49 protein-coding genes and 1 pseudogene (2 of these 50 cut by a window edge) are annotated in these 57,671 nt (G+C 62.5%); 26 read left to right on the forward strand and 24 right to left on the reverse strand.

Translation table 11 applies throughout. From position 1 onward, the window contains the following. From ggt to oiaX, 5 genes are all read right to left on the reverse strand, one after another. On the reverse strand, nucleotides 1-915 hold the 5' portion of the coding sequence (gene ggt / locus BSG19_RS06875) for a gamma-glutamyltransferase (protein ID WP_244529177.1). 786 nt of this gene lie to the left of the window's left edge; only the first 915 of its 1,701 coding nucleotides appear in the window; its start codon is at nucleotides 913-915; its stop codon lies beyond the left edge, outside the window. Nucleotides 916-1,040: 125 nt separating this feature from the next. Continuing rightward, on the reverse strand, nucleotides 1,041-2,987 hold the full coding sequence (locus BSG19_RS06880) for a D-apionate lactonase (RefSeq protein ID WP_092986216.1): 1,947 nt from the start codon (nucleotides 2,985-2,987) through the stop codon (nucleotides 1,041-1,043). After that, nucleotides 2,984-4,018: a Gfo/Idh/MocA family protein gene (locus tag BSG19_RS06885; protein ID WP_092986218.1), complete on the reverse strand. Its 1,035-nt coding sequence runs from the start codon at nucleotides 4,016-4,018 to the stop codon at nucleotides 2,984-2,986. The genes BSG19_RS06880 and BSG19_RS06885 overlap by 4 nt, the downstream gene beginning before the upstream one ends. 83 nt (nucleotides 4,019-4,101) lie before the next feature. Continuing rightward, complete coding sequence (locus BSG19_RS06890; protein ID WP_092986220.1) at nucleotides 4,102-5,454, reverse strand: four-carbon acid sugar kinase family protein; 1,353 nt, start codon at nucleotides 5,452-5,454, stop codon at nucleotides 4,102-4,104. Beyond that, a complete protein-coding gene (gene oiaX, locus BSG19_RS06895) occupies nucleotides 5,447-6,700 on the reverse strand; it encodes a 3-oxo-isoapionate-4-phosphate decarboxylase OiaX (RefSeq protein ID WP_092986222.1) in 1,254 nt (417 codons plus the stop codon). Before oiaX ends, BSG19_RS06890 begins: the two co-directional genes overlap by 8 nt. 216 nt (nucleotides 6,701-6,916) lie before the next feature. Between oiaX and BSG19_RS06900 the strand changes: the two genes are divergently transcribed. The 3 genes from BSG19_RS06900 (at nucleotide 6,917) to BSG19_RS06910 (ending at nucleotide 10,214) form a co-directional block, all read left to right on the forward strand. Beyond that, the gene (locus tag BSG19_RS06900; RefSeq protein ID WP_092987254.1) at nucleotides 6,917-7,630 is read left to right on the forward strand and encodes a transcriptional regulator NanR; all 714 of its coding nucleotides are present in this window, start codon (nucleotides 6,917-6,919) and stop codon (nucleotides 7,628-7,630) included. Nucleotides 7,631-7,802: 172 nt separating this feature from the next. Further along, complete coding sequence (locus BSG19_RS06905) at nucleotides 7,803-9,023, forward strand: adenylate/guanylate cyclase domain-containing protein (protein ID WP_092986224.1); 1,221 nt, start codon at nucleotides 7,803-7,805, stop codon at nucleotides 9,021-9,023. A 129-nt stretch (nucleotides 9,024-9,152) separates the two neighbouring features. Next, a complete protein-coding gene (locus BSG19_RS06910) occupies nucleotides 9,153-10,214 on the forward strand; it encodes a polysaccharide pyruvyl transferase family protein (RefSeq protein ID WP_244529123.1) in 1,062 nt (353 codons plus the stop codon). Nucleotides 10,215-10,249: 35 nt separating this feature from the next. On the opposite strand, the gene BSG19_RS06915 is transcribed toward BSG19_RS06910, so the two are convergent. The 5 genes from BSG19_RS06915 to BSG19_RS06935 all read right to left on the reverse strand — a co-directional run bounded on the left by BSG19_RS06915 (nucleotide 10,250) and on the right by BSG19_RS06935 (nucleotide 15,642). Then, nucleotides 10,250-10,924 (reverse strand): hypothetical protein, encoded by a 675-nt coding sequence (locus tag BSG19_RS06915; protein ID WP_092986226.1) that lies wholly within the window; start codon nucleotides 10,922-10,924, stop codon nucleotides 10,250-10,252. Between the two features lie 31 nt (nucleotides 10,925-10,955). Continuing rightward, nucleotides 10,956-12,275: a glycosyltransferase family 4 protein gene (locus BSG19_RS06920; RefSeq protein WP_244529124.1), complete on the reverse strand. Its 1,320-nt coding sequence runs from the start codon at nucleotides 12,273-12,275 to the stop codon at nucleotides 10,956-10,958. Between the two features lie 120 nt (nucleotides 12,276-12,395). Then, the gene (locus tag BSG19_RS06925; protein ID WP_244529125.1) at nucleotides 12,396-13,664 is read right to left on the reverse strand and encodes a capsular polysaccharide export protein, LipB/KpsS family; all 1,269 of its coding nucleotides are present in this window, start codon (nucleotides 13,662-13,664) and stop codon (nucleotides 12,396-12,398) included. A 74-nt stretch (nucleotides 13,665-13,738) separates the two neighbouring features. Continuing rightward, a complete protein-coding gene (locus BSG19_RS06930) occupies nucleotides 13,739-14,464 on the reverse strand; it encodes a P-loop NTPase family protein (RefSeq protein WP_092986230.1) in 726 nt (241 codons plus the stop codon). Next, nucleotides 14,461-15,642 carry a glycosyltransferase family 4 protein gene (locus BSG19_RS06935; protein WP_092986232.1) on the reverse strand — a complete coding sequence of 394 codons (1,182 nt, stop codon included), beginning with the start codon at nucleotides 15,640-15,642 and terminating at the stop codon, nucleotides 14,461-14,463. Before BSG19_RS06935 ends, BSG19_RS06930 begins: the two co-directional genes overlap by 4 nt. A gap of 254 nt (nucleotides 15,643-15,896) precedes the next feature. On the opposite strand from BSG19_RS06935, the gene BSG19_RS06940 reads away from it, so the two are divergent. The 6 genes from BSG19_RS06940 to BSG19_RS06965 all read left to right on the forward strand — a co-directional run bounded on the left by BSG19_RS06940 (nucleotide 15,897) and on the right by BSG19_RS06965 (nucleotide 22,925). After that, nucleotides 15,897-16,934 (forward strand): polysaccharide pyruvyl transferase family protein, encoded by a 1,038-nt coding sequence (locus tag BSG19_RS06940; protein WP_244529126.1) that lies wholly within the window; start codon nucleotides 15,897-15,899, stop codon nucleotides 16,932-16,934. 76 nt (nucleotides 16,935-17,010) lie between these two features. Continuing rightward, complete coding sequence (locus BSG19_RS06945; RefSeq protein ID WP_092987257.1) at nucleotides 17,011-17,991, forward strand: polysaccharide pyruvyl transferase family protein; 981 nt, start codon at nucleotides 17,011-17,013, stop codon at nucleotides 17,989-17,991. A gap of 159 nt (nucleotides 17,992-18,150) precedes the next feature. Next, nucleotides 18,151-19,308 carry a polysaccharide biosynthesis/export family protein gene (locus tag BSG19_RS06950; RefSeq protein WP_092986234.1) on the forward strand — a complete coding sequence of 386 codons (1,158 nt, stop codon included), beginning with the start codon at nucleotides 18,151-18,153 and terminating at the stop codon, nucleotides 19,306-19,308. 162 nt (nucleotides 19,309-19,470) lie between these two features. Continuing rightward, nucleotides 19,471-20,775, forward strand: coding sequence for a KpsE/RkpR family capsule polysaccharide export protein (locus BSG19_RS06955; RefSeq protein ID WP_092986236.1), 1,305 nt, complete (start codon nucleotides 19,471-19,473; stop codon nucleotides 20,773-20,775). Between the two features lie 24 nt (nucleotides 20,776-20,799). Continuing rightward, complete coding sequence (locus BSG19_RS06960; protein ID WP_244529127.1) at nucleotides 20,800-21,594, forward strand: ABC transporter permease; 795 nt, start codon at nucleotides 20,800-20,802, stop codon at nucleotides 21,592-21,594. Between the two features lie 77 nt (nucleotides 21,595-21,671). Next, a complete protein-coding gene (locus BSG19_RS06965; RefSeq protein ID WP_092987263.1) occupies nucleotides 21,672-22,925 on the forward strand; it encodes an aminopeptidase in 1,254 nt (417 codons plus the stop codon). Nucleotides 22,926-22,974: 49 nt separating this feature from the next. On the opposite strand, the gene hemW is transcribed toward BSG19_RS06965, so the two are convergent. The 4 genes from hemW to rph all read right to left on the reverse strand — a co-directional run bounded on the left by hemW (nucleotide 22,975) and on the right by rph (nucleotide 26,082). Beyond that, complete coding sequence (gene hemW, locus BSG19_RS06970) at nucleotides 22,975-24,150, reverse strand: radical SAM family heme chaperone HemW (RefSeq protein ID WP_092986238.1); 1,176 nt, start codon at nucleotides 24,148-24,150, stop codon at nucleotides 22,975-22,977. Between the two features lie 5 nt (nucleotides 24,151-24,155). Further along, nucleotides 24,156-24,803, reverse strand: coding sequence for an RdgB/HAM1 family non-canonical purine NTP pyrophosphatase (gene rdgB / locus BSG19_RS06975; RefSeq protein ID WP_092986240.1), 648 nt, complete (start codon nucleotides 24,801-24,803; stop codon nucleotides 24,156-24,158). A 120-nt stretch (nucleotides 24,804-24,923) separates the two neighbouring features. Beyond that, the gene (locus tag BSG19_RS06980; RefSeq protein WP_092986242.1) at nucleotides 24,924-25,349 is read right to left on the reverse strand and encodes a VOC family protein; all 426 of its coding nucleotides are present in this window, start codon (nucleotides 25,347-25,349) and stop codon (nucleotides 24,924-24,926) included. A 16-nt stretch (nucleotides 25,350-25,365) separates the two neighbouring features. Beyond that, nucleotides 25,366-26,082 carry a ribonuclease PH gene (gene rph / locus BSG19_RS06985; protein WP_092986244.1) on the reverse strand — a complete coding sequence of 239 codons (717 nt, stop codon included), beginning with the start codon at nucleotides 26,080-26,082 and terminating at the stop codon, nucleotides 25,366-25,368. Between the two features lie 204 nt (nucleotides 26,083-26,286). Here rph and hrcA point away from each other — a divergent pair, with 204 nt between their 5' ends. Further along, complete coding sequence (gene hrcA, locus BSG19_RS06990) at nucleotides 26,287-27,348, forward strand: heat-inducible transcriptional repressor HrcA (protein ID WP_092987268.1); 1,062 nt, start codon at nucleotides 26,287-26,289, stop codon at nucleotides 27,346-27,348. Between the two features lie 116 nt (nucleotides 27,349-27,464). Next, a complete protein-coding gene (gene grpE / locus BSG19_RS06995) occupies nucleotides 27,465-28,100 on the forward strand; it encodes a nucleotide exchange factor GrpE (protein WP_092986246.1) in 636 nt (211 codons plus the stop codon). A gap of 75 nt (nucleotides 28,101-28,175) precedes the next feature. On the opposite strand, the gene BSG19_RS07000 is transcribed toward grpE, so the two are convergent. From BSG19_RS07000 to lptC, 8 genes are all read right to left on the reverse strand, one after another. Continuing rightward, nucleotides 28,176-29,414, reverse strand: coding sequence for a D-arabinono-1,4-lactone oxidase (locus BSG19_RS07000; RefSeq protein WP_210185385.1), 1,239 nt, complete (start codon nucleotides 29,412-29,414; stop codon nucleotides 28,176-28,178). 23 nt (nucleotides 29,415-29,437) lie between these two features. Next, nucleotides 29,438-30,217, reverse strand: a complete 780-nt coding sequence (locus BSG19_RS07005; RefSeq protein ID WP_092986250.1) for an SDR family NAD(P)-dependent oxidoreductase — start codon at nucleotides 30,215-30,217, stop codon at nucleotides 29,438-29,440. A 109-nt stretch (nucleotides 30,218-30,326) separates the two neighbouring features. Further along, nucleotides 30,327-30,791 carry a PTS IIA-like nitrogen regulatory protein PtsN gene (ptsN, locus tag BSG19_RS07010; RefSeq protein WP_092931760.1) on the reverse strand — a complete coding sequence of 155 codons (465 nt, stop codon included), beginning with the start codon at nucleotides 30,789-30,791 and terminating at the stop codon, nucleotides 30,327-30,329. 259 nt (nucleotides 30,792-31,050) lie between these two features. Beyond that, nucleotides 31,051-31,623, reverse strand: coding sequence for a ribosome hibernation-promoting factor, HPF/YfiA family (raiA, locus tag BSG19_RS07015; RefSeq protein ID WP_092986252.1), 573 nt, complete (start codon nucleotides 31,621-31,623; stop codon nucleotides 31,051-31,053). 241 nt (nucleotides 31,624-31,864) lie between these two features. Beyond that, nucleotides 31,865-33,406, reverse strand: coding sequence for an RNA polymerase factor sigma-54 (rpoN, locus tag BSG19_RS07020; protein WP_092986254.1), 1,542 nt, complete (start codon nucleotides 33,404-33,406; stop codon nucleotides 31,865-31,867). Nucleotides 33,407-33,937: 531 nt separating this feature from the next. Next, on the reverse strand, nucleotides 33,938-34,729 hold the full coding sequence (gene lptB, locus BSG19_RS07025; RefSeq protein WP_092987269.1) for an LPS export ABC transporter ATP-binding protein: 792 nt from the start codon (nucleotides 34,727-34,729) through the stop codon (nucleotides 33,938-33,940). A 59-nt stretch (nucleotides 34,730-34,788) separates the two neighbouring features. Beyond that, nucleotides 34,789-35,358: an LptA/OstA family protein gene (locus BSG19_RS07030; RefSeq protein ID WP_092986256.1), complete on the reverse strand. Its 570-nt coding sequence runs from the start codon at nucleotides 35,356-35,358 to the stop codon at nucleotides 34,789-34,791. A 15-nt stretch (nucleotides 35,359-35,373) separates the two neighbouring features. Continuing rightward, nucleotides 35,374-36,042, reverse strand: a complete 669-nt coding sequence (gene lptC / locus BSG19_RS07035; RefSeq protein ID WP_092987271.1) for an LPS export ABC transporter periplasmic protein LptC — start codon at nucleotides 36,040-36,042, stop codon at nucleotides 35,374-35,376. Nucleotides 36,043-36,343: 301 nt separating this feature from the next. Between lptC and sppA the strand changes: the two genes are divergently transcribed. From sppA to BSG19_RS07050, 3 genes are all read left to right on the forward strand, one after another. Next, nucleotides 36,344-37,294 (forward strand): signal peptide peptidase SppA, encoded by a 951-nt coding sequence (gene sppA / locus BSG19_RS07040; RefSeq protein WP_092986258.1) that lies wholly within the window; start codon nucleotides 36,344-36,346, stop codon nucleotides 37,292-37,294. Nucleotides 37,295-37,413: 119 nt separating this feature from the next. Next, the gene (locus BSG19_RS07045) at nucleotides 37,414-37,728 is read left to right on the forward strand and encodes an integration host factor subunit beta (protein ID WP_092931772.1); all 315 of its coding nucleotides are present in this window, start codon (nucleotides 37,414-37,416) and stop codon (nucleotides 37,726-37,728) included. A gap of 101 nt (nucleotides 37,729-37,829) precedes the next feature. Then, nucleotides 37,830-38,225 (forward strand): DUF1049 domain-containing protein, encoded by a 396-nt coding sequence (locus BSG19_RS07050; protein WP_244529129.1) that lies wholly within the window; start codon nucleotides 37,830-37,832, stop codon nucleotides 38,223-38,225. 3 nt (nucleotides 38,226-38,228) lie between these two features. On the opposite strand, the gene BSG19_RS07055 is transcribed toward BSG19_RS07050, so the two are convergent. After that, the gene (locus tag BSG19_RS07055; protein WP_092986260.1) at nucleotides 38,229-38,684 is read right to left on the reverse strand and encodes an SRPBCC family protein; all 456 of its coding nucleotides are present in this window, start codon (nucleotides 38,682-38,684) and stop codon (nucleotides 38,229-38,231) included. Nucleotides 38,685-39,022: 338 nt separating this feature from the next. Between BSG19_RS07055 and BSG19_RS07060 the strand changes: the two genes are divergently transcribed. From BSG19_RS07060 to BSG19_RS07080, 5 genes are all read left to right on the forward strand, one after another. Beyond that, complete coding sequence (locus BSG19_RS07060; RefSeq protein WP_092987273.1) at nucleotides 39,023-40,015, forward strand: class I SAM-dependent methyltransferase; 993 nt, start codon at nucleotides 39,023-39,025, stop codon at nucleotides 40,013-40,015. Then, a complete protein-coding gene (locus tag BSG19_RS07065; RefSeq protein ID WP_092986262.1) occupies nucleotides 40,012-40,899 on the forward strand; it encodes a TrmH family RNA methyltransferase in 888 nt (295 codons plus the stop codon). The genes BSG19_RS07060 and BSG19_RS07065 overlap by 4 nt, the downstream gene beginning before the upstream one ends. Next, nucleotides 40,896-41,423, forward strand: a complete 528-nt coding sequence (gene lspA, locus BSG19_RS07070) for a signal peptidase II (protein ID WP_092986264.1) — start codon at nucleotides 40,896-40,898, stop codon at nucleotides 41,421-41,423. The genes BSG19_RS07065 and lspA overlap by 4 nt, the downstream gene beginning before the upstream one ends. 54 nt (nucleotides 41,424-41,477) lie before the next feature. Then, entirely contained in the window at nucleotides 41,478-43,811 is a 2,334-nt protein-coding gene (locus tag BSG19_RS07075) for a hybrid sensor histidine kinase/response regulator (RefSeq protein ID WP_092986266.1), read from the forward strand. Nucleotides 43,812-43,991: 180 nt separating this feature from the next. Further along, nucleotides 43,992-44,900 (forward strand): l-ornithine N(alpha)-acyltransferase, encoded by a 909-nt coding sequence (locus BSG19_RS07080; protein WP_092986268.1) that lies wholly within the window; start codon nucleotides 43,992-43,994, stop codon nucleotides 44,898-44,900. A gap of 117 nt (nucleotides 44,901-45,017) precedes the next feature. Here BSG19_RS07080 and BSG19_RS07085 read toward each other — a convergent pair whose 3' ends face one another. Beyond that, nucleotides 45,018-47,300, reverse strand: coding sequence for an NADP-dependent malic enzyme (locus tag BSG19_RS07085; RefSeq protein WP_092986270.1), 2,283 nt, complete (start codon nucleotides 47,298-47,300; stop codon nucleotides 45,018-45,020). A gap of 219 nt (nucleotides 47,301-47,519) precedes the next feature. Here BSG19_RS07085 and mutS point away from each other — a divergent pair. The 7 genes and pseudogenes from mutS to BSG19_RS07120 form a co-directional block, all read left to right on the forward strand. Beyond that, a pseudogene (gene mutS, locus BSG19_RS07090) lies at nucleotides 47,520-50,186 on the forward strand (DNA mismatch repair protein MutS); the annotation flags it as partial. Between the two features lie 264 nt (nucleotides 50,187-50,450). Beyond that, nucleotides 50,451-53,441 carry a [protein-PII] uridylyltransferase gene (locus tag BSG19_RS07095; RefSeq protein WP_092986272.1) on the forward strand — a complete coding sequence of 997 codons (2,991 nt, stop codon included), beginning with the start codon at nucleotides 50,451-50,453 and terminating at the stop codon, nucleotides 53,439-53,441. Then, a complete protein-coding gene (murJ, locus tag BSG19_RS07100; RefSeq protein WP_092986274.1) occupies nucleotides 53,438-55,057 on the forward strand; it encodes a murein biosynthesis integral membrane protein MurJ in 1,620 nt (539 codons plus the stop codon). The genes BSG19_RS07095 and murJ overlap by 4 nt, the downstream gene beginning before the upstream one ends. 21 nt (nucleotides 55,058-55,078) lie before the next feature. Next, nucleotides 55,079-55,471 carry a VOC family protein gene (locus BSG19_RS07105; RefSeq protein WP_092986276.1) on the forward strand — a complete coding sequence of 131 codons (393 nt, stop codon included), beginning with the start codon at nucleotides 55,079-55,081 and terminating at the stop codon, nucleotides 55,469-55,471. 118 nt (nucleotides 55,472-55,589) lie between these two features. Next, complete coding sequence (gene trpS, locus BSG19_RS07110) at nucleotides 55,590-56,654, forward strand: tryptophan--tRNA ligase (RefSeq protein WP_092986278.1); 1,065 nt, start codon at nucleotides 55,590-55,592, stop codon at nucleotides 56,652-56,654. A gap of 75 nt (nucleotides 56,655-56,729) precedes the next feature. Beyond that, on the forward strand, nucleotides 56,730-57,221 hold the full coding sequence (locus BSG19_RS07115; protein ID WP_092986280.1) for a universal stress protein: 492 nt from the start codon (nucleotides 56,730-56,732) through the stop codon (nucleotides 57,219-57,221). A gap of 177 nt (nucleotides 57,222-57,398) precedes the next feature. Next, a protein-coding gene (locus BSG19_RS07120) for a NifU family protein (RefSeq protein ID WP_092986282.1) crosses the window boundary here: on the forward strand, nucleotides 57,399-57,671 show its 5' portion. It continues 294 nt past the right edge of the window; 273 of the gene's 567 nt are visible here — the first part of the coding sequence; the start codon lies at nucleotides 57,399-57,401; its stop codon lies off the right edge, out of view.

The following is a 57,671-nucleotide window of genomic DNA, read 5'->3' on the forward strand; positions in this document are numbered from 1 at the left end:
ATAGCGCATGGCCTCGATCATCACATGCGCCGTTGCCGCCGAGCCGGAGCCGAGATCGCCGAGCGGGTAGCCCTCGAGAATGTTCAGGATCTCGCAGAGGATGACGCCGCCGGAGCTTGGCGGGGGCGAGGAGATGATTTCGTAGCCCCGATAGGTGCAGGTGACCGGCTTCAGTTCGCGCACTGCATAGCGCTCGAAATCCGCCTTCGTCAGAATGCCGCCTTTCCCGGTGCTGGCCTTGACGATGTCGTCTGCTATCGTGCCTTTGTAGAACGCGTCCGGCCCTGTCTTCGAGATCGCAGCAAGGCTGCGCGCAAGGTCCGGCTGTACCAATGTCTCGCCGAGCTTCGGGGCCTGCCCGCCGGCGGTCAGGAAGATCGCGGCGGCGGCAGGGTCGCGGCCGAGTTTCTTCGCGCTGTTGCCGAGCGTGGCGACATCGCCTCCATCGAGGGTAAAGCCCTGCTCTGCCAGTTTGACCGCAGGCGCCAGAAGCGCCTCGCGTGACATGGTGCCGAAGCGGGTGCGCGCCGTCTCGAATCCGGCCACCGATCCAGGCACGCCGACCGCCAGATAGCCATCGGTGCTGCGCCCCTTGGCGATGTCGCCCTTGTCGTCGAGATACATGGTCTTGGTCGCGGCAAGCGGCGCCCGCTCGCGGAAATCGAGGAAGCTGGTGCGGCCGTCTGCAAGGCGCAGCGTCATGAAGCCGCCGCCACCGATATTGCCAGCCGTTGGATAGACCACCGCCAGCGCATATCCGACCGCAACCGCTGCATCCACCGCATTGCCACCCTGCTTCAGGATATTGACCCCGACATCCGAGGCCAGATGCTGGGCCGTGACGACCATGCCGTTCTCGCCCGCAACCGGCTGCGGCGATGCCGCTCGCGCAGGGGATACGGCAAGACCGATCATGATGGTCAGGTGCACGAAAGGGGTGCGGATGAGGGTCATAAGCGGGCTCCTCCGGGTCGGCGACCACAGTCGCAAGCCCGCAGGATAGCCCAAACGGCAAGCTGCCGCTTCGGAAAAATGCGTGCTCAGCCGTCGATCCGCAACACGCCGTAGGGGCCGAGCCGAACGTCGCCGCCGCCAAGCGGTTCGGATCTCAGTGTGCCGACCGCAGCATCGATCATCGTGTCCGCATCGAGCCGATATGCGGAGGCATCCGGCATGATGCCAAGCGCGGAGAGATCGAGCGTCTGCGATAGGGGTGTCAGATTGACCGCCAGGATCGTCCGGCCGGTATGCCTCTCGGCGCACATCGCAAGAACCTGATCAGGCCTCTCTGAGGCAATGACTGTCGCTTGTGCACCGGCAAGATCCGCGAGCATGGCGACGGCATGGAAGAGCGGTCGTCGGCCACCTTCGGGAACGGGTTCGTCAGCACCGGCGATCAGTCCGAACGGGCCTGTCAGTGCCGAGAGGGTCAACTGGTCGAGCCTGGCCGGAGCGACCGAGATCGCATAGCCGATGGCATAGGCAGCGGCGAAAAGACCGTTCTGGCGCGGGTCGCGGTTTGCCATCGGAATCCGGCTTCCGTCCACATTGTCCATGGTCCGGCTGCCATAGGGATTCTGGCGCATGGGGATGGTGGAGGGGCCGACACGATAGCGCCGGTCTTCATAGATCGCCCGCACCGAGCGGGCGATGAAGGGCAGAGCCTCCAGCGTCTGCATGACGCTGCGATCGTCTGCGGCATGAACGATCGGGTTGGTACAATGGCTGATGAAATCGAGAGACGACGCGGGCACGCGCTTGCGGTTCAACTCGGTGAAGTAGCTGAGCATGCCGCCGCCGAGCATCTGCGACGGGAACGCTGCACGCGCTGCTGCATAGATGTCCTCGAGCGGAGGGCAGTCGGGCCAGGCGCTGCCGGGCGGTGTCGATTGCCGATCGACCGCAGGGGACACCATGACGGCATCCGGCGCGAAACCTGCTTTGTCCATCGCGGCGGCTATCGCCCGGAGTTCATCGCCAAAGGGTTTCCGGCAGGGCAGCGCGATCTCCAGCGTGGTCGAACCCTCGTGTCTTGCTGCAAGAGCCGCGAAGGCAGCGAACGCGGACTCATCATGGCCTGCGAGCGGATCGAAGTGGAAAAGCAGCGCCTGCGCCTGTGGACCGAGACCGGCAGCGAGCATCGCTTGCGTCGCTTCCGCTTCCTCAGGCGTGACGATGACGCCGATGGGCGGCAGCGGCTGTGCGGGAGCCCCCTGAAGCGTCAGTTTTACAGAGGTGTTTGAGTGTGCCTGACGCGAGCCATCGCGGCGAGAGGGTCGCCCATCGACGATCTGCAACGTGACCTGTTGTGAAACATCGACGCCTGCCTCGATCCGGTAAGGCCAGGGCAAAGCGAGCGGGCGGACATAGGTCTTGTAGGAGGCATCCGACCAGTTGCGTTGGTCCTCCATCTCGAACGTGTCGCCCTCCATCCGGCATTCGACGCTCACGCCCGGCAGAGCCTGATGCGTGATGGCACGCATGTCCTTGAAGGGTTGCCAGGGTTCGATGATGTCCGGCAGGACAGTCGCTTCCACAGTCCCATCGACATGCTCGACGCGGACCGGCGTCCCCGCCACGCCGACGATCGGGTGGAGGACGCAGAAGCCGCAGCGATTGGTCTCGAACCCCGTCCCGGATGACGCCGTGCCGGAAAAGCGCAGTCGACCCTGATCGTCACTTTCGATACGCGCCTGGATGTCGAGCCGCGTCTCATCCGGGCCGTGGCATGTCGCGCGGTAGGTGACCGTAAAACCGTCCGAGCGCTGATCCACCACGAGATCCTCGATGTCGGGATCATAGGTGCCCCAGTCACGGTCGCGCACGAGGAAAGACACGGCGCGGAGCACCTCCACGCCGTCATATCGGATGTTGCGCAGCGCGCCGCCGGAGAGCTCGGCCGAGAGACCGCCGGCCGCAAGGACCAGGCTATCCGGCTCACAGCGAACGGTGCCGGTCAGGCGGAAGGCGAGCGCGTCATCCGTCATGCGATCAGCGGTCCGATAGCGACCGGCTTTAGCGTTGCGGCACTTTCATACGCCGCCTCCACCAGTGCAAACGTCTTCAGATTGTCGGCACCGGAGGTGGATGTTTCCGCGCCGCTCGCCAGTGTCTCCGTCCAGTGCTGCTGGATGGCAAGGACGCTCTCCTGAATATTGTGCCACGGGCGGGATGCCCAGGGGAGGAGGGCCGGTGATACGTCTTGGATTTTCGTGCCGGACGCATTGGTGATCTCCAGCCGGTATCCCTGCATCAGCCGGAGTGATCCTTCGGTTCCGTCCAGCTCGATCAGCGTCTCGGGGAAAGGTTCCACGGACGCCTTGGTGGCATAGCTGACATCCACGACCGAGGTCGCGCCGTTCTCGTGATCGAGAAGGATCGTCGCGACGTCCTCCCCCTTTATCGCAGGATTGACGCGCGTTGTGCGGGCGGTGAGTGTCGTGACATCGCCAAGGATGTAGCGGGCGATGTCGAGCGTGTGGATACCCAGATCCTCGATGATGAAGCGCGCACCTTCTGCCAGATAGGGCTGGCCCGAGAACACGTCATAGCCGGAGCGGAAGGAGAAGCGCCCCCAGAACGGCGTACCGATCCCAGTGGCATCGAGCGCCTTTCGTACCGCCTGGATCGGCGTCTGCCAGCGAAAATTCTCGTGGATCATCAGGGGCACGCCCGCGGCATTGCAGGCGGCGACCATGGCTTTGGCGTCGCCGAGCGTCGGTGCGAAGGGCTTCTGGCAGATGACGGGAAGACGGTGGGAGGCCGCCATCTCCACCAGCGCACGGTGGCTGTTGACGGTGGTGGCGATGTCGACGAAGTCGAAACCACCATCCCTCATCATCTCCGCGGCATCGCTGTAGCGGCGCTCGATCCCGAACTGGTCGCCGACGACCCGCAGGCGATCCGGATCGCGGTCGCAGATGGCGGCGATCTCGGCGCCCTCCACATCCTGCCAGGCATGCATCTGGTTGACAGCGAAGAAGCCGCAACCGATCAGCGCTCCTCGAAAGCTTGGCATGGTCAATGTCCTTGAGAAAGTGGCATTCAGGATCCGACCGGGACGATCAGGTCACGTTATGTAAGGCCGACTGGTATAATGAGTCAACCAGTTGATGTCTGGCGCCCGTCGCGTATCTGGGCAAAATATCCATCGCGTCCCACCTGTCCCCCTTTCAGAGCGATCTGTAGTCCGTTGGTCGGCGCATGCAGCCCGTGAGCTGTGCAGAGCGGCGATCCCGGTGTCTCCGGCAAAGGCAGCAGCGTTGTCAGCGCATCGACCTTCAAAGCCCCAAGAGCGTGGCTCGACGTGTCGCCGCCCGCGATCACCGCACGGCCGAGACCTTGCTTTTCGATAAGGCTCAGGAGAATCCGGCCAAGCATCTGGCCCAGCCGATGCCGGCTGCCCGTCACACGGTCGATTTCGCCGCCACGATCGGCCTGCGGGCCGAGGGCCGTGTGCAGGATGACGCTGCGGCCGGCAGCAAGGCTCGCCTGTCCATCCTGAATGGCCCGGCCGATAACGCTCTCGCCGTCTTCTCCCAGAAGAGCCAGAGGATCGAGCGGCACGCCGTCGAACCCGTCGGCGGACGTCGCCTGCCGGATCTGCCGCTCGGTGGTCGGGGAAACGCTGCCGGAGACCACAGCGATCCGATCGGCCTTGCCGGGAGAAGGGAAGGCACGCACGCCCGCGGCATCGCCTTTTTCGCACCACGCCTGAAGGAGTGCATATTCGATGCCGGAGGAGCCCGCCATGAACCGCGAACCGGCCCCGGCAAGCCGCAGAAGCTGTGCGCCTGCCGCCTTTTGCGTTTCCGCTCCATCGACGTCCAGCATCAGAATGCCCTTGCTGGCAAGGGTCGCGGCGCGTGCATCGACCTGCGCATCCGTCAGCATGGTGAGATCGGCAAGCGCAACGGGCAGCCTGGTCTGCAGCCCGAGATGCCGCGTAAGATCCGCCTCCGTCATCGGTGTCACCGGATGCCGGCTCATGACCGGGTGCCGATCGATGCGAAAGATGTCGCCTTGATAGCCGGCGAACAAATTGCCGAAGGCGGTGTAGCGCTTCAGCTGCGGCGCGCCGACGACGAGGGGGGCGATACGCTGCTCGAAGACCTGAAGCCCGATTTCGATTGCCCGGCCGATATTGCCGACAGCAGGCGCGGAATCGAAGGTGGAGCAGACCTTGTAGTGGCAGACGGCTGCCTCGCGCGCTCTTAGCCATGCAAAGATCGGCGCCAGTTCCTGGTTCATCCAGTCCGGGGTTTCGCTGCGGCTGGTGCCTGCGATGCCGATGGCGCGGCAATGGGCAAAGCGCTGCAGCAGTGCATCGTCGGGAATGCGCAGAAAGAGCACGGTCTCCACGCCATGGGAGGTCAGCGCCTCCATGACATCGGTCGAGCCGGTGAAATCGTCGCCGTAATAGCTCAGGAGCAGGGGCGCAGCCATGTCAGGCATCCTTTCCGCCGAAGGTTTTCAAGGATGCGGCAAGCTCGGGGTGGTCGAGCGCGTAGGTCTCGAGCGGGATGTCGGCGACCGCTGCCTCCCACGCCTGCTGCACGGCATGCACGCCGGCCGCCGGGCCGCCGGGGTGGCTGACGATGCCGCCGCCGCAGAGGTAGAGCAGATCGGTCGTGCGCCCCGTTCGGCGATAGGTTTCGGGGGCCTGCCCACCCCATTGCCCGGAGCCGGCGACCGGAAGCGGGCAATCTGCTGGGGAGAACAGCGGCGTGGAAACGGCCTTGAAGGATTCCACGAAGCTCTCGTCCGGCTCCCAGTATTTCACGCCGATGCCGTTGATCTGGAACTGATCGACGCCGAGCAGCCGCCAGAACTGCTGCCAGACCTTGAAGTCGAAGCCGATGCCGGGGTGCCGGGTGAGGACGTCCCAGCCGTTGCGATGCGCATGCAGCACAAGACCGGAGCGCTTGCGCAGGAAGGCCATGCCGCCCATGCCGATCGAGTTGATGTTGACGACGGCACAATTGCCGCCGGCCGCCAGCACCATGTCGTGGTTGCGCATCATCTCGTCGGGGTCCGTGTGCGAAATACCAAAGGCATACATGACCTTCTTGCCGGTCTTCTGCTCGTGATCGAGGATCAGCGGCATGATGGCCGCGACGCGCTCCTTGAGCGGAGAATAGGCCGGGCTCATCAGCTTCTCGTCATCCTTGATGAAATCGACGCCGGAGCCGATCAGTTCGCCGACCAGTTCTGCCGTTTCCATCGGTCGAAGCCCGAGCGCGGGCTTGACGATGGTGCCGATGATCGGCCGACCCTCGACACCCGTCAGCCGCCGGCTGCCCGGCATGCCGAACTGGGGGCCGGGATAGGCCGCGCCATATTCCGGCGGTAGCTTGAGATCCACGACGCGAAGCCCCGTCATCCCCTTGATGGAGAAGATGCCGCCGATGGCGATCGTCATCAGCGCGGAGAGGTCTGTGCCCACGGCATCGAGCGGAAAGGCGATCTCCACATCGGCCCGGTGGATGGTTCCGTGATCCACGGGCGCCTCCGGCCAACTCGGTGTTTTCGCGGGTTCGAGCGGTCGGATCGCACCGACCCGCGCGGCAACCCTGGCCTTCAACGCTTCCGTCTCGCCGGGAACCGGGACGAATGTCCCCGTCGACTGGTCACTGGCGATTTTCGCAGCCATGGCCTCGACGCTGCCTGTCGTCTCGATGCGATAGGTCACGGTGATCATCGGCTCGTCCTCCCGTCTCGAACGATCTGCTCCGTTAGATCGCCATTGATGAACTGGTATAATGAGTATAACAATGAAGCAAGCCTCGGTCCGCTGAAAATGCGCGGGCCCGGAGACCGTTGCGACGGCGCCGAAAGCGATGCATATGAGCGTTTCCCTTTTCCAAGCGCGTTGCGGCATGCGAAGATGCAGGATCGAACAACCGTCCGGAATCTCATGAACCAGCCGACCGAACCCATCACGCGCCGAAAACTGTCCGACGAGGTCTTTTCCCGCCTGCAGGCGATGATCACGTCCGGCGAGTTGAACCCCGGCGACGAGATGCCCTCCGAGCGGGAGCTGATGGAGCGTTTCGGCGTCGGCCGGCCCGCGATCCGGGAGGCGATGCAGGCGCTGGCCAATATGGGCCTCGTCGTCATCTCGCATGGCGAGCGTGCCCGTGTGCTGGAACTTACCGCCCGGTCGATCCTGCGTCAGGTGGATACGACGGCGCAGATGATGCTCGCGAAATCCGCCGACACGCTGGAGCATCTGAAGAGCGCCCGCATCTTCTTCGAGCGAGGCATGGCACGGGAAGCGGCAGTCAAGGCAACGGAAGGCGATATCGCGGACCTCAGGGCGATCCTCGTCCGCCAGCAGGCAGCGCTGGATAATGCGGCGGCCTTTATCGCCGCCGACATGGAGTTTCACAGCCGCATCGCCCGTATCTCCGGCAATCCGATCTATATTGCCGTCAGCGAGGCCATGCTGGCCTGGTTGCGCGGTTACCACACGCATATGCTGATCTGGACCGGCAAGGAAACCGTGACGCTCTCCGAGCACCGGTCCATCATCGACTGCATCGTCGCCCACGACGCCGATGCCACGGAACAGGCCATGCTGCGCCACCTCGAACGCTCCCGCGCGCTCTACACGTCGAAGGACATGTAACCGCCCTCGTTCCATGTTCGTCAGGTCTTGCCGAATTCGGGCTAAAAACGATTCCGGTTTGCAGGAATATGCAGTAGAACCCGCGCTCGCGAAGAATCTCCTGCCCTTCCGTTTCGAAGCCCAGGGTCCGGGAACCGCAGCATCAAGACGACGGGTACAGGGAGTGGCGGACATGGACGCAAGCGAAATCGCACGCATCTCCGCATGGCTGACGACACAGGGCCTCAAGGGCTCCGACGAGATGGAGATCATGCGCGGCTTCTGCGAGCATCTGCGCGATGCCGGGCTGCCGCTCGACAGGGGGCTTGCACTCATCGACACCCTCCATCCGGTCTATGAAGGGCGCGCTTTCCAGTGGGACAGCCGCGAGCCGGGCAAGGGCATGTTCGAATACGGTCCGACGAACGAGGGCGTTTCGGAGGAGAACTGGAAGCGATCGCCGTTCTATCACCTGCGTGAAACCAACGGCAACGAACTGCGCCGCCGGATCGGCTTTGGAGATCCCACCGATTTCTATGCGCTGGACACCTTGCTGGCGGCGGGTCATCGCGACTACATCGCCATGATCCACCGGTTCTCGCCGGACACGCATATCGGCGACATGGACTGCTTCTATTCGCACTGGACGACCGCGGACGAGGGCGGCTTCTCGGATCAGGGTGTCGATGCGCTGCGCTCACTGGTTCCCGTCCTCGCGCTTGCCATCAAGGCAGGATCGCTCAATCGCGTGACGCGCACGATTGCAGAAGTCTATCTCGGCGAAGATGCTGCAAGCCATGTGCTGGAAGGCCGTATCACCCGGGGGAAGGCCGAGCGCATATCCGCCGTGCTCTGGTTTTCCGATTTGCAGAACTACACCCGTATCACCGAGAGTCTCGCGCCGGACGAGATCATTCCGTTTCTCAACGACTATGCCGATGCCGTCATCACCTCGATCCACGAGGCCGGCGGAAACGTGCTGAAGCTGATCGGCGACGGCACGCTCGCGATCTTCAAGGCGGAAGAGCGAGAGGATGCCTGTCGCCGTGCACTGGATGCCGAGCGACGTCTGCGGGGCAAGCTCGCCGACCTCAACGCACGTCGCGCCATGGAAGGCCGTCCGACCACGGAAGTCTATCTCGGACTGCACATCGGGGATGTTTTCTATGGCAATATCGGCAGCGCCGATCGCCTCGATTTCACGGTCATCGGGCCCGCTGTCAACGAGGTCAGCCGCATTGCGTCCCTCTGCCGCTTCGTCGATCGCACGGTCGTCATGTCTTCCCCCTTCGTGGCCGCCGCACCGCCGCCCGGCGACAGGGAGGTGGTGTCCATCGGCCGCTACGCGCTGCGGGGCGTGAAGCTCGCGCAGGAGCTTTTCACGCTCATGCCGGTGCCGGAAGCGGACGCCTGAACGACACGAGGGGGCGACAACCGAAGGTTCCGGCATCCGGAACCTCCGCAGGAAGCCTTCCGATTTCCACCCTATTCGTTACATAGAATCCGCCGAACCATCGAGGTTCGGAACAGGAAAGGTCGATAGATGAAGATGAACAGGCTTGCCGAGCAGGTCCGCCAGACAGGCTCCGTGCCGCTCTCCTGGGCGGGTTCGACGATGGCGATGGATTACCTCAACATCGGCGATGCTCTGAGCCCCGTCATGGTGGCGCTCCTGAGCGGCCGGCCGGTCCATCGGGTCCCCTCCCGCTCGAAGACCATGCGCATGGCCTGCGTCGGCACGATCGCGCATGGTTTCGCCGATGGCGAAGCCTGGTTCTGGGGCACGGGATCCTCGCGCTGGACCAATCCGTCTGCGGCGAAGGACGAGCTGATCCCGTTCCGGCCCTCGGCCGAATCGACGTTCCATGTCACGGCGACGCGCGGTCCCCTGTCGGAAGCCCTGATCACCGGCGTGGCCGAGGGGTCGGTCGGGGTTTATGGCGATCCCGTCTGGCTGCTGCCGCGGTTCTATGCGCCGCCCGCCGAGAAGACGTGGAAACTCGGTGTCATCGTCCACTTGTCGGAACTGTCCGATCGCGATCCCGAAGCACATCTCAAGGAAACTCTGCTGCGTTATAGAATACCGGAAGCGTTCGCGCCGCATATCCGCCTGATCAACACGGTCACATCGATCGAGATGAATGCGATGAAGGCGCGGATCGATGATATCCTTGCCTGCGAACGCATCGTCTCCACCAGCCTGCACGGCATGGTGTTTGCCGAAAGCTACAACATTCCCTGCCTGCACTTCGCGACCCATGGCCCGGTGAAGGGGCTGCACACGCGAACGCTGGATGGCACCTGCGATCTCGACGCCCGCGTTGTCGACCTGTATCGTGGCCTCGGCCTCACCGAACTGCCGGTCTATGCCTGGCCGCATGCGGAGCCGACCGACTGGGACGATCTCATCTCGGCCATCGACCGCGCCTGGACGCCGAAGGCATTCGACGCAGAGGCCCTGATCGCGGCCTTCCCGCTCGATGTGGAGCCTCTGGAAGCCCGCCCGGGCGAAACCATCTGGGATCACCCGGTGCTTCAGGGACTGGTGCTGCAGCACGACGTGAAGGAACTCAACCTGGCGGACAGGCTGCGCAACAAGGCGTGAACGCCGGAGAGCATCCAGCAAGGTGACGTCTGGCGTCAGCGCCCCTTGCTGGTCTCGATCAGCGTGAGAACGAGAGCAGACAGCAGCGCCAGAGGTGGGGTCGGCGCCGTCTGTGGTTTCGAGCTCTGCGCCGGCGAAAGCCCGACCTTGCCCACCGGCTGATCGCTGGCATTGATGCCGCTATTGCCGAGCGTCCACCAGCCGTCGCGCAGGATACGCTCCAGAATGAATGTGATGACGTCGAGCGACCGGGACGGAGATCCTGGCGGCAGGATATCGGCGGCTGTCGGATTGCGCTCGTTCATGACGGAATAATAGATCCGCTTCAGGTCGTCATCGATATCGTCGGAGCCTTCGGTGGCCGTATTGACCTTCTGGCGCAACCGCCGCAGGTCGGCAACCGTTACAGGTTCACCGCCCGCCACCTTCAGCACTTCATTTGCGAAGGCTTCGGGATCGGCGTTGGCCGAGGAGAGAAGGTCGCCGAGGGGTGAGCCGGGGGTTGCCTGGCGATTGCGGATGACCTTGGCTGCTCCGCGTATGCCTTCGCGGAAAGCCTCGCGACGAACGCTCTCTTCGCCACCGCGCACTGCATCGAGAGCCGCTGCCATATCGAGGAGAACGGCCGAGATCTCCGGGCTGGCGCCGGAAATTGCCGTCTCGCGCGCACGTGCCACGAGACCGTCCAGCCGAGCCTTTTCGTCACTCATCGCTGTTCTTTCGTATCCACTGCATCAAGGGTTACTTCAATCTGGTGTAGAGCGAATCGAGCCGCTCTGCATAGCGCTCCGGCGAAAACAATTTCGCTCTTTCAAGGCCTTCCGCCTCGTAATATCGCATCAGGGCATCGTCATGGGCGACATCGCGAATGGCCTGTGCGATCGCATTGACGTCATAAGGATCGACCACGATGGCGCTGTCGCCGGCAATCTCCGGATTGGCGCCCTCGCTGCCGGTGATGACAGCCGTTCCCAGCTGCATGGCTTCGAGGATCGGCAGGCCGAATCCTTCGTACAGCGAAGGAAAGACGACAGAACGCGCACAACGGATCAACGACGTCAGCAGGCTCAGCGGCAGATATTCGAGACGCATGATCGAGGAGGAGCGCGTTATGTGACCCACCGTCGGGTCGTACACGTCCGTCTTCTTGCCGCCGCCGGGAACGCCCAGCAGCCTGAGGTCATTGGCGTTCTTCCAGACCAGTTGTCCGACGATGACGAGGGGATAGCTGACCTGGCTTGCCAGATAGGCCTCGATGATCCGCCCGATATTCTTCTTGGGCTCGATGGCGCCGAAAAACAGGAAGAATTTCTTGTGCTCCAGCCCGAAGATCGAAGCAACCTCGTTGCGCACCTCGTCCTCGTCGCGGTTGAGGATATGGCTCGGCAGGTTGACGGCCTGATAGGTGTTGGTCACGCGGCGTTCATCGACGCCAAGCAGTTCGATGATATCGCGCTTGGAGACTTCCGAGACCGTAACGATGTGATCGGCCTTGTCGGCGATGGTGCGGACGGTCTTCAGGAACTCGCGTTTGTTGTCGAGGGTCGCATAGGGCAGGCGCAGCGGCACGAGATCGTGGATCGTGTAGATGTTCGCCGCGTCTTTCAGCTTGATCGGCAGGGGATACGTCCAGTGGGCGATGTCTGCCGCCTGATCGTAGCTCGTCTGCATGAACCGGCCGTAGGTGCGGAAGTGCCAGCGCGAAATCGTATAGAGGTTGCGGAAGTTGAAGATGCGCTCATGCTTCGGCAGTCCGCCCGGCACATGCCGCGCAATGACCTTGCCCGTAATCGGGACCTGACGCGCCGTGGTCCCGAGCGGCGATGTCGCCAGCCGCTTGATGACCTCCGTCGGCTTCAGCGCACGCGTCGACGGATCGAAGAAACCGACTTCCGAAAGAAGAGGGTTTTTCCCGACCGACGCGCGAACGCCGTAGAGAAGGTCGATGGGATAGCCGAGTTCGGATAGGTGCCCGCTGAGATTGCGGGCATAGGTGGCGATGCCCGTCCCCTTTTCCAGGGCAAGATTGTAACCGTCGATCATCACGCGGGGCTTGGTCATCGAATGCTTATCGTCCTGTCTTCGTCCCCTCTTAAGTGATGCGGCAATAAGCCTGTCTCTTTGAGGGGAGATGTGTCTTTAAGGATGGGAAGACCGCGTCCTGAAGCGAAACTGCGTTGGCTATCTAGGCGATTGACCTTCCGGAAGCAACCGGAAGGGTGCATCGCTCTGTTGGCCCGGCCTTTCATCGAAAGGATAAAGGAGACGTCCAATGGTGCGGAAGGCGCGTTCGGGCCGCTCGCGGAAGAAGTCGATCGGGTAATGCCGGTAGTAATCTGCGTCTTCGGACGTCGCTATCCGCCGGACGGCAGCGGCGACGATCGGAGTCAGCGCGTGGCGCCAACCCAGAACTCCGTAGGGACCGGAGGCCTGCCACGAAAGTGGTTTCCGATAGGAGAAGGCCGGCGCGGCAGGGCGACGGAGATCGCCGATGACCGCCTCGAACGTCGTCGTCTCGCCCGTCCGCGGTTCGAAATACCGGGGATATAACAGATAGGTCGCGGCGAAAACCTGCTCGACGGTCAGGCGGCGCTGCCTGCGCGCCGTCGTCTGCCGATCGTCCGTCAGTCCCCATCCGGCATAGAAGGGTAGCCCCAGGACGGTCACCGGCAGCCGCCGCAGCAGCGCTTCGAACCCGGCAAGGGAGGTCATGGTGTACACATGGTCGATCGTTTCGAAAGCGCGCGCCATGGGAATGCGGTCCGTCAGAACGGTGCATATGCGCGCAAGTTCGGACAGGTCCGCCGAAGAGCTTCGAACGCCGCTCAGCACGTCCGGGTGAGGCTTGTAGATGACTTCGGCATCCGGGTTTTCGGCAACCGCCTGCCGCACCATGTCCTCGTTGGTCACGGGCCGCGGGCAGCCGAAGCGGATCGAGGCATCGCCATCAACCTGGCCCAGCGCGAGCACGCGCCGCTTGCGCTTTGGCCCGTATGGCAAGGCGACCTCACGCGCGGGTGCATTGTACTTGCTGATCCCCGTCGAAAGAAGCAGCGCCATCCCCTGATGCGCCCGCTCCATCAGGGCAGGGTCACCGTCGAAGTCGTAACGGAGCAGCAGGTCTTCGAGATCGGAGGCGGTCCGGCTGTCGAAATAGGCGGTCTGCCTGTCCACGATCAGCGACAGCGGTGGCGTGCGACCGGCATGCGGTACGGCCGAGCGGATGAAGCCATCCTCCACGACATGGACGGGGATCGCGTTGCGACGTGCGAATGCCTGAACCGTCTCCGGCAGGTTCAGGCTCCAGACGAAAATCTCGGGCGAAGTTGAGAGATCGATCCGGTCCAGCCAATCCGCCCGAAGCTGCGTCTCGTTCAGGAAGAAGGGAACGAAGACAAAGGTGCGCTCTGGAAAATAACGGCGCAGCACCTCCCGCTTCCAGGCCTGCATGTGAAATGCATAGGTGAGAACCGGCTGTCTGATGGTGCCGGTTTTACCCGTCCTCCGTGGGTCTGCGGCCGGTCTCATCCGGGGTTGATCACGGACGTATCGTCGCTGCTCTCGTCGATGCCTTCGATATCGCCGGCGCCGAACTTCAGGCGATCCTCGCCGATGGCGGCAATGGCATCGTCGGTGCTGTCCATTGGCGTAATTTTCATGCGGTCAATGGTGAAGAATTCATTGCAATAGCGGCGCAGCAGGACCGGTGACGACGTGAAGATCAGGAAACCCGATGTCTGCATCCTCTCCTCGACCAGCTCTACACACCGCTCGCGGAACGCACCGCGGCCGCCCAGCAGCGTCTCGTCGACGATATAGGTCTCGAACGGAATCGCATAGGCCGAGGTGAACAGCAGGCGCGTGCGTTCGTCGCGGTTCAGCAGCTTCATCGGCTTGTCGATCGCCTTGCCCACCTCGGCAAAGTCGATCACGAAACGGATGATCGGCAGGGGATCGAAGCCGAAGACGCGGCAGAGGAAGGCCAGGTTTTCGCGTCCGGTCAGCGCATTGTTGAACACACCGCCTCCGGCGACCGGAAAGGAAACGAGAGATTCTCGCCGCACGCTGCCCATATCGGGACGAAGCTTGCCCGTTGTCAGCTGCACGCTGGTCGTCTTTCCGCCGCCGGGCGGAGACAAAATTCCGGTAATCTTGTCGCCGGGGAACACCGCACTGGCATCTTCCAGCACTTTGGTCTTCTCGTTTTTCTGACGAAGCGTCTTGTGCACATTCTTGAAGGTAACGCTCACGTCTGGTCTTCCGTCTCGTTTGTGGCGCTTTCCCCGCTTCGGGCAAGGATCTCGCGCATCCATCCCAAGCCGTCGATCGGGTTGAGAAAGACAGTATCCGAAGGCGCTATCTCGTGGAACACCGGAATGTCCGACACGATGGCGGGAACGCCGAGGGCTCCCGCTTCGAGAAGCGGAATGCCGAGCCCTTCCGCAAAGGAGGGAAAGAGCAGAGCTCTCGCACCCTTGAGCAGCAGTTGAACCTCGTGATCGCCGAGATCGCCGAACTCCACCACATGCTCTTGGATCGTCGGTGACCGCTCCAGCATGTCGATGACGTTCTCGTTTTCCCATCCGCGCTTGCCGATGATGCAGAGACGCGGCATCTGCTTCTGGTCCGCCATCATGCGCCAGATCTCGAGCAGGAGAAGATGGTTTTTTCTGGGTTCGATGGTACCCAGCGTCACGAAATAAGGACGTACATCCTCGATCACGGCGCGAACGGAGGGGTCTACCGGCGCCGAAGCGGCTGAACCGAATGTCAGAGTCGGAATGATCACCTGCGTACCCGAAAGCGTCATATCGTGTGCCGAGGCATGGGCCTGCATCCGCGATGCCGTGTCCCTGGAATTTGCGACGACCTGCACCGGCGCATCGAAAAGCTCATCGAGATAGGCGACGAACTGCTTATAGGTCTGCGGACGCTGATATTCCGGAAAATCGATCGGAATGAGATCGTGTATATAAACGACCCTCTTCATCTCCGCCTTCGGATCAAGCCGCTTCATGCCACCCTTCACCTTGCCCAGGCCGGAATGGGAGGCGACGACATAGGTCGTCTGCTGGTTGATGATCGAGCGGGGAAAGCGATGCGCCACGCGATCGACGAAGGGCATGACGGAGAGCCGCCAATCGTCACTCTTCCCCATGTGTTCACTGGAACTGCCGTTCCATACGGCATCCAGATGGCTGAGGACGGCACGGCCGAGGGAATGCTCGAGCCGGCAGATGCCGTGAATGCCTGCGTGCAGGAAATGGCAATCTGCACCGAAGCGCGCGACAAGATCGAGCCCTATGGCCAGATCGATGCGATCGACGCCGGTGCCGAACGGCTTGTGGCGACTGCGAACCAGTCGCGAAAGATCGAAGAGCACACTCGGCGTCTCGATCGTCAGCGGCGTCATGGAAAGGCGGTACATGAAATCTCGTCAGACGTTGCGGATACGCGCCCGCCGGGGCGCAAAGCCGGCATGGGAAGCACGGAATCACCCCGCAAGGATGGGCTTACTCGCGCCACTTTCGCACACTAATCGCCTATGGTATACGCTCGCCTCAAGGGCCCAGGCGATACCGGGCGGCCGGTAAGCCCAATTCAGTAAAGCCGCGATGGTGGAATTTGTCTCAAGAACTTATTGATATTGTTAAAGCGGAGGGCAGTATTCCGCTCTCTTGGGTGACCACGACCGGTAAGGAATCCTATCTCAACCTCGGTGATGCCCTGTCGGCCGTTATCGTTTCGATGATGTCGGGTCTACCGGTGTATCACATGGCTGCCAAATCCCAAGCCACGCGATTGGCGGCGGTCGGAACGATCGGTCACATGTTTGCGGGCGGTGACGTCTCGTTCTGGGGAACGGGCACGTCTCCCAACCTCAATCCGCATCAGGGCGACAAGCCGAAGATTGCCTATCAGACGCCTGCGGATACCCGGATCACGACCTATGCGACGCGCGGCCCCTTCAGTCGCCGCCTTCTGGCGCCTGATGCGGAAGGGGCTGGCGTGTTCGGCGATCCGCTCTGGCTGCTGCCGCGTTTTCACACCGCACCGGTCGAAAAGACCTGCGAACTCGGCGTTATCCTGCATCTGTCCGAGCTGGAGGACCGCGCCTACGAGGCGCACCCCAAGCCCGAATCGCTGCGCCACCAGGTATCGGACGCCGACCGCTCGAGCGTTCGCCTGATCAATACGGTGACCCCGATATCCGTTGGCGCGCTGCGCGAACGGCTCGACGAGATTCTGTCCTGCAAGCGTATCGTTTCCACCAGCCTCCACGGCATGGTCTTCGCGGAATCCTACGGCATTCCCTGTCTTTACTTTTCTCCCCGCGCGGCACAGGCCGGGCTCGGGAAGATCGATCTGAAGGAGGAGGAGGGGCTCGACCTCCGCTTTGTCGATCTTTATCAGGGGATCGGCCAGGAAAGTCTCGATGTCTGGTACCAGCCGCGCCGCGCGGCAACGGACTGGGATGCACTGATTGGGGCGATCGACGATATCTGGTACCCCAAGACGTTTACCGGAGAGGACCTGATCGACGCCTTTCCCTTGCCCCGGAATATGCTCGACAAGGGCCCGACGGGCAGCGCCTTCGATCATCCTCTGATTGCTTCGCTTCCCATGGAGCGTCATCGGCCGCCAACCGAAGGCGTGCCGCCATCGCGCGGCTGGCTTTCGAAACTGGCGGCCCATGCCCGTGGCCTGAGCGGAGTTTGACGTGCCCCTGAAAGCAGCAAAAAGACTTTTCCGTCGTTCCGTCTCACCCGACAGATCGCCAGCTTCCGGCGCCTTGGTGACAAGCGACCGCGGCGTGGCCGAAGCCGTGCGTCTCTCCTGGGTCTGGACGACGGATCGGCATCCCGATGCCAATCTGGGCGATGCCCTGAGCGCGGTGGTCGTTTCCGTCATGTCCGGCCTGCGTATCGAACCGGCGGCCTTCGATCAGTCGAAGGAAAGACTGGCAGCCGTCGGCACCATAGGGCACGCCCAGCAGGGCGCGCGCGTGCATCTTTGGGGCACGGGGTTCGACCTGAACCGCGGACCCTCCGGCGCGCTTGCGCCTTACGCCGTGCCGCCGACAACGGAACTCGTCGTGCACGCGGTTCGCGGGCGCCAAACGGCTGCCGGTCTGCGGGCTCTGGGTCTGGATGTGCCGAATGTCTTTGGCGACCCCGTCTGGTTTCTGCCGCGTATCTTTCCCTTTCCAGATCTTGCGAAGCGGCATGAGTTGGGCGTCATCGTCCATATCTCGGAGCTTGATGAGGCGACGGCGGCTGCGACCGTCAAGGCTCAACTGACACGGTATGCCATTCCGCCGGAGCTGGCCGACGACATTACGATCATCAATACGTACACGGATGCGGGCATGGAAGGTTTCGAACGCAAGGTTCGCGAGATTGCCGCCTGCCGCCGGATTCTCTCCACCAGTCTTCACGGTTTGGTCATAGCTGAAACCTACAACATTCCTTGCGCCTGGTTCTCGACCGGTCGCGGAGAGGCTGCAGCCTTGCCTTTCGACGGCCCGCAGCCGATCGATCATCGCATGATCGACTTTTATGGCGGTGCCGATCGCGAGACCGTGCTGAGCTATCTTCAGCCTTTGATGGAACCAACCGACTGGGCCGACGCCATCGGCTTTATTGATCGAAACTGGAAGGGACTGACCTATACCGGAGAGGCTTTGTTCAAGGCGTTTCCGCTTCGCAAAGCCGTCAAATTCAAGGATTCCGTGTGGACCTGTCCGCCCGAGATCCTCAAGTCCAACCGATACTGAACGCTGGCACTGTGCCCTTTTTGCAGATGCCGGTTTGTTTTTGTTCGGTACGGCTTTGAAGTCATTGTTTACCAGTTGGTGTTGAGATAACCAAAACGACGCCGCTATTTCGGGGGAGCAGATCATCCTTATCGGAAGGATCTGCGCTTGAGGGTGCCCATGCCGTTCTTGACCAAATTCACCAGTTTGTCGCTGGCCGCTATCTGCCTGACCACCACGTCCTGCACGGTCATGCCGAGCTCCGGACCAAGCTCCGGGCAGATTCTTCAGGAAGCCAAGGATAGCTATTCTCCTTATACGGTCATTCCCGTCACGCCGGGCATCGTGTCGCTTCTCTCCACCAGCCTCGACACGCAGCTCGCCGAAACCTTGGGAAACACGCGTAAGCGCAGCTCGTCGATCATCGGTGTCGGCGATACCGTCGTCGTTTCCATCTGGGAAGCCTCGCCTGACGGGCTCTTCTCCGGCGGCTCCGCCAGGGGCGGCGGAACGCAGATACCGGAACAGCCGGTTTCCGAATCCGGCACGATCTCCGTTCCCTATGCCGGCACCGTGCAGGCTGCCAACCGCACTCCGCAGCAGGTCAAGGCCGCCATCGAGAACGCGCTTGCGCGCATCGCCATCCAGCCGCAGGTTCTCGTCAGCGTCGTCAAGAACGTTTCCAACACGGTGACCGTAACGGGCGAAGTCGCCAGCAGTGGCCGTATCGCTCTGTCTCCGCGTGGCGAAAAATTGCTCGACGTCATCGCCATGGCTGGCGGACCGCGTATCGAATCCCACCAGCTCTCCGTCCAGATCACGCGTGGACGCAGGACAGAAACCGTGCCGATGGAGCGGCTGATCTCGGACCCGAGCGAAAACATCTACGTCCAGTCGGATGACGTGATCGCACTCATCCGTCAGCCGCGCAGCTTCACCGTGTTCGGTGCCGCGACGGCCAATGCCTCCATCCAGTTCGACGAATCGCAGCTCTTCCTCAACCAGGCACTTGCCAAGGTCGGCGGTCTGAACGACGAGCGGGCCAATGCGCGCGGCGTCTTCATCTACCGCACGGAGCCGACCTCGCTCGTGCAGCGGATGGTGCCGGGTAAGGTTGCATCGTCCGGGGCGACGACCAATGTCATCTACCAGATCGACCTGAAGGACCCGAACGGCTTCTTCCTTCTCAAGGGCTTCAGCCTGCGAAACCGTGACCTGATCTATATTGCCAACTCGTCGCTCGCAGAAGTGCGCAAGTTCGCAACGCTGGTCAGTTCGACCGCTGCGCCCGTGGCGCAGGCAGCGTCTGTCGGCAGCACGCTGAACAACTTCAAGTAGCAGATAAGAGAAGGTATTGTTGCGCCGCAATAATGCCTTCATCTTCGGGCAAAAGTTGCCTCTGGACAGGATCGCAACGCATCGTCGCGGCGATCTTCCGAATGGCTGTAAGGCATGGTATACATGCTGCGAACCAGGCCGAAGACCCCTTCAGGAGTGCCAATGAGCGACGCGTCCAAGACCGCGAGAGCCGACAAGCTGAAATCACGGCAGGAAGATGGCGCACTTGTTCTGAGGCTGGATGAGGTTCGACCGAACCGCCAGGTGGCGATGCCGAAGCGCATGCCTGACCTGCCGGCAAAGCCGACAAAACCGGTTCGGAAGACGACGGTTACGTATAAATCCGAAAAGATGACCGGCTTCGTCACAAAGGCGAAGAGTGGCTTTTCGGGCGCCAAGCTCGCTTTTCTTCTCCTCGTCATCGTACCAACCGTCATCGGCGGTATCTACTACGCCGCTTTCGCGTCTCCGCGCTATGTTTCCGAATTTCGCTTCTCCGTCCGTCCGGGCGAGGGGGGAACTGGCTCAAGCGCTGCAGAACTCGCCCTGACGATGTCAAACAGTTACATCGTGTCGGATTACGCGATGAGCCGCGACGCTGTGGAATCGCTTGAAAAGGAAGTCGGGTTGCGGGAAATCTACTCCCGTCCAGACGTCGATTTTCTGTCACGTCTCAGCTCCGACGTCTCTCTCGAAGGTCTGGTCAGATACTGGAACAACCGGCTGTCGACCAGCTACGACCTGACCACAGGCATCAATACGATCGAAGTCGCGGCATTCTCGCCGCAGGACGCGTTCCGTATCTCGACGGCGCTGAAGGAGCTCTGCGAAAAGCTGGTCAACGATTTATCCGAAAAGGCGCGTCAGGCTCAACTTGCTTTCGCCAAGGCTGAGCTCGATCGCTCCGAGGCCCGGCTGACGAATGTACGCAGCCAGGAAACTGAATTGCGGACCGGTCAGAAGAGCATCGACGCTCGCAAGGAGGCCGACGGCAAGATCCAGTTGATCACCAAGCTGCACGGCAGCCTCGCGGACCTTCAGGCTCAGTACACGGCGCTCGGCAGCTATATGGACGCCAAGTCCCCGCGTCTGACCGTGCTGAAATCCCAGATCAATGCGACGCAGCAGGAACTCGATCGTCTCCAGTCCCAGGTTCGGTCTACGGGCGACAATGGCTCGAACACCGCCATGTTGGCAGATGCTCAGTTGATGACGCAGTATGACAAGATCCAGAGCGATCTCGACATCGCGACGAAGCTCTACACATCGTCGCTGACCAACTACGAAAATGCACGGATGCTCGCCAGCAACAACCAGATCTACCTTGCAACCTATGTCCAGCCAGGGATGGCGCAGATTGCGGCCTATCCAAAGGTGGTTTTCGACACATTCCTCGTGTTCCTCTCGGCGCTCGGTCTCTGGATTGTTATGACTCTCGTCTATTACAGCATCAGAGACCACGCGTAGTTTGGCGCGACGGGAGAGCTGCCAATGAGCATGGGTGTTATTCCTGTCGGCGTCTCGCGACAGATCCGTATCGTCAGTGCATTGACGATACGAGAGGTTCGCCTGCGCAACAGCAAGCACGCGTTCGGTCAGCTCTTCGATCTGCTGGAGGCGATTGTCTTCATCGTCATCCACTGGGCAATCTTCACGTTTATGCACAGGCATCTGCTCATCGGAGACAGCTTGCTCCTGTTTATTAGTACAGGCATTCTGCCTGTTCTGTTTTTTCGCACGATTAGCATCAAAACCGCTTCAGCGCTGGAAGCCGCCAAGTCGGTCACCAGCATCCCGTATGTCGAGGCGATGGATTATGCCTTGGCACGCGGTTTCGTGGAGCTTCTTTCTTTCACGATGATGTTCGGGCTGGGTTTTGTGATGATTTACGCGCTGGGGTTATCCCGGTTCGCTATCCCTTACGATTTCACGCCTGTCATCGTCTGCATATTGATGCTGACCGTCTTTTCGTTCGGGATCGGCCTCGTCAACTCATTCATCACGTTCCTCTTCCATCCGTGGAAGTTGTTCTGGGGCTTCTTTTCCCGCGTTCAGATTTTCTTGAGCGCTGTGTTTTTCATTCCCGAATACATGCCACCCGAATTGCGGAACATCGTCGCCTATAACCCGATGATGCACTTCGTTTCGCTGTTCCGCACTGGATTCTATCCGACCTATCCGACCCATCTCCTTTCCGTAACCTATATCGCTTGCTGGACGGTGGGCCTGCTCATTGTTGGCCTCGCTTTGGAGCGGGCCCTTCGAAACCACCGCGCGGGTCACTGATCCCCCTCTATGCCTCTTCAAATCGGCGCTCTCATGCCCTAACTTCGAACCTCGTTTCCCAGTGAAAGATGTTCGACATGCCAGCACCTGCGACAGACACTCAGCCCATCGACGCCCGGAAACTCGAAAAGCTCGCCGAAGTGGCCGTCAGGATCGGCCTCGGTCTGGAGCGGGGCCAGGATCTGGTCATCACGGCGCCGATTGCGGCTTTGCCGATGGTCCGATTGATCACGAAGCACGCTTATCTCGCCGGTGCCGGCCTCGTCACGACATTCTATTCCGATGAGGAAAGCACGCTGGCACGCTACGAGCATGCGCCTGACGAAAGCTTCGATCGCGCAAGCAACTGGCTCTATGAAGGTATGGCGAAGGCCTATGCCGGCAATGCGGCGCGGCTGGCGATCTCCGGAGACAATCCCATGCTGCTGGCCGCTCAGGATCCGTCGAAGGTCGCGCGGGCGAACAAGGCGATGTCGATGGCCTACAAGCCGGCGCTGGAGAAGATCTCGAACTTTGACATCAACTGGAACATCGTCTCCTACCCAAATCCCTCCTGGGCCAGGCAGATGTTTCCCGACGATCCAGAGAACGTGGCTGTCGAAAAACTGGCCAACGCCATCTTCGCGGCATCGCGTGTCGATGTCGAGGATCCGGTCGCCGCGTGGACGGAGCACAACGCCAACCTGCGCAAGCGCTCGACCTGGCTGAACGGCGAACATTTTTCGGCACTCCACTTCACGGGACCGGGAACGGATCTCACTGTCGGTCTGGCTGACGGGCATGAGTGGCACGGCGGCGCATCGATGGCGAAAAACGGCATCATCTGCAATCCCAATATCCCGACGGAAGAGGTCTTCACCACGCCCCATGCACTGCGCGTCGAAGGTCACGTTTCCAGCACGAAGCCGCTATCGCATCAGGGGACGCTGATCGATGACATACAGGTGCGTTTCGAGGCTGGCCGGATTGTCGAAGCCAAGGCGTCCAGGGGCGAATCGGTTCTGAACAAGGTGCTGGATACGGACGAAGGCGCCCGGCGTCTGGGCGAGGTTGCCCTCGTGCCGCATTCGTCGCCGATTTCCGCCAGCGGCATCCTGTTCTACAACACGCTTTTTGACGAGAATGCGTCGTGCCATATCGCGCTCGGCCAGTGCTACTCGAAATGCTTCATCGACGGTGCCTCCCTCAGTCAGGAGCAGATCGCGGCTCAGGGGGGTAATTCCAGCCTCATCCACATCGACTGGATGATTGGTTCCGACAAGGTCGATATCGACGGGATTCGGGACGATGGCACGAAGGTGCCGGTGATGCGCGGCGGCGAGTGGGCCTGAGTGTCTGGCGACCGGCCTCAGGGCCGGTCACCACTGCGGGATGCCTTGCTTAGCAGGCGAGGTCGGCGACCACGGCGTCGAGGATCAGCATCCCCGATGGCGTGCAGCGGAGCCGGGAATTGCCGATCCGCTCGATAAAGCCGTGCTCGATCAGAAAGCGTTCCTTCTCCGGATCAGGCGGCCGGCCGGACAGCGCTTCCCAGCGCACAAGGTCAATACCCTCCTTGAGGCGCAGCCCCATCAGCAGCAGTTCGTCGGACTGCTCGTCATAACCCAGCACCTCCTGATCGATCATCCCGTGACCATTGGCCTCGACCAGATCGAGCCAGGTCTCCGGCTTGCGCTCGGTTGCCGTCGCGAGCTTCTCCCGGCCGATGGTCAAGCGCCCATGGGCGCCGGGGCCGATGCCGGCATAATCGCCGTAGCGCCAATAGGTAAGGTTGTGGCGACTTTCTGCACCGGGCACCGCATGGTTGGAAACCTCGTAGGCAGGCATGCCGATCGAAGCCGTGATGTCCTGTGTCGCCTCGTAAAGAAGCGCGGACTGGTCACCGTCGGGCACGACAAGCTTGCCGGCCTTGTGTAGGCCGAAGAAGGGCGTGCCCTCCTCGATCGTCAACTGGTAGAGCGAGAGATGGTCGACGGCATAGGAGACGGCCTGCTTCAGCTCCGCTTCCCACTCCTCGACGGTCTGGTTCGGCCGGGCATAGATCAGGTCGAAGGACATACGCGGAAAGATATCGCGCGCAAGACCTATCGCCTTCAGCGCATCTTCCACATTGTGAAGCCGCCCGAGGAACTTGAGGTCGCGGTCGTTCAGCGCCTGAACGCCGAGGGACACGCGGTTGACGCCCGCGGCGCGATAGCCGCGAAACCGGGTCGCCTCCACGCTCGATGGGTTGGCTTCCAGCGTGATCTCGATGCCGTCAGGCACATGCCAGAAGCGCGCTATGCCGTTCATGATGGCGTCCACCGTCGCCGGATCCATCAGCGAAGGGGTGCCGCCGCCAAGAAAGATGCTGGTCACGGTGCGCGGTCCCGACAGCCGCCGCGCTTCCTCCATCTCTTTTAGAAAAGCGGAGACGTAGCGTGCCTGATCGACACCCTGATGCCGCACATGGCTGTTGAAGTCGCAATAAGGGCACTTCGCCGCGCAGAACGGCCAATGCACGTAGACCCCGAAACCGGGGTCCGTCTTGTCGCCGATAAAGGAGAAATCAGCCATATCCGTCAGGCGCCGAGGCAGGTCTCGGCAAACACCTTGAAGGCGCGGGCGCGATGCGAGAGGGCGTCAGCATCGCCCGGCTTCCAGCCGTGCTTTTCGTCCGCGCTCATTTCGCCGAACGTCCGTTCATGGCCCTCAGGCTGGAAGATAGGGTCATAGCCGAAACCTTGGCTGCCGCGTGGGGGCCAGACAACGGTGCCCTCGACTTCGCCGCGGAAGAGTTCCACATGGCCATCCGGCCAGGCAAGGCAGAGCACGGACACGAAGCGGGCGGAACGTGTTGCCGGCGTCGCCGCGCCGACCTCTTGCAGGGCCGTTTCCACCTTGTGCATGGCCATTGCAAAGTCGCGCGTACCATCGGCGGTTTCGGCCCAGTTGGCCGTGTAAACGCCGGGATCGCCACCGAGTGCGTCCACGACCAGCCCGGAATCGTCCGACAGGGCCGGCAGGCCAGAGGCCTGTGCGGAGGCCAGTGCCTTGATGGTCGCATTCTCCTCGAACGTCGTTCCGGTCTCGTCCGGTTCGATGAAGTTCAGGTCGGCGGCGGATTTGGCGGAAAAGCCGAGCGGGCCGATCAGGTCGCGAATTTCGCGGATCTTGCCGGCATTATGGCTGGCGACGATCAGGGTCTTGTCGTCAAGCGTGCGTGTCATCATGGGTCTCGAAAGGTCAACCGGAGGGCGTTGAGACGCCGCGGAAACATGGGCTCGGTAAATATGGGTCGTCCGATCCGCAAACGCGATCGGTCGGCGGACGGCATGGAGAAGAACAGTTCAGTCGATGGACCAGAGGCCCGGTTCGGCGCATTCCAGGCTGTTGCCGGCCGGGTCGCGAAAATAAAAGGATCTCGCGCCCGTCGGCCAGGTGATGTCACTTTCGATCATCACGCCATCCGCCGCAAGTCTCTCCCGCAGGGATGTCAGATTGTCGCGCGATACGCGGAAGCAGGCATGGCCGGGACCGGTCGCCCCGTGAACGGGGACAGGCAGGGCAGAGCCTTCGGCCGGCTTCAGCGTCTCCGTCGGATTGAAGATCAGGAGAACGCCCTGCCCGCAGCGAAAGAACAGGTGGCGGCCATCGACGCGGGCGATGCGCTCCAGTCCGAGCACATCGCCGTAGAAGCGATCGGCCGCATCCAGATCCGCTGCATACAGTGCCGTTTCCAGAACACCTTCGAGAACCCGCGTCCTATCCGACACCGTCCGCCTCCGTCTTTTAAGCGATCGTCTGCTTCTGCAAGGCGACCAGTTCCGAGATGCCGTTCTTCGCCAGCCCCATGAGGCTTGCGAATTCCGCTTCCGAGAAGGGTTTGCCTTCGGCCGTACCCTGAATTTCCACGATTCCGCCGGAGCCGGTCATGACGAAGTTTGCATCCGTCTCGGCGGCGCTGTCTTCGAGATAGTCGAGATCGATCACGGTCTGGTCGGCGAAGATGCCACAGGAAATGGCCGCGACATGATCTTTCAATACGCGCTCGACCTTCGTCATGTTGCGCGCTTCCATCCACTTCAGGCAGTCGTGCAGCGCGATCCATGCGCCGGTGATGGACGCCGTGCGAGTGCCGCCATCGGCCTGGATCACGTCGCAGTCGAGCGAGATCTGGCGCTCGCCAAGGGCCTGCAGATCGACGACCGAGCGGAGCGAGCGGCCGATGAGGCGCTGGATCTCCTGCGTGCGGCCGCTCTGCTTGCCGGTTGCGGCTTCGCGCTTCATGCGGTCGCCGGTCGCGCGCGGCAGCATGCCGTATTCCGCGGTCACCCAGCCCTTGCCGCTGTTGCGCAGCCATGGTGGCGTTTTTTCCTCAAGGCTCGCGGTGCACAGCACATGGGTATCGCCGAACTTGACGAGACAGGAGCCTTCGGCATGCTTGGAGACGTTGCGCTCGAAGGTGACCTTGCGCATCTGATCTGTTTTTCTTCCGGACGGCCGCATCGGGGACTCCTTGGGTCTTCAGTTGCGTGCCTTCTAGCCTATGTTGCCGCGCAAAGGAAATGCGGGGCGTAAAATAGGACTGTCAAAGTCGTGCGGCGGCGCGCGAAAGCCAATTTTCCCTTTGTCGTTCCGCCGGCCTCTCCCTATATTTCAGCCATGGCACAAAAGGAAAGATCCGCCGAAACGGCGGCGCTGACATCGGCAATGCGCGACAGGCTCTCGGCTCTCGACGAGCGCTCCGGCGAGGTCTTCCGTCGCATCGTCGAAAGCTATCTCGACAGCGGCGAGCCGCTGGGCTCCCGCAGCCTGTCGCGCCTTCTGCCGATGTCGCTGTCGCCGGCATCCGTGCGCAACGTGATGAGCGATCTCGAGGATCTCGGGCTGATCTATTCCCCACACGTCAGCGCCGGGCGCTTGCCGACGCAGATCGGGCTTCGCTTCTTTGTCGACGCCTTCATGCAGGTCGGTAATCTCTCTGCCGAAGATCGCGCCTCGATCGACCGTCAGGTGAGGCGGAGCGACCGGGATCAGCCCGTGGAGCAATTGTTCAACGAAGCAAGCCAGGTTCTGTCCGGCATGTCGCGCGGGGCGGGCCTTGTCATCACGGCAAAGAACGACCCTGTCCTCAAGCATGTCGAGTTCATGCGTCTTGCTCCGACAAAGGCATTGGCCGTGCTGGTCGGCGAGCACGATCAGGTGGAAAACCGGATCATCGAGCTTCCCGCGGGCGTCACGAGTTCGCAGCTGACGGAGGCTGCGAATTTCCTGAACGCGCATTTGGCCGGCCAGACGCTCGCCGAGGTGCGCGGGCAGTTGCAGAAGGTCAAGGAAACCGTGCGGACCGAGCTCGACGTTCTGTCGCAGGATCTGGTCGAGCGCGGTCTTGCTAGCTGGTCCGGCGGCGATGCCGACGACAAGAACCCGACGCAGCTGATCGTTCGCGGCCGCGCCAATCTTCTCGAAGGTCTGGCTGGCGCTGAGGATATCGATCGCCTGCGCATGCTGTTTGATGACCTTGAGAAGAAGGACAGCATGATCGAGCTTCTCAGTCTCGCGGAGACGGGGCCGGGTGTGCGGATCTTCATCGGGTCGGAGAACAAGCTGTTCTCGCTTTCCGGCTCGTCCCTGATCGTTGCGCCCTACAGGGATGGCGACGACAGGATCATCGGTGCTGTCGGCGTTATCGGCCCGACGCGGCTGAATTACGCGCGGATCGTTCCCATGGTGGACTATACGGCTCAGCTCATGTCACGTCTTTCACGATAGCCGGACCCGATGATGCCCGGGACGGCGGGTCGTCGGGCGCAACACCCTTGATTTTTGGCGCCCGAACCTCGATATCGGCATCAAATTCCCGAAACGATCTTGAATGCGGAGACGTCATGACCGACGAAACGAACAAACACGGTGCCGAAGCCAGCAAGCCGGCGGAAGATATCGTCACGCCGGCCGAGGCAGATGTGCAAGACATGTTTGAAGACGCCGATGAGGCGGCGCAGGCCGAATCCGAAGAGCTGGAGGCCGCAAAGGCGGAAGCGGCAGATTTCCGCGACCGATACATGCGGCTCGCCGCCGATATGGACAATCTGCGCCGTCGCACGGAGCGCGAGGTCAAGGACGCCAAGTCCTACTCCGTCGCCGGTTTTGCCCGCGACATGCTGGCCGTCTCAGACAATCTCCGGCGCGCGCTGGATGCTATTCCCGCAGACGTGCGGGCCGGCGCCGATGCGGGCCTCAGCACTCTGATCGAAGGTGTCGAGCTGACCGAGCGCTCCATGCTGTCGGCGCTTGAGCGCCACGGCGTTCGCAAGCTTGAGCCCGAAGGCCAGAAGTTCGATCCGAACTTCCATCAGGCGATGTTCGAGATCCCCAACCCTGACGTGCCTCACAACACGGTCGTTCAGGTCGTCCAGGCCGGCTTCACCATCGGCGAGCGCGTTCTGCGTCCTGCCATGGTCGGCGTCGCCAAGGGCGGACCGAAGGTTGCCGCTGCCGAAGGCGAAGCCTCGGCCAGCTGATGATCCACGGAGGCCGGGGAGGGGTGAACAACCTCTCCGGCTTCCAATCTGCCCGCGCTCCTTGCCCTGGTGCGTTTACCCGAACAGCTGCCGAAGGTGGTCGTTGAGAAACACGCCACCGGGATCGAGCTTCTCCCGTAGGGCCTTGAAGTCGCCGGCTTTGGGATAGAGTTCCGTCACGTCATCGCCTGTCAGAAAGTGCAGCTTTCCCCAGTGCGGCCGCGAGCCGAACTGCCGCAGGATGGCATCGACGTCCGAAAGATACGCCCAGTAGTCGGTTCCGGGCTCGCCGGAGACGGAGAGGGTGATCGAATCCTGTTCGAAGAACGGGCTGATCCAGCCGGGATCGCCAGCCGTGAAGCGATATTCGATCGGATAGATGCATGTCGGGTGTTTGGTGAGCATCAGCTCGCGCACCGCCCGGCAGGCCTCCTTGCCGTGTTGCACGGGCACGGCATATTCCAGCTCGTGGAAATTCGGCACATATTCGATCGGATAGATTTCCGAGGAATAGGCGATCTTCTCGAATCCCCGTTCCATCGGTTCCGCGTTCGTGATGTCGATGACCTTCATCTCGCAGACGTCGGAAACGCTTTGCGTGGTCGAGACCGGTGCGGTGTCCGGCAGGCAGTAGCAGTGCCGGCTCTCCGGCACAGGGCACCAGAAGAAGCCGAAATGCCGATGCCGGGCGGCGAGGTCGTCATGTTGCTCCATGCATTCGTCGAAGGTGCAGCGCCAGAGCGTCTCGTGCAGGCGGTAGCTGTCCATGGCCTGCAGAGTGATCTCCGAGATCACGCCCAGCATTCCGATAGAAACACGAGCAGCGTTCAGAAGGTCTGGATTGCTTTCGTCCGCGATCAGGATGCTGCCATCCGGCTGGACGATCCGCATGCCAACGATCTGCGACGCCATGTTGCCGAGCGTTGCACCGGTGCCATGCGTGCCGGTCGTAAGAGCGCCCGCCAGCGCTTGGCTGTCGATGTCGCCCTGGTTTATCAGCGAGAGGCCGTTCTCCTTCAGCACCTTGCCGAGCGCGTTGATGGTGGTTCCTGCCGAAACGGAGACGCGCTTGCGCTCCCGGTCGATACCCGTCACCCCCTGCATGCCCGACAGCGTCAGGTGGAGGCCGCTGGTGAGGGCTACGGGCGTGAAAGAGTGGCCGGAGCCGGCGCAGCGCACAGCCATTCCCTCTCCTGCTGCCGTCCGCACCATGTCCGAGAGTTCCGCCTCGCTGCCGGGTGCGCCACGGGCTCGCACCACGCAGGCCTGATTTCCGACCCAGTTGCGCCAGAGGCCACCGGTCTGTCTCGATATCGTCGTGTCCATGACGGGTCCTTTCAGACGGCGGTGAAGCCATTGTCGACGAAGAGATGCGTGCCGTTGATGAAGCTTGCCTCGTCGCTGGCGAGAAACAATGCGGCGCGCGCCACCTCGATCGGCTCGCAGAGGCGCCCTTGCTGCGCGGCGATGGCGGCATCCGAGACGTCGATTCCATACTTGGCGAGTCCGACCAGTTCGCGCTTGCCATGGTCGGTGGCGATGAAGCCCGGGCAGACGGCGTTGGAGCGGATGTTCCGGTCGCGGAATTCCACCGCGATGGCGCGGGCAAACATATGGCAGGCGCCCTTCGTCGTGTCGTAGAGCACCTCCATCGGCGTCGCGGCAACGGCTGATATCGATGAGGTCGAGACGATGCTGCCGCCGCCAGCCGCGATCATGCCCGGTAGCACGGCCTTGGTCATCAGGAACATGGAGCGGACGTTGACCGCCATCAGCCGGTCCCATTCGTCCTCCTCCGTTTCGAGAAACGGTCCGACGGCGAGGATGCCGGCATGATTGAAGAGAACGGTGATCGCTCCGAAAGCGGCCTCGACGGCTTTGACCGCCGCGGTGACGTCGCGTGAGACGGACACGTCGGCCGGCGCGAAGATCGCTTCACCACCGGCGGCACGAATGCCCGCAGCAACCTCTTCGCCGCGGCTCGACGGCAGATCGACGATGCCGACCTTAGCCCCTTCCCGAGCGAAGAGCTCCGACGCCGCAAGGCCGCAGCCGCCGGCACCGCCGCTGATGAGGGCAATCTTGCCCGCCAATCGTCCCGAACCCGTTCCGGCCATGCGCTCTCGTCTCCCGTTTGTCGAACGGGAGTATTCACCCGGAGCCGGGCGCTGTCGATATCAACGTGGAGGCAGGACGAAAAAGATCAGACCAAGCCTGCGTCGAACATCAGGCCGCGTTGGAGGTCTGGTCGTCGCTGAGGAATGTGTAGATGGCCGAGGCGGACTCGGTACCACGCAGGCGGGCGACCATGTCGGGATCGCGCAACACGCGTGCAATACGCGACAGCGCCTTCAGGTGGTCGGCACCAGCGCCTTCCGGAGCAAGCAGCAGGAAGACGAGGTCGACCGGTTGATCGTCCAGTGCCTCGAAATCCACGGGCGTTTCAAGCCGCGCGAAAATGCCGACGATGGCGGTAACGCCGGGAAGCTTGCCATGCGGAATGGCGATGCCATTACCGACACCCGTCGAGCCCAGCCGCTCGCGCTGCAGAATGACGTCGAAGATCTCGCGCTCGGGCAGGCCGGTCAGCTTGGAAGCCTTGATGGCCAGTTCCTGAAGCAATTGCTTCTTGGACTGGACCCGAACGCTCGGAAATATCGCATCTTGCTGCAGCAGACCTGCCAATGCCATGTTGTCTTACCTTGTTGACAGGGTCGCATCAGGCGGCACGACGTGCCGGCCCTGCGGCCCATTTCCCTCGATGCTCGACAGGCTTCTCCCCGTGCCTGCCGTTCACCGTCGATAACGAGGCGGCCGCTTCTCGCGCGCCGCCTCGCTTGTCATGACCGGCTGCCGTAAGACGAAATGTCCCGGGCTGGCGCGATCTCTGTTTCATGCTCCGTCCAGATCGCCGTGTCGTGGCGATCCGGAAGCGGCGCTTTGTGCTACGTCAGTTCTTCATGCTGGCGGCGTCGATCCAGCCGATATTCCCATCCGTCCGGCGATAGACGATGTTGAGTTCGTCATTGCCCGGATTGCGGAACATCAGCACCGGATTGTCCGTCATATCGAGCGCCATGACGGCATTCGCCACCGACATGGTCCGGATCTGCTTGGAGCTTTCCGCAACGATCGTCGGTGCGTAATCCTCCGGCAGTTCGTCCTCTTCGTCCGGCACGGAGTCCATCACGGTATAGGCGACTTCGAGGCCCGCATGACCACTGCCATTGTGGTGATCCTTCAGCCTGCGCTTGTACCGCCGAATGCGCTTTGCGATCCGTTCCGATGCCGCGTCGAATGCGGCCTGCGGCTCGGTCGCCTCGCCGTTCGCATGCAACGTAGCGCCCGTGTCGAGGTGGATCATGCAGTCCGCGCTGAAACGCGGTCCCGACTTCACCACCGTGACCTGGCTCGAATACCCTCCGTCAAAATACTTGGTGACCGCCTGAGCGATCTGGTCCTCGATTCGAAGACGAAAGCTCTCGCCGATTTCCATATGTTTACCGGATACACGCACACTCATGGAGTTTCCTCTCTTTCATGATTTGCGCATCCAGTTTATTCCAAGCGCCTTCTACCTCCAAGCCTTTCACGCAGCCGTTTTCACTTTGCATGTGATCGGCGATGTCAGGGGAGGGGAAAATGGAGCCCATCATTCATGACTGTCGGCGCGCCCTATAAGCGGGCTGCCGCTAAATGTCAATGAAAGCTTAACATCCGCTGCGTGTCGTCGGTGCTGCAGTGCACGCGGCTGATCTCTTCGGTCAGGCGGAAGCCTTTGCCATGGCGCGTTTTTCCCGCCGACGCTGCACGGACGAGGGGATATTCATCGCTTCACGATATTTTGCGACCGTCCGACGTGCGAGATCGACACCACCCTTCTTGAGGATCTCCACGATGTCGTCATCCGACAGCACGGCTTCCGGGCTCTCAAGGACGATCATGTTGCGGATACGGTGGCGAACAGACTCCGCCGAATGCCCGTCTCCACCCTCTGCCGAGCCGATCGAGACCGTGAAGAAATATTTCAGCTCGAACAGGCCGCGCGGCGTCAGCATATATTTATTGGAGGTGACGCGGCTGACGGTCGACTCGTGCATCTTGATCGCGTCGGCGATGGTCTTGAGGTTGAGCGGACGCAGGTGATCGACGCCGTTGACAAGGAAGGCGTCCTGCTGGCGGACGATTTCGGTTGCCACCTTCATGATGGTCTTGGCTCGCTGGTCGAGGCTTCGGGTCAGCCAGTTGGCGGTCTGGAGGCACTCGGACAGGAAGGCATGGTCGCCGCTGTTCTTCGGTGCATGCCGCGAAACCGTCGTGTAGTAGACCTGATTGACGAGCACCCGCGGCAGTGTCTCCGGGTTCAGTTCAACGGCCCATGTTCCGTCCGGCGCGGCGCGCACGACAATGTCCGGCACGATCGCCTCGCAGGGCGTCATCTCGAAGCTGGTGCCGGGCTTTGGATCGAGCTTGCGGATTTCGCCCAGCATATCGATCAGGTCTTCCTCGTCGACGCCGCAAAGCTTCTTCAGCGTCGCGAAATCCCGTCGGGCGAGCAGTTCGAGATTGCCGATAAGGGCCGACATCGCCGGATCAAGCCGGTTCTTCTGGCGCAGCTGGATCGCCAGACACTCGCTGAGGCTGCGGGCGAAGACACCGGGCGGATCGAACCGCTGCAGGGTGGCGAGCACCGCCTCGACATCGCATGCCGTGCAGCCGAGCCGGTCGGCCGTTTCGGCCATATCCGCATGCAGATAGCCCGCATCATCAAGCTGGTCGATCAGCGTTTGTGCGATCAGCCGGTCGCGGGCGCCGTGAATGCTGAGGATCAGCTGCTCGTTCAGGACGTCGCGCAAGGTCAGCCTGTTGGCGACGAAATCCTCAAGGTCGTAGCCGTCGCTGGTCTCCCCGTCTCCCCCGCCGGACATGGATTTCCACTGGCTGAGCAGCTCCGGCGCATCGGCGCGCTGCGGGGCTGTGTCGTCCGGGAAGACGTTTTCGAAACTGGCGTCGAGCGTCTCGCTCATACGCAGGGAATCGTCGCGCGTCGTGCCGTCATAGACGTCGGTCAGGCCGGAAAAATTGTCGGTCTCGCGGCTCTCGGTCGGCATGTCCTCGCGCAGTCCTTCGACCGGCTGGTCGGCTTCCGAGATGAATTCGAGGAGGGGGTTCTTCTCGACCTCCTGCTCGATGAACTGCGTCAGTTCGAAATGCGTCATCTGCAGCAGCTGGATCGACTGCATCAGCTGCGGCGTCATGGCCAGTGTCTGGGACTGGCGCAGATACAGGCTGGCCGAAAGTGCCATAAACGCAAAACTCCCCTACCGCAGACATCTCAAGACCGGAAACGGCCTTGTGACCTGTCTATCAGCTCAAAGCGATGAAGCCGTCTCGCCGTCGTGAAGGAGGTCGATCAGCGGTCCCGATATCCGGTGCACTGCTCGCTCTGACGCAAAATCTTGCCCTGCTCTCTAAACTGGCCCGAAAATTGCCTATTAAAAAGGTTTGGTCAAGCGGCTGTCGTAAATTTGATAAGATTGCCGCCTGTAAGAGCATCTTCCCGGAGCAAAACAGCGTAGCGCCTGGATCGTGTGATCCGATGTGCACCGTGGTCTCCGTCGCTGCCAACAAAGCGTCAAGGACGCCAAGGCATCGGAAGATGTTGGAACATTTTATATCCGATGGCGCGGCCCCCCGCGTCATCGATGGATGAACGTCGCCCAATCGCCATGCAACGTCAAGGGGGAGGCAGCGTCAATGAAGAATTGCAGCAGCGCCTCGCGCGGGCACGGGAAAGCCAGCCTCGGCAATGCGGAAGAGTGCGGCACGCACGGTCCCTAAAGGCTGAAATTATCGCCGAGATAGAGCCGGCGCACATCCGGATTGTTGACGATATCGTTGGCACGACCATGGGTGAGCACTTCGCCCGCATGGATGATATAGGCACGGTCGATCAGGCCCAGCGTCTCCCGGACATTGTGGTCCGTGATAAGAACCCCGATGCCCCGCGAGGTGAGATGGCGCACCAGCGCCTGAATGTCTGCGACCGAGATGGGATCGACACCTGCAAAGGGTTCGTCGAGCAGCATGAAGGTCGGGTCCGTCGCAAGCGCGCGCGCAATTTCCAGCCGCCGCCGTTCGCCGCCCGACAGCGAGATCGCGGCCGCCTTGCGCAGATGCGTGATGTTGAATTCGTCGAGCAGCGCGTTCAGCTTGGCGTCCTGCGCTGCACGTTTGGGCTCGTGCAGCTCCAGCACGGCGCGGATATTGTCCTCCACCGAGAGCCCACGGAATATCGAGGCTTCCTGCGGCAGATAGCCGACGCCGAGCCGCGCCCGGCGATACATCGGCATGGAGGTGACGTTGTTGCCGTTGATCTCGATGGTGCCCTCGTCAACAGGAACAAGGCCGGTGATCATGTAGAAACAGGTGGTTTTGCCGGCACCGTTCGGCCCGAGAAGGCCGACGGCCTCGCCGCGCCGCACCACCAGGGACACGCCGTTCACCACCCTGCGGTCGCGATAGCTCTTGGTCAGGCCACGCGCGATCAGCGTGCCGTCGTAGCGTGCCTTGTCCTCGGGTGACCTGTCATCGAAGACGGCGGTGCCGGGATCCTTGGCATGGGAGATGTCGGCCGGCTCGGCGCCGCGCTTGCGCTTGAAGGAAATGTTCACGGTCTGGGGCTGCGTCAGTTGGTCTTCTGGGATTTCGGATCGAGCTGGATCTGGACGCGGCCGCCGCAGGAATCGAGCTGAGCCTCTCCGGTTTCCATCTGCACATTCAGCTGGCACCCGCTGAACACGTTCTTGCCTTCCGACAGCACGACCTGCTTGCCCTTGAGCACGAGCGTCTGCGCGGCCATGTTGAACTGGCCACTATCGGCCGTGGCCTGCTGCGTACCCGACTGCAGGAACACCTTGTTGTCGACCTCGATCCGGTCGATTTCGGCATTGCCGCCTGAAATCGAACCGCCGCCGGACTTGTAATAGACAACCATGCTGCCCGCCTGCAGCGTCGTCGCGCCCTGCACGACCTTCACGTTACCGGTGAAGATCGCCTTGCTCTCGGGATCCTTGATTTCGAGCTTGTCGCTCTCGATCTGGATCGGCTGATCGTTGGAAAGCTTCATGCCGCTCATCCGGCTTTTCTGCTGGGCAGACGCCGGAGCGAGGGTCAGGCAGAGACAGGCCAGCGATGATGCGAGGAGGCCGGCGAGGGGAAGGCTGCGGCGGGGGAGGGAGGCATGGAGGGTCGACATGGGCTGCACCGGGTCCTAATTTGCGTTCTTGCGTATGGTGCTCGGCTCGACGACGACCTTCACCATGCCTTCAAAGGAAATAACCCGCCCTTTATCCGTCATTCTCATCTCTTGCGCAACAATCGAACCACCGGACATCCGGATGGCGATCGGCTTCTTGCTCTGCATCTCGCCCGCATTGATATCCAGATAGGCGGCCTGGAAATCGGCGATCACGCCATTGTTCATGGAGATGGTAAAGGGAGCGTTCATATCGAGCGTATTGCCGCCACGATCGTAAAGTCCGCTCGTCGCGTCCACGGTCGCGATCGTCGTGTCGTTGACCGGCATTTCCGCGTGGATCTTCTCAAGCGTGATGAGGTCCGGATTGGCGATGTCCTGCAGCGCCCGCTCCGCCTTCATCGAATAGCTGATGTCCTGCTTGTTGCGCCCCGATATCGCGGGGTTCTGCATGACGATCTTGCCGTTCTCGATCGTCGCATTCTCGATATGCAGCTCTTCCGGCAGCATGGTGCGCACAATGGAGACGGCAGCAAAGATGACGGCTATGACGACGGCGACGATCGGCAGGACGATCTTCAAACGCTTCACACGACGCGAATGCCGCGCGGCACGCTCATAGGCGTCGTTGACCGTCGGCCCTGTATGCGGCAGGGCGCCGGGAAAATGCACATCGTTCGCCATGAGCGGTTCCGTAAATCCAGGGGCCTTGACGAAGCCGGCGTCCGGGCTGCGTCGGCCGATGGTGTCAAGAAAGACGAATATGGAGATTTTTATGTCGCCGTACAATGGAGGCTTGAAATTCTTTGTTGCTAAGCCGGGCATTCGTCGGTCTGTGCTGTCCAAAGCCGCATGACCGGCTGTTGATTGCGGTGGAAATTTTGCTGGCGCGCCGATACCGGTTCGCGCTGATATGCAGTAGGAGTCTTCGTCGAAACAGACGGCGCCGGCTTACCCTGCCGCGCGCCGAACAGGGAAATGTGGAATGGATCCTCTCGCATTCGTCGATCGGCGGCAGCTTCGCCGCAAGCTTGGCTTCTGGCGCCTCGTGGCGATCGGCCTCATCGTCCTCGTGGCCATCGGCGCCTATCTCGGCATCACGCAATCGCGCTCGGGTGTGCTCGGAGCGAGCCAGATCGCACGCGTCACGATCTCCGGCGTCATCCTCGATGATCGCGAGCTGATCGAAAGGCTCGACCGCATTGCCAAGGCCGATCAGGTCAAGGGCCTGATTGTCAGCATCAACTCGCCGGGCGGCTCCACCTTCGGCGGCGAGACGCTCTACGATGCCATCCGCAAGGTTGCCGAGAAGAAGCCTGTTGTCTCCGACGTCCGCACGCTTGCCGCATCGGCTGGCTATATGGTCGCGCTCGCCGGCGACCGGATCATCGCCGGCGACACCTCGATCACGGGCTCCATCGGCGTCCTCTTCCAGTATCCGCAGGTCAAGACGCTGCTCGACAAGCTCGGCGTATCGCTCGAGGAGATCAAGTCCGCGCCGCTGAAGGCCGAGCCGTCGCCGTTCCATCCTCCGAGCGATGCGGCGAAGGCCGTGATCCAGTCGATGATCGACGACAGCTATGCCTGGTTCGTCGATCTCGTCGCGGAACGCCGCAAGATCCCGCGTGAGGAAGCGGTTCGTCTCGGCGATGGCCGTATCTTTACCGGACGGCAGGCGATCGGCCTGAATCTGATCGACGAGCTTGGCGGCGAGCGTGAGATCCGGAGCTATTTCAAGGGTCGGGACGTGGCGGATACCCTGCCGATCGTCGATTGGGAAAAGCCGGAAACCACATTGCCCTTCGGGCTGGGCTCGCTTGCCGCAATCTTCGCCAAATCGTTGGGATTTGAAGGTTTTCCGTTTTCGGGAAATCTGCCGCAGGACAAGTTGTTTCTTGACGGTCTCGTTTCCGTTTGGCAGGTTGGCCGCGATTGAGAGACGCCGGGCGCGGGTGTAACCCGCGCTGACGCGTGTCCGGTTGGCGGAGCGATCTCGATCGTCTGCCCGCGGATGACGGGCGTATCGCGAAGAACATCGTCAAAAGGGGGCAGAGGGTGATCAAGTCGGAACTGGTGCAGATCGTGGCGGCTCGGAATCCGCACCTCTACCACCGCGATGTCGAAAATATCGTCAACGCGGTTCTCGATGAGATTACGGACGCGCTGGCGGCGGGAAACCGCGTCGAGCTGCGCGGCTTCGGTGCCTTCTCCGTCAAGAATCGTCCGTCCCGCTCGGGCCGAAACCCCCGCACGGGCGACAGCGTCTTCGTGGAGGAGAAATGGGTGCCGTTCTTCAAGACCGGCAAGGAGCTGCGCGAGCGGCTGAACCCGGGCTCCGACGCGGACGTGGACGAGGAAGACGAAGACTGATGTCGCGATCGCCGTCCTTGTCGATGGCGACCTGATCTTGACCCGGCACGTTTGCCGCCCATGTTGTCGTCAAGCCTTGATAGACGCGGAGACCGGCTCGCATGCTTCGTAAAATTCTGAACATCGTCGTCCTCGTTCCGCTCGGGATTGTGCTCGTCGTGCTCTGTGTCGCCAATCGGCAGCAGGTCACGCTGGGCTTCAATCCGTTCGATCCGTCCGACACGGTCCTGGCGATATCAGGCCCCTTCTTCGTCTTCCTGTTTCTCGCCGTCATCCTCGGCCTCGTGATCGGCGCCTCTGCTGTCTGGTTCAGCCAGGGCAAATATCGCAAGCGGTCGCGCACGGAAGCGAAGGAAGCGCTGAAGTGGCATACGGAAGCCGAGAAGCGACGCCTGCAGCAGGAGGCGATCGTGTCGGCTCAGGCCGCACGTCCTGTTGCCGATCGCCCGGCTTTTCAGGGCTCGACCCCGACGATGATCGCCGCTCAGCAGAAATGAGCTTCAGGCCGCTGCGGCTTTTGCATTGGCGGCAGCGGTGAAATCGGAAAAGAAGCGGCTTGCGATCCGGTTTGCGCCGGATTGCACGAGCTTCGATCCGAGCGATGCGATCTTGCCCGAGACATCCGCGGCGATGGCATACTGCAGAATGGTCTCGTCGCCATCCTCTATCAGCCGCACATCCGCCCCGCCCTTGGCGTATCCGGCAAGGCCGCCCTTGCCTTCGCCGGAGATCGTGTAGCTTTCCGGCGGGTTCATGTTCGACAGCGTGATAACACCCGAAAACGCCATCGACATGAAGCCGAACTTTACCGTGACCACCGCATCGAGCGTCGTCGGCGAGGTCCATTCGAGGAGCGTGCAGCCGGGAATACAGTCTCTGAGCACCTCGGGATCGTTAAGGGCTGCCCAGACGGCGTCGCGCGGCGCGGAGATCCGCTCTTCACCGGTCATGTCCATGAATGTCCTCCTCGAACGTGTGCACTGCTGCGACAGACTTCGAGCCTGCCACGGCGTTGCCTGAAATCTACGGGCGGAAACTGCTTTGCCAAGAGCGATTGCGATGCTATTTGCACGCAACACGCTGAAGAAACGGGAAACATCGCCCCTTGAAGGACAAGCAAAGACGATCACCCGGCAAGGCGGCACCGAAATCCGGTTCATCGCACAAGAGCCCCCCTAAAGTCGCGGCGTCTCGATCGGATGCCCCTGTCACGCCGCCCTTCAAGGCGGCAGGAAAGCCTGCGGCACAGGAACCGCACGGCCAGCGTTCGTCCAGCCGCCCGCAGCCGGCCTCTCTGCGTCCGTCATCTTCCGAGGCCCGACAGGAGGCATCTGCGCCCGTGGCGATGCGGCCGAGAACGGGAGACAAGCCGGCCGAGCGCGTGCCCGTTATTCTCGAAACCGCAGGAGAGGCAGATTATCGCCTGATCGACAGCGGCGATGCCCTCAAGCTGGAGCAATACGGCCCCTATACGATCGTCCGACCCGAGGCACAGGCCCTGTGGCCGAAGTCGCAAGCCCCGCTCTGGGAACGTGCCGATGCGATCTTTACCGGCGACACGGATGAAGACGGCATGGGTCGCTGGCGCTTCCCGCGGGAAATGCTCGGCGAAACCTGGCCGATGCGTCTGCTCGATGCCGACTTCCACGGCCGTTTTACCTCTTTCCGCCATGTCGGTGTCTTCCCGGAGCAGCTGGCACACTGGCGCTGGATGAAAGAGCAGGTCGAGGCGGCCGGTCGGCCGCTGAAGGTGCTGAACCTCTTCGGCTATACCGGCGTCGCCTCGCTGATCGCGGCGAAGGCCGGAGCTGAGGTCACCCATGTCGATGCCTCGAAGAAGGCGATCGGCTGGGGGCGCGAGAACCAGGCATTGGGTCGGGGCGAAAGCCTGCCGATCCGCTGGATCTGCGACGATGCCATGAAATTCATCCAGCGCGAGGAGCGCCGCGGCAGCCGCTACGACATCATCCTGACGGATCCGCCGAAATTCGGCCGAGGTCCGAACGGCGAGGTCTGGCACCTCTTCGATCACCTTGCCGGCATGCTCGATATTTGCCGGGAGCTTCTGTCCGACGATGCACGCGGCCTCGTTCTCACAGCCTATTCCATCCGGGCAAGCTTCTATTCGATCCACGAACTGATGCGCGAAGTCATGCGCGGCCGGGGTGGCGTCGTTGAATCCGGCGAACTGATCCTGCGCGAGTCCGCAGGGTCGAAGCAGGATGGCGAGACCGGCTCCGGCCGCGCGCTGTCCACCTCTCTCTTCAGTCGATGGGTGCCGAAATGAGCAGCGACGATTATAGCGGCGGCAATCCACGCGGGCAGGTCGGGCGTGGCGAAGGTCGGGTCGGCCAGGTGAAGGAAGTCACGAGCCTTGCCAATCCGATCATCAAGGATATCCGCGCGCTGACGCAGAAGAAGGCGCGCGACGAGAGCGGCACCTTCATTGCCGAAGGGCTGAAGCTCGTTATTGACGCCGTCGAACTGGGCTGGACCATTCGCACGCTGGTCTATGCCAAGGCCGCCAAGGGCAAGAAGCCGGTGGACGACATCGCCGCGCGCACCGTGGCCCGCGGCGGTCTCGTGCTTGAGGTCAGCGAGAAGGTCATCGCCACCGTCACCCGCCGCGACAATCCGCAGATGGTCGTCGGCGTGTTCGAGCAGCGCTATGGATCCTTGAGAGACATCAAGCCACGCGCGAACGAGACCTATGTGGCGCTCGACCGGGTGCGCGATCCCGGTAATCTCGGCACCATCATCCGTACGGCGGATGCGGCCGGCGTCTCCGGCGTCATCCTGATCGGCGAGACCACGGACCCCTTCTCGCTCGAAACGGTGCGTGCCACCATGGGCTCCGTCTTCGCCGTACCGGTGTTCCGGGCGAGCGTGGCCGAGTTCCTTGCCTGGCAGAAGCACACGGGTGTCATGGTCGTCGGCACGCATCTTGCCGGTGCGGTCGATTACCGCACGATTGATTATCGGCCCCGCCCGGTCGTCGTCCTCATGGGCAACGAGCAGGCCGGTCTGCCGGACGAACTTGCAGCGAAAGCGGATAAGCTTGCCCGCATTCCCCAGTCGGGCCGCGCGGATTCGCTCAATCTCGCCATCGCTACCGGTGTGATGCTCTTCGAGGCGCGCCGCCACCTGCTGACACTGGATGACCGCGGATGACCGAAAGCCGGACGCCTCTCTCGCCAGTCACGCCCGACAGCCGCCCGACCCTGTTTTCGCGCCCCTGGCCGATTGCGATCTTCATCATCGTCGCTCTTATCCTCGATCAGGTGATCAAGCAGGCGGTCGAGGCCTACCTGCCGATGGAGGAGGCCGTTCACGTCATCCCCATGCTCGCGCTCTACAGGGTCTATAATTACGGCGTCGCCTTCTCCATGCTGTCGGGCATGGAGGGCTGGTTCATCGTCGGCATGCGCCTCGTGGTGGTCGGTTTCGTGCTCTGGCTCTGGCGCAGGACGCCGAAGGACAGGTTCTTCGCCCATCTCGGCTATGCGATGATCATCGCCGGTGCGCTCGGCAATCTGGTCGATCGGTTTCTCTATGGGTATGTGATCGACTATATCCTGTTCTACACGGAGACATGGTCCTTCGCCGTGTTCAACCTCGCCGATGCCTTCATTACGGTCGGCGCTGGCGCCATCGTGCTGGACGAAATCCTCCAGGCAAAAAAGCGAGATCGTTAAAATGCGAGCGATCGGCTGAAATCATTTCCAACGGCTGCATGATAGTCATCGCGCATGAGCGAGCCGTCGAGACTGCAGCGCAAGATCGTCCAGCACCTGTCGCAGCCGCCGATCGGGGAGGGTGCCGGGCAGGGCGTCGGGGCATCTGATGTGCCGCCGCTACGCGTGGCGTTTCCTGAGCATACCGATGCCGAAAGGGAGCTCGGGAGCTCCCGCATCTCCGCCTTTCGCCCGGCCCTCGCCTGTGCCGGCCTTCTCGCCTCCGCCGCCATCGTCGCGGCCGGTCTGGAGGCAGATCTCTTTCTCTTGCCCTTCGGGCTTGGCATTGCGGGCATTGCCGGCTCTGTGCTTCTTTTTAGCGATTGGCGCCAGAACCGGAACCGGCGCGGCCGAGGTGCTGCATACGAACGATCCGGCGACCGCGCATGGGAAGCCCGCGAGGCTGGCATGTCGCGTTTCGCAATCCACGATGCGCTCGGGGACATGGCGATTCTGCGCGATGCGAAGGGTGTCATTCTGGAGGCGAACGACACCTTCCGGACGCTGACCGGCGCGCCTTCGCCGGAGGGGCAGCGTTGTGACGCTCTGGGTCTTGAGCTCCGTCCGCCCGGCACCTCCGGTCGCTACAGGGTCGAGATCATGACGGAGGAAGGCAGCACGCGCATTTTCGACTGGCACGACGTCCTGACGCGCGAGGCGGAGACAGGCACGCTGCGCATCGTCAGCGTTGGCCGGGATATCACCGACAATGTCAGCGCGGCGCGCAGCAGCGAAGCGGCGCTCCAAAGAGCCGAAGCCGAAAGCCGGGCAAAATCCCACCTGCTGGCAACTGTCAGCCACGAGATCCGCACGCCGCTATCCGGCATTCTTGGTATGAGCGACCTCCTCGACCAGACCCGGCTGAGCGCACAGCAGGCGAACTATCTCGCGGGCATGCGCCAGTCCGGTCACGATCTCGTACAGCTGGTCGATGATCTCCTGGACTGCGCCTCGATGGAAGCCGGACGATTTGCCCTGCGCCCGACGCGCCAGAGCCTGCGTCCGCTGGTCGAGAGCGTCGTCGAAATGCTGTCGCATCGCGCCCACGCGAAGGGCATCGAGATCGCCTCGACGATTGCCGCAGACGTACCCGATACTCTGAAGATCGATGGGCCCCGCCTGAAGCAGGTCCTGTTCAACGTGGTGGGCAACGCCGTCAAGTTCACCACGACCGGAGGTGTTCTCGTCAGCTGTGCCGAGCAGAATGGCGCGCTCGTGCTGCGCGTCACCGACACGGGGCCGGGCATGACCTTCGAGGACCAGTCCCGCATTTTCGACGCTTTCGAGCAGGCCGGCGATACGGTTTCCCAGTCTGGCGGAACAGGGCTTGGTCTCGCCATATCGCGCCGTATCATCAGGGCCTTCGGTGGCGATGTCACCGTCTCCAGCCGGCTTGGCGTCGGCAGCCTCTTCGAGATCCGCTTTCCGCTGACGGAATCGGTGCCGCCGCTCGCCACGGCCCGCACCCGAACGCTTTCCACCTCCCGCGTCCTTCTCATCGCGCCGAAAGGGCCGGCCTCCGAAGCGCTGGCAGCGACGGTCGAAACGCTCGGCGGCCGCTGCCGCATCGTCTCGACCATCGAGCAGGCCGGTCATATTCTGAAGTTGGCGATGGATGGGGGCAGCGAGGAGCGATTGACCGATATCATCGTCGATCATCGCTGCGCCGCGCTCTTTCGTCGGATCTGCAAGGACAGGCCGGACCTCGAAAACTTGCCGCTGCGCAGAACCTACCTTGTCAATCCGGAAGAACGCATCCAGCAGCCGCTGCACCAGACCGACGGCTTTCATGCCTGGCTGATCCGCCCCCTGCGCGAACGCTCGCTGGTAGCGGTGCTGAAGGGGCAGCTGAAGGGCATCGAGGTTCGCGACGCCATCAACGACAATCGCCCGATACTGCGCGATGCGGTGGACGCTTCGCCAGCGCCTGCGCCACTTGCCGTGTGCACCGTACTTCTCGGTGAGGATGACCCCGTCAATGCCGCGATCCTGCGCGCCACGCTGGAGCGCGCCGGATACGCCGTGCGGCATGTCGTCGATTTCGCTGCCATGGGAGATGTGCTGGATCTGGGGCTTTCGGCTGCGGCTGCAGGCGACGGGCAGGCACCTCGAATCCTGATCACCGATCTCAATATGCCCGGCGGCGATGGCGTGACGCTGGTGCGCCGCCTGCGTCTCTCTGAAACGTCCATCGACGGCGCCCTGCGGCTTCCCGTCATCGTGCAGACCTCCGACCGCCGTCCCGAAACGCACCGCGATCTGCTGGAGGCAGGGGCGGATGCCGTCCTCGCCAAACCCGCCAACCCTAAAATCCTGATTGAGCTGGTCGGCCGATTGATCGCCGGCTAAGGATCGCCGCATACGCCTTGTCACGGTCTTGTTGCAGTGACATGCTTAAAGGCCTGCAGGAAGCGAACTGCTACCGCAGCCCGGGCGCGATTCGGAAAATGTCGGGGAAATGCCCCCCATATTCCCCGGTCGTTCGCGGTTCACGTGCAGGCGCATGCTCGCGATTAGGGGTAATCTGCGATGACGATCGAAATTCTGGAATCCGTATCGGCTCTCCGCACCATGTCCGTGCCCGTCGCAAGCCCGGCCATTATTCGTGCCCGCCCGCCGCGCGAAGCGGCGCCAGCCACCGACGTGCTCGGCCGCATCGGGCCGCTCGAAACCCGCATCGCTCGCACGGCCTCCGAGGTCGATGCCGCACAGGCGCTTCGCTACAAGGTGTTCGTCGAGGAGATGGGCGCCCGTGTGCCAGCCGGTGCTGCGCTGATCGGCCGCGACATCGATGGGTGGGATGCCTTTTGCGACCATCTTCTGGTGCTCGATACATCGCTGCCCGGACAGTCCGAAGCCCAGATCGTGGGAACCTACCGGCTGTTGCGTCAGGATGTGGCGGCGGCTGCCGATGGTTTCTATTCGGCTTCCGAATTCCTGATCGACCCGATGATCGCCCGTCATCCCGGCAAGCGCTTCATGGAGCTCGGCCGTTCCTGTGTCCTGCCCTCCTATCGCACCAAGCGCACGGTGGAGCTTCTCTGGCAGGGCAACTGGGCCTATGCGCTGAAGCATGGCATCGACGCCATGTTCGGCTGCGCCTCTTTCCCCGGCACCGTTCCCGAACATCACGCGCTGGCTCTGTCCTTCCTGCATCATACGGTGCCGGCAAGCGGGGAGTGGCAGGTGAAGGCGCGGCCGGAACTCTACCGCGTCATGGATCTGATGCCGGTCGAGGCGATCCAGGCGCGCGCTGCCCTCTCGGCCATGCCGCCCTTGATCAAGGGATACCTGCGCATCGGCGCCATGGTCGGTGACGGCGCCGTCGTGGACGAGGCTTTCCGCACGACGGACATTCTCGTCGTCCTGCCGATCACCAACATTGCCGGCCGCTATCTCAATTACTACGGCGCCGACGCAACCCGCTTTGCCCTTTGAGGGGACGCAGGGTCTGTTTCATCGTGCGTCAGGACGGACAGGGAGTGTTTTGTCCCGGATCCGCCCTTCCTGACATTGGAAGGGCGGTATTCCCGAGTCCGTAGATCCCACCGTCCCTTATCCGGCGTTGTAAGCCGCCAGCGCCGCCATGTTGACGATCTCGGAGTCCTTGGCAGTCAGCGAGACGATCTGCACGGACTTGTCGAGGCCGACCAGCAACGGGCCGATGATGGTGGCGCCGCCGAGTTCCTGCAGCATCTTCGTCGAGATGGAGGCGGAGTGGAACGCCGGCATGACCAGAACGGTTGCCGGGCCGGAAAGACGGCAGAACGGGTACTGCTCCATCGCCTTCATGTTCAGCGCGACATCGGCCGCCATTTCACCGTCATATTCGAAATCGACGCGGCGCCGGTCGAGGATCTTCACGGCCTCGCGGACCCGTTCCGAACGTTCGCCATGCGGATGCCCGAAGGTCGAATAGGCAAGCATCGCCACGCGCGGCACATAGCCGAGACGGCGCGCAAGGCCTGCGGCCTCCACGGCGATGTCGGCAAGTTCCTCCGAGGATGGCATGTCGTGTACGGCCGTATCCGCCACCAGAACCGTGCGCCCCCGGCAGAGCGCGATCGACACGCCGATGACCCGGTGCCCCGGCTTGGCATCGATGCAGCGGCGGACATCGTCGAGAGCCGTCGAATAGTTGCGCGTGATGCCCGTCACCATGCCGTCGGCGTCGCCAAGCGCCACCATGCAGGCGGCAAAATGGTTACGGTCGTGGTTGATCAGCCGCTGTGCGTCACGGAAGAGGAACCCCTCACGCTGCAGGCGGGCATAGAGATAATCGGTGTAGGCGCCCGTGCGATCGGAAATGCGGGCATTGACGAGCTTGATGCCGGGACGGTCGAGGTCGATGCCCTCGCGCGCCGCCGTTTCGCGCATGCGGTCCTCGCGGCCGAGCAGCAACGCGGTACCGAGCTTCTGGTTGGCATAGGCCAGCGCCGAGCGCATCATCGGAACTTCCTCGCCCTCGGTGAAGACGATCCGCTTGGGCGCGCGCCGAACGTGCTCGTAGATCTGCGCCATCGTCGAGGCGATCGGGTCGCGGCGCATCGAGAGCTGGTGACCGTAGGCGGCAAGGTCGGCAATCGGCTTCTGGGCGACACCGCTCTCCATCGCAGCCTTGGCGACGGCGACCGGAATGGACGAGATGAGCCGCGGATCGAAGGGCACAGGGATGATGTACTGCGCGCCGAAGCGCGGCCGGTTGCCCTGATAGGCCGCCGCGACGTCATCCGGCACGTCCTCCTTGGCAAGGCTCGCCAGGGCCCGGGCAGCGGCAATCTTCATGTCCTCGTTGATCGTGGTGGCCCGCACGTCGAGCGCGCCGCGGAACATGTAGGGGAAGCAGAGAACGTTGTTGACCTGGTTCGGGTAGTCCGAGCGCCCGGTCGCCATGATCGCATCGTCGCGGATGGAGGCGACCTCTTCCGGCGTGATTTCCGGGTCTGGGTTGGCCATGGCGAAGATGATCGGCCGGGGCGCCATCGAGCGGATCATGCCTTCCGAGAACGCGCCCTTCTGCGACAGGCCGAGCACCACGTCGGCGCCGTCCATCGCCTCTTCCAGCGTCCGCCGGTCGGTCTTGGTCGCGTGGGCCGATTTCCACTGGTTCATGCCTTCGGTGCGGCCCTGGTAGATCACGCCCTTCGTGTCGCACATGATGATGTTCTCGGGCGCAAAGCCGAGCGACTTGATCAGCTCGACACAGGCGATGGCCGCAGCGCCAGCGCCGTTGCAGACGAGACGCGTGGTCTTGAGGTCGCGGCCGGTCAGTTCCAGAGCGTTGATCAGGCCCGCGGTCGCGATGATCGCGGTGCCGTGCTGGTCGTCATGGAACACCGGAATGTCCATGATCTCGCGCAGCTTCTGCTCGATGATGAAACACTCCGGCGCCTTGATGTCCTCAAGGTTGATGCCGCCGAAGGAAGGCCCGAGATAGCGTACGCAATTGATGAAGGTATCGGCATCTTCCGTATCGACCTCAAGGTCGATGGAATCGACATCCGCAAACCGTTTGAAAAGAACCGATTTGCCTTCCATGACGGGCTTGGAGGCCAATGCGCCCAGATTGCCGAGGCCGAGAATGGCGGTGCCGTTGGAGATGACGGCGACCATGTTGCCACGCGTTGTATAGTCATAGGCCGTCGCCGGATCGGCGGCGATGGCTTTCACGGGAACGGCAACGCCAGGCGAGTAGGCCAGCGACAGATCGCGCTGCGTCGCCATTGGCTTTGTCGGTGTGATCTCCAGCTTGCCGGGGCGTCCCTGCGAGTGGAAATCCAGCGCTTCCTGATCCGTGACAGCCGTTCCGCCTGCGCGGGCCTTGCGTTCGTTTGCCATGATGATCCTCCCTCGGAACTGTCAAGCTTCTGTGGGCGGCCACTCACGGCCGCGCTTTCTTGTTGTCTTCTATAGACGCCGTTCGCTAGGGTGACACTGTCTTTTTGGCCGGCTGGCGGCTTTTTTAGCGAAAACTGGTATATCTTGACGACACATTTTCCATCCCCGGCGGAAGCAACGGCCACGCCATCCTCCACGCCGCCAGAGGTGCGCGTGCAGGCAACGCCGATGATGGAACAGTATATCGAGATCAAGGCGAATAATCCCGGCTCGCTGCTGTTCTACCGGATGGGCGATTTCTATGAACTGTTCTTCGACGATGCGCTGGAAGCTTCCCGCGCTCTCGGGATCGTTCTGACGAAGCGTGGACAACACCTCGGTCAGGACATTCCCATGTGCGGCGTGCCCATCCACGCGGCGGACGATTACCTGCAAAAGCTGATCGGCCTCGGTTTCCGCGTTGCCGTGTGCGAGCAGACCGAAGATCCGGCGGAAGCCCGCAAGCGCGGCTCCAAGTCCGTCGTCAAACGTGACGTGGTGCGGCTCGTCACGCCCGGCACCATCACGGAAGAGAAGCTCCTCGTCGCCTCCGAGAGCAACTACCTGATGGCGATGTCCCGCCTGCGGGGAAGCGCCGAACCTGCTTTCGCGCTCGCCTGGATCGATATTTCCACCGGCATCTTCCGCCTTTCGGAAACGACGGAAACGCGGCTTCTCGCCGATATCCTGCGCATAGAGCCGCGCGAACTCATTCTCGCCGACACGTTGTTCCACGATCCTGATATGCGCCCCGTACTCGATGTCATCGGCCGCGTCGCGGTGCCGCAGCCGGCCATCCTTTTCGACAGCGCAACGGCCGAAAACAGGCTTGCGCGGTATTACGGCGTGAAGACGCTCGATGGGTTCGGCCAGTTTTCGCGCGCCGAAATGGCCGCAGCCTCGGCCGCCGTCGGCTATGTCGAGAAGACCCAGCTGGCCGAGCGCCCGCCGCTCGACATTCCCGAGCGCGAAAGTGCCGCTTCGACGCTCTTCATCGATCCTGCGACACGGGCGAACCTGGAACTGGTCAAGACGCTCTCCGGCAGCCGGGACGGGTCCCTGCTGCGGGCGCTCGACCGGACGGTGACCGGTGGTGGCGGACGCCTTCTGGCCGAGCGGCTGATGTCGCCGCTGACCGATCCCGAGCGCATTCGGACGCGCCTTGATTCGATCGCCACCATTCTTGCGCAGCCCTCGCTCTGTGCCGATCTGCGCGCGGCTCTGAAACACGTGCCCGACATGCCGCGAGCCCTGTCGCGCCTGTCGCTCGGCCGTGGTGGTCCCCGCGACCTCGGCGCGGTGCTCATGGGCATCCGTACCGGTGCCGACATCGCCCGCCTCATCGGGCAGCCCGATCTGCCGCCGGAGCTGGAGGCTGCGCGCACCTCGCTCGCCCGGCTCCCGTCCGAATTGTCCGAAAAGCTTGCCGGCATGCTCGCCGACGATTTGCCGCTTCTCAAGCGCGATGGTGGCTTCCTGCGGGACGGCTGCCATGCCGAACTCGACGAGATGCGCGCTCTTCGCGACCAGTCCCGTCGGGTCATCGCGGCGCTGCAGCTGAGCTACGCCGAGGAAACCGGCATTCGCTCCCTGAAGATCAAGTACAACAATGTGCTGGGCTATTTCATCGAGGTGACCGCGGGGAATGCCGGTCCGATGACGGAGGGGGAGGGCGCGAAGGCCCGCTTCATCCACCGCCAGACCATGGCCAACGCGATGCGGTTCACCACGACCGAACTCGCCGATCTCGAAACCAAGATCGCCAATGCCGCCGACCGCGCACTGGCTATAGAGCTTGCCGCCTTCGACAGCATGGTCGAGGCGGTGATAGCGGCAGCGGAGGAGATCAAGGCCGCGGCGCTGGCGCTCGCTATCCTCGACGTTTCCGCCGGGCTCGCCGTGCTGGCCGAGGAGCAGGATTATCGCCGCCCGACGGTGGATACCTCCAAGATGTTCGCGATCGACGGCGGCCGGCATCCGGTGGTCGAGCAGGCGCTCCGCCGTCAGGCTTCCGCAGCCTTCGTGGCCAATACCTGCGATCTCTCTCCCCTCTCGCCGGAGGGCGACGGCGCCCTGTGGCTGCTGACAGGCCCCAACATGGGCGGTAAATCGACCTTTCTGCGCCAGAACGCGCTGATCGCCATCATGGCGCAGATGGGCTCCTACGTGCCCGCCGCCAGCGCCCATATCGGCGTGGTCGATCGCCTGTTTTCCCGCGTCGGCGCCTCCGACGACCTCGCGCGGGGCCGGTCCACCTTCATGGTCGAAATGGTCGAGACGGCTGCCATCCTCAACCAGGCGACGGATCGCTCGCTCGTCATTCTCGACGAGATCGGGCGGGGAACCGCGACGTTCGACGGGCTGTCGATTGCCTGGGCGGCTGTCGAGCACCTGCACGAGGCCAATCGCTGCCGCGGCCTGTTCGCCACGCACTTCCACGAGCTGACGGTCCTCTCGGAAAAACTGAACCGCCTGTCGAACGTCACCATGCGCGTCAAGGAGTGGGACGGCGACGTCATCTTCCTGCACGAGGTCGGCCCGGGTTCGGCCGATCGCTCCTACGGTATCCAGGTCGCCCGTCTCGCGGGCCTGCCCGCAGCCGTCGTCGCGCGGGCGAAGGACGTGCTGGCAAAGCTCGAGGACGCCGACCGGAAGAACCCGGCGAGCCAGCTGATCGACGATCTTCCCCTGTTCCAGGTCGCCATCCGCCGCGAGGAGGTCGCCCGTGGCAAGCCGTCCGCGGTGGAAGATGCGCTGAAGCGCCTCAATCCCGACGACATGACCCCGCGCGAGGCAATGGACGCACTCTACGCCCTCAAGAAGCAGCTTTCCTCACAGACGTCCTGAACGCTCATCCCGCGTGCCGTGGGGCTTGACCTTCCCCTGTTGCCACGACCATATCCAGCTCTGGGTCAGGCGGGCAGCCTAGAGACGCCCTCGAAAGGGCGCAATTGCCCGTTTGGAAACGATGAGCCGGGTCGGAAACGTCTTGGCAATCGTTTTGCCCTATACCCTTCAGGCCCCGGTGGGAAATGGGGGTGGGGGTGAAGACGACGATCGCGCTGCGACCGGTTGCCCGTTGACGCCGGAAGGGCGGAAGGTTCGAATGTGATGCCAAAACAGCGGCTCGCAACTATCGCGCGCCCGGAGTACATCCGGCCCGCGCCAAGGAGACAGGACATCGATTTCAGCGACATCCTGGACATCGCAGCCCTCAAGGCTAAGGTGGATTTCATCGCGTCGGCGCATGCCGAACAGCGCGATCCGATGCGTCAGGCCCTGCTGGTCGCGCTGAAGGAAGCCAATGCCCAAGGCCGCGCCAAAGCCTACGAACTTCTGAAGGAGGACGGCGGCGGGCTTGCCTGCGCCGCCCGCATCTCCTGGCTGCAGGACCGGCTGATCGCCATCCTGCACGATTTCGTGCTGGATCACGTCTTCAGCGCGTCCAGCATGCCGCCCTCCATGCAGATTGCCGTCGCCGCGGTCGGCGGCTATGGCCGCGGCACCCTGGCGCCCGGCTCCGACATCGATCTCCTGTTCCTGCTGCCGGCCCGAAAGCTGCCCTTCTGCGAGCCGTCGATCGAGTACATGCTCTATCTTCTGTGGGATATGGGCTTCAAGGTCGGTCACGCCACCCGCACGGTGGAGGAGTGCATCCGCCTGTCGGAAGAGGACATGACGATCCGCACCGCCATTCTCGAAGCGCGCCTCATTTGTGGCTGCGCCGGACTGGTGGACGATCTGGAGGCCCGCTTCGATGACGAGATCGTGCGCAACACCGGCCCGCAATTCATCGCCGCCAAACTCGCCGAGCGCAACGAGCGCCACCGCAAGGCCGGCGACACGCGCTATCTCGTGGAGCCGAACGTCAAGGAAGGCAAGGGCGGGCTGCGCGATCTGCACACGCTGTTCTGGATCGCCAAATATTACTACCGCGTGCGCGAGTCCGCCGATCTGGTGAAGCTCGGCGTGCTGTCGCGCTCGGAATATCATCTGTTCCGCAAGTCCGACGATTTCCTGTGGGCCGTGCGCTGCCACATGCACTTCCTGACCGGCAAGGCCGAAGAGCGCCTGTCGTTCGACATCCAGCGCGAGATCGCCGAAAGCCTCGGCTATCAGGATCATCCCGGCATGACCTCGGTCGAGCGCTTCATGAAGCACTACTTCCTCGTCGCGAAGAATGTGGGCGATCTCACGCGCATCTTCTGCGCGGCACTGGAGGATCAGCAGGCCAAGGAACTGCCCGGCTTTTCCGCCGTCATCAACCGTTTCCGCCGCCGCGTGCGCAAGATCGCGGGCTCGCTCGAATTCGTCGACGACGGCGGACGCATCGCGCTGGCAAGCCCCGACATCTTCCGGCGTGATCCGGTCAATCTCATCCGCTTCTTCCACATCGCCGACGTCAACGGGCTGGAGTTCCACCCGGCCGCTCTCAAGCAGCTGACGCGGTCGCTCGGGCTCATCACGCCGGCTCTGCGCGAAAACGAGGAGGCCAACCGCCTCTTCATATCCATCCTCACCTCGCGCCGCGACCCGGAACTCGTCCTGCGCCGCATGAACGAGGCCGGCGTGCTGGGCCGTTTCATTCCCGATTTCGGCCGCATCGTCTCGCTCATGCAGTTCAACATGTACCACCATTACACGGTGGACGAGCACCTCTTGCGGGCCGTGGACATGCTGTCGCGCATCGACCGCGGGCTCGATCAGGACATTCATCCGCTCGCCGCCAAGCTCATGCCGCAGGTGGAGGAGCGTACCGCGCTCTATGTCGCCGTGCTCCTGCACGATGTCGCCAAGGGGCGCCCGGAAGATCACTCCCAGGCCGGCGCCCGGCTCGCCCGTCGTCTCGCTCCCCGCTTCCGCCTGACGCACAAGCAGACCGAAACGGTTGCCTGGCTGATCGAGGAGCACCTGACCATGTCGATGGTCGCGCAGACCCGCGACCTCAACGACCGCAAGACGATCCTCGACTTCGCCGAACGCGTCCAGTCGCTCGATCGCCTGAAAATGCTGATGATCCTCACGGTCTGCGACATCCGCGCCGTTGGCCCCGGTGTCTGGAACGGGTGGAAGGGACAGCTGCTCCGCACGCTTTACTATGAAACAGAACTGCTGCTGTCGGGCGGTTTCTCGGATGTACCGCGCAAGGAGCGGGCCGCGCATGCGGCTTCGCTGCTGTTCGATGCGCTGGACGATTTCAGCAGCAAGGACCGCAAGACCTATTCCCGGCTGCACTACCAGCCCTACCTGCTGTCGGTATCGCTTGACGATCAGGTCCGCCATGCCCGCTTCATCCGCGAGACGGACAAGGCCGCCCGAACGCTCGCCACCATGGTGCGGACACATCAGTTTCACGCGATCACCGAGATTACGGTGCTCGCGCCCGACCATCCGCGGCTGCTCGCCATCATCGCCGGTGCCTGCGCCGCCGCTGGTGCCAACATCGTGGATGCGCAGATCTTCACGACATCGGACGGTCGCGCTCTCGACACCATCCTCATCAATCGCGAATTCAACGTCGATGACGACGAAACGCGGCGCGCGGCCAGCATCGGCCGGATGATCGAGGACGTGCTGTCAGGCAAGAAGGACCTGCCGGGCGTCATCGCCAGCCGCACCAAGGGCCGCAAGCGCAACAAGACCTTCACCGTGCCCCCGGCCGTCACGATCAGCAATTCGCTGTCGAACAAGTTCACGGTCGTCGAGGTCGAATGCCTCGACCGGACGGGCCTTTTGTCGGAGATCACGGCGGTGCTGGCGGATCTGTCGCTTGATATCCACTCGGCCCACATCACCACCTTCGGCGAAAAGGTCATCGACACCTTCTACGTGACCGACCTCGTGGGCGCCAAGATCACCAACGAGACGCGGCACGGGCATATCACCGCTCGCCTCAAGGCCGTGATGGCCGAGCAGGCCGACGAGGTGCGGGACCGCATGCCGACCGGCATCATCGCGCAAGGGATTGCGCCCCTCGGTCATGTACCTCCGGGCCATGCACCTGAAGGTTATGCACCGGACGTCAGCGCCCCGCAGACCGTCGCCCCGGCGCCCGCCAGCACGCGGTCCGCAGGGGCCCGCAAGATGAAGGCCGAAGGATGAGCCTTGCCCGCAAGTTCGCGACCGTCGGCGGAGCCACGCTCGGCAGCCGGTTGCTCGGTTTCGGCCGCGAGACGCTGATGGCTGCGGCGCTGGGCACCGGTCCCATGGCCGATGCCTTCTACGCCGCCTTCCGCTTTCCCAATCTCTTCCGCCGTCTCTTTGCCGAGGGTGCGTTCAACGCCGCTTTCGTGCCGCTGTTTGCCAAGGAGATCGAGGCGAACGGCATTGATGGAGCGAAGCGCTTCTCCGAAGAGGTGCTTGGCGTCCTTTTCACGGTGTTGCTCGTCATCACCATCGCGATGGAATTCGCGATGCCGCTGATCGTCTCGACGATCATCGCGCCGGGCTTCGTCAACGATCCCGAAAAGTTCGACGTCACGGTCAAGCTCGCCATCGTGATGTTTCCCTATCTCATGTGCATGTCGCTGACGGCGATGCTGTCGGGCATGCTGAACTCGCTGCATCATTATTTTGCGGCCGCCATCGCTCCGGTCTTTCTCAACCTCACCCTCATTGCAGCGCTCGCCTATGGTCTTTGGACCGGCGCCGATCCGTTGATGACGGCCTGGTACCTCTCCTGGGGCGTTCTGGCTGCGGGCATCCTTCAGATGGCGGTGCTTTATGCAGGCGTGCGCCATGCCGGCATGCGGTTCGGCCTTCGCCGCCCGCGCTATACACCCAACGTCAAGCGCCTGCTGGTACTCGCCTTTCCCGCCGCCATCACCGGCGGCATCACTCAGATCAACCAGCTCATCGGCCAGATGATCGCCTCCACGAAGGACGGCGCCATTGCGGTCCTGCAATATGCCGACCGGGTCTACCAGTTGCCCCTCGGCGTCGTCGGCATCGCCGTCGGCGTCGTGCTCCTGCCGGAGCTGTCGCGCGCCCTTCGCGGGGGCGCGGTGAAGGAAGCGGCAAATCTGCAGAACCGCTCGCTCGAATTCGTGCTGTTCCTCACACTGCCCGCCGCCGGCGCCATCTGGGTCATTTCCGACGAGATCGTGCGCGTGCTCTACGAGCGCGGCGCCTTCTCGCCGACGACCACGGCCACGGTTGCGTCCACGCTGGCGATCTATGGCCTCGGTCTGCCTGCCTTCGTGATGATCAAGGCGCTCAATCCCGGGTTCTTCGCGCGCGAGGACACCAAGACGCCGATGCGCTTCACCGGCATCTCGGTCGCCTTCAACTGCCTGCTCGCGGTGTCACTGTTCCCGATCTACGGCGAACGCGGGATTGCCACGGCGGAAGCCGCCTCCGGCTGGTTGACGACGGTGCTGCTCTTCGTGACGCTCGTCCGCCGCGGTCATTGGGAATGGGAGGCGGCATTGTTCTCGCGTGTCCTGCGTCTGGTCGCGGCAACCGTCGTCATGGCCGTCGCCCTCCATTATGCCTCCGGCTATCTCGCGAACTGGCTGACGCCTGAGGCACGGCTCATCACACAGCTGACGGCGCTGATGCTGCTGATCGGTATGGCCATGATCGTCTATTTCGCGCTTGCCTTCGCCATCGGCGGCGCCGATGCCTCCGTGCTTCGCCGGAACCTCAAGCGCAAACCGCGCCCCGATACGGCAAAAGAGGAAGCCGACACCAGCGTTCTGCCTCCTCCGCAGATCTGATCACGACCACGAGAGACACGGATGCACCAGACCATTGCCCGCATCACCCTCGTGGTGCCCGATTACGACCAAGCCATCGCCTTCTACCGCGACAGTCTCGGCTTCGAGCTGCTGGATGACCTCGACATGGGAGGCGGCAAGCGCTGGGTGGTGCTGCGGCCCCGTGGCGCGCGGGAAACCGCACTTCTGATCGCCAAGGCAGAGGGCGCGGCGCAGGTGGCGGCCATCGGCAACCAGACCGGCGGGCGCGTCGCATTCTTCCTCCACACCGACGATTTTGCGCGCGACCATGCCGCCATGCTCACCAAGGGCGTCACGTTCCTTGAAGAGCCCCGGCATGAGCCTTACGGCATCGTCGCGGTGTTCGCCGATCCGTTCGGCAATCTCTGGGATCTCCTGCAGCCGGCCGGCTGAGATCGACAGATAGAGAACCACCTTGATTGTCGGGCATTGCCCGTGCATAAGCCCGGAAAATTCCGCCGCTCGTCTTCGCCGCGGAACGCATGATTTCCCGCGCCCGATCGAGGTCTCCATGTCAAACTTTCCGCCGCTCGTCTTCTCCGGTGTCCAGCCGACAGGCAATCTCCACCTCGGCAACTATCTCGGTGCAATCCGCAAGTTCGTGGCGTTGCAGGAAAATAATGACTGCATCTACTGCGTGGTGGATCTGCATTCGATCACGGCGCAGCTGGTGCACGAGGATCTTCCGGGGCAGATCCGCTCGATTGCGGCGGCCTTCATCGCATCCGGCATCGATCCCAAGGCGCATATCGTCTTCAACCAGTCGGCCGTGCCGCAGCATGCCGAGCTTGCCTGGATCTTCAATTGCGTCGCGCGCATCGGCTGGATGAACCGCATGACGCAGTTCAAGGACAAGGCCGGCAAGGACCGCGAGAATGCCTCGCTCGGCCTGCTCGCCTATCCCAGCCTCATGGCGGCCGACATCCTCGTCTACCGCGCCACGCATGTGCCGGTGGGCGACGACCAGAAGCAGCATCTGGAACTGACGCGCGACATCGCCATGAAGTTCAACCTCGATTATCAGGCCCACATCCGCAAAGGTGGCAAGGGCATCGATATCACGGTCGGCGAAGAGCCCGTTCACGCCTACTTCCCGATGGTCGAGTCGATGATCGATGGCCCCGCGCCGCGCGTCATGAGCCTGCGCGACGGCACGAAGAAGATGTCGAAATCCGATCCGTCGGATCTCTCGCGCATCAATCTCGTGGATGACGCCGAGACGATTTCCAGGAAGATCCGCAAGGCGAAGACCGATCCGGACGGGTTGCCGTCGGAAATCGAAGGCCTTGCCGGACGCCCGGAAGCCGACAATCTCGTCGGCATCTACGCGGCTCTTGCCGATCGCACCAAGGCGGACATCCTCACCGAGTTCGGCGGCCAGCAGTTCTCCGTCTTCAAGCCGGCGCTGGTCGATCTTGCGGTCAACGTGCTCGCGCCCATCACGGGCGAGATGTCGCGGCTGATGGCGGATACGAGCCACATCGATGCCATCCTGCGCGATGGCGGCGAGCGGGCGCGGGCGCGGGCGGAAGCCACGATGCGCGAAGTTCGCGAGATCATCGGCTTCCTCCAGTAGGCGGCTGGCGTCCCCTGACGGGGACGAAATGAAAACGGCCTTGCGAAGGGCCGCTGCGAATGCCAGTGTTCCCCTATGGTCTCGACACGTCTTTCACGCATGGAAGGTCACCGCCGCAAGTTTCTGGCGGTGATCGACGACACCCCGGAATGCGGCCGTGCCGTGCATTATGCAGGCATGCGCGCCAAGCACTCCTCCGGTGCCCTCGTTCTCCTCTACGTCATTCCCGATGGCGATTTTCAGCAATGGCTTGGTGTCGAGGGCATCATGCGGGCCGAGGCACGCGCGGAAGCGGAGGCGACGCTTGCCAAGGTCGCCCATGATGTGCGCGAGAAGATCGGCATCGAGCCGGAAATGATCATCCGTGAGGGACTTCCGACCGAGCAGATCTATGGTTTGATCGAGGAAGACCGGGATATCGCTATTCTCGTGCTGGCCGCGGGCTCCTACAAGGACGGTCCCGGCCCTCTGGTTGCCTCCATTGCCGGCAAGACGGCCGTCTTCCCTATTCCCGTCACCGTCATCCCGGACATGCTGACGGACGAGGAGATCGACGCTCTGAGCTGACCGGCGCGAGCGGGTCGGCGGTCGATATTTCTGTCCGACGACAGGCTCCTCTGGTATTCAGCCGCTGCGATCACCATTTTTCCGTCACCAGCGCAGGCTTGATGGCGAGGCGCGAGCCGCTTATGCTTATCGGGCATTTCTTTGACCGTCGGCCTTCACCCGACAGGGAGCACCATCATGTTCATTCAGACCGAATCGACCCCGAACCCCGCAACGCTGAAGTTCCTGCCGGGCAAGGTCGTCCTGGAAAGCGGCACCGCCGAGTTCCGCGACGAAACCGAGGCTCGCGCAAGTTCCTCGCTTGCCGCACGCATCTTTGACATTCCCGGCGTCACCGGGGTCTATTTCGGCTATGACTTCATCACCGTTACCAAGGCGGATGCCGAGTGGCAGCACCTGAAGCCCGCCATTCTCGGCTCCATCATGGAGCACTTCATGTCCGGCCAGCCG

It is taken from the genome of Rhizobium sp. NFR03 (genome assembly GCF_900111275.1).
Lineage (GTDB): Bacteria > Pseudomonadota > Alphaproteobacteria > Rhizobiales > Rhizobiaceae > Ferranicluibacter.

Coding starts and splice junctions, on each gene's coding strand:
- BSG19_RS06880 (WP_092986216.1), bottom strand. CDS start 2,987: ATGACGGATGACGCGCTCGCCTTCCGCCTGACCGGCACCGTTCGCTGT.
- BSG19_RS06885 (WP_092986218.1), bottom strand. CDS start 4,018: ATGCCAAGCTTTCGAGGAGCGCTGATCGGTTGCGGCTTCTTCGCTGTC.
- BSG19_RS06890 (WP_092986220.1), bottom strand. CDS start 5,454: ATGCCTGACATGGCTGCGCCCCTGCTCCTGAGCTATTACGGCGACGAT.
- oiaX (WP_092986222.1), bottom strand. CDS start 6,700: ATGATCACCGTGACCTATCGCATCGAGACGACAGGCAGCGTCGAGGCC.
- BSG19_RS06900 (WP_092987254.1), top strand. CDS start 6,917: ATGAACCAGCCGACCGAACCCATCACGCGCCGAAAACTGTCCGACGAG.
- BSG19_RS06905 (WP_092986224.1), top strand. CDS start 7,803: ATGGACGCAAGCGAAATCGCACGCATCTCCGCATGGCTGACGACACAG.
- BSG19_RS06910 (WP_244529123.1), top strand. CDS start 9,153: ATGAAGATGAACAGGCTTGCCGAGCAGGTCCGCCAGACAGGCTCCGTG.
- BSG19_RS06915 (WP_092986226.1), bottom strand. CDS start 10,924: ATGAGTGACGAAAAGGCTCGGCTGGACGGTCTCGTGGCACGTGCGCGC.
- BSG19_RS06920 (WP_244529124.1), bottom strand. CDS start 12,275: ATGACCAAGCCCCGCGTGATGATCGACGGTTACAATCTTGCCCTGGAA.
- BSG19_RS06925 (WP_244529125.1), bottom strand. CDS start 13,664: ATGCAGGCCTGGAAGCGGGAGGTGCTGCGCCGTTATTTTCCAGAGCGC.
- BSG19_RS06935 (WP_092986232.1), bottom strand. CDS start 15,642: ATGTACCGCCTTTCCATGACGCCGCTGACGATCGAGACGCCGAGTGTG.
- BSG19_RS06950 (WP_092986234.1), top strand. CDS start 18,151: ATGCCGTTCTTGACCAAATTCACCAGTTTGTCGCTGGCCGCTATCTGC.
- BSG19_RS06955 (WP_092986236.1), top strand. CDS start 19,471: ATGAGCGACGCGTCCAAGACCGCGAGAGCCGACAAGCTGAAATCACGG.
- BSG19_RS06960 (WP_244529127.1), top strand. CDS start 20,800: ATGAGCATGGGTGTTATTCCTGTCGGCGTCTCGCGACAGATCCGTATC.
- BSG19_RS06965 (WP_092987263.1), top strand. CDS start 21,672: ATGCCAGCACCTGCGACAGACACTCAGCCCATCGACGCCCGGAAACTC.
- hemW (WP_092986238.1), bottom strand. CDS start 24,150: ATGGCTGATTTCTCCTTTATCGGCGACAAGACGGACCCCGGTTTCGGG.
- rdgB (WP_092986240.1), bottom strand. CDS start 24,803: ATGACACGCACGCTTGACGACAAGACCCTGATCGTCGCCAGCCATAAT.
- rph (WP_092986244.1), bottom strand. CDS start 26,082: ATGCGGCCGTCCGGAAGAAAAACAGATCAGATGCGCAAGGTCACCTTC.
- hrcA (WP_092987268.1), top strand. CDS start 26,287: ATGCGCGACAGGCTCTCGGCTCTCGACGAGCGCTCCGGCGAGGTCTTC.
- grpE (WP_092986246.1), top strand. CDS start 27,465: ATGACCGACGAAACGAACAAACACGGTGCCGAAGCCAGCAAGCCGGCG.
- BSG19_RS07005 (WP_092986250.1), bottom strand. CDS start 30,217: ATGGCCGGAACGGGTTCGGGACGATTGGCGGGCAAGATTGCCCTCATC.
- ptsN (WP_092931760.1), bottom strand. CDS start 30,791: ATGGCATTGGCAGGTCTGCTGCAGCAAGATGCGATATTTCCGAGCGTT.
- raiA (WP_092986252.1), bottom strand. CDS start 31,623: ATGAGTGTGCGTGTATCCGGTAAACATATGGAAATCGGCGAGAGCTTT.
- rpoN (WP_092986254.1), bottom strand. CDS start 33,406: ATGGCACTTTCGGCCAGCCTGTATCTGCGCCAGTCCCAGACACTGGCC.
- BSG19_RS07030 (WP_092986256.1), bottom strand. CDS start 35,358: ATGTCGACCCTCCATGCCTCCCTCCCCCGCCGCAGCCTTCCCCTCGCC.
- lptC (WP_092987271.1), bottom strand. CDS start 36,042: ATGGCGAACGATGTGCATTTTCCCGGCGCCCTGCCGCATACAGGGCCG.
- sppA (WP_092986258.1), top strand. CDS start 36,344: ATGGATCCTCTCGCATTCGTCGATCGGCGGCAGCTTCGCCGCAAGCTT.
- BSG19_RS07050 (WP_244529129.1), top strand. CDS start 37,830: ATGCTTCGTAAAATTCTGAACATCGTCGTCCTCGTTCCGCTCGGGATT.
- BSG19_RS07055 (WP_092986260.1), bottom strand. CDS start 38,684: ATGGACATGACCGGTGAAGAGCGGATCTCCGCGCCGCGCGACGCCGTC.
- BSG19_RS07065 (WP_092986262.1), top strand. CDS start 40,012: ATGAGCAGCGACGATTATAGCGGCGGCAATCCACGCGGGCAGGTCGGG.
- lspA (WP_092986264.1), top strand. CDS start 40,896: ATGACCGAAAGCCGGACGCCTCTCTCGCCAGTCACGCCCGACAGCCGC.
- BSG19_RS07075 (WP_092986266.1), top strand. CDS start 41,478: ATGAGCGAGCCGTCGAGACTGCAGCGCAAGATCGTCCAGCACCTGTCG.
- BSG19_RS07080 (WP_092986268.1), top strand. CDS start 43,992: ATGACGATCGAAATTCTGGAATCCGTATCGGCTCTCCGCACCATGTCC.
- BSG19_RS07085 (WP_092986270.1), bottom strand. CDS start 47,300: ATGGCAAACGAACGCAAGGCCCGCGCAGGCGGAACGGCTGTCACGGAT.
- BSG19_RS07095 (WP_092986272.1), top strand. CDS start 50,451: ATGCCAAAACAGCGGCTCGCAACTATCGCGCGCCCGGAGTACATCCGG.
- murJ (WP_092986274.1), top strand. CDS start 53,438: ATGAGCCTTGCCCGCAAGTTCGCGACCGTCGGCGGAGCCACGCTCGGC.
- BSG19_RS07105 (WP_092986276.1), top strand. CDS start 55,079: ATGCACCAGACCATTGCCCGCATCACCCTCGTGGTGCCCGATTACGAC.
- trpS (WP_092986278.1), top strand. CDS start 55,590: ATGTCAAACTTTCCGCCGCTCGTCTTCTCCGGTGTCCAGCCGACAGGC.
- BSG19_RS07115 (WP_092986280.1), top strand. CDS start 56,730: ATGGTCTCGACACGTCTTTCACGCATGGAAGGTCACCGCCGCAAGTTT.